The 55,333-nt window shown below is 70.5% G+C and carries 57 protein-coding genes, 2 tRNA genes and 5 pseudogenes (2 of these 64 cut by a window edge); 26 read left to right on the plus strand and 38 right to left on the minus strand.

All coding sequences use genetic code 11. The annotated features are described in order from the left end of the window. Together JT723_RS08635 and JT723_RS08640 are read right to left on the minus strand one after the other, a co-directional pair. Positions 1-513, minus strand: the 5' portion of a protein-coding gene (locus JT723_RS08635) for a putative T7SS-secreted protein (RefSeq protein ID WP_205043892.1). It extends 1,095 nt beyond the left edge of the window; only the first 513 of its 1,608 coding nucleotides appear in the window; the start codon lies at positions 511-513; the stop codon falls past the left edge of the window. Positions 514-775: 262 nt separating this feature from the next. After that, positions 776-849: transfer RNA gene (locus JT723_RS08640), tRNA-Gly, on the minus strand. A 371-nt stretch (positions 850-1,220) separates the two neighbouring features. Here JT723_RS08640 and dcd point away from each other — a divergent pair. Continuing rightward, positions 1,221-1,796 carry a dCTP deaminase gene (gene dcd, locus JT723_RS08645; protein WP_031520058.1) on the plus strand — a complete coding sequence of 192 codons (576 nt, stop codon included), beginning with the start codon at positions 1,221-1,223 and terminating at the stop codon, positions 1,794-1,796. A gap of 15 nt (positions 1,797-1,811) precedes the next feature. Here the strand turns inward: dcd and JT723_RS08650 are convergent, their stop codons facing one another. From JT723_RS08650 to JT723_RS08660, 3 genes are all read right to left on the minus strand, one after another. Continuing rightward, positions 1,812-2,228, minus strand: coding sequence for a DUF2000 domain-containing protein (locus tag JT723_RS08650; protein WP_205043893.1), 417 nt, complete (start codon positions 2,226-2,228; stop codon positions 1,812-1,814). Between the two features lie 97 nt (positions 2,229-2,325). After that, positions 2,326-3,261, minus strand: coding sequence for a Yip1 family protein (locus JT723_RS08655; RefSeq protein ID WP_205043894.1), 936 nt, complete (start codon positions 3,259-3,261; stop codon positions 2,326-2,328). A gap of 31 nt (positions 3,262-3,292) precedes the next feature. Continuing rightward, a complete protein-coding gene (locus tag JT723_RS08660) occupies positions 3,293-5,548 on the minus strand; it encodes a (Fe-S)-binding protein (RefSeq protein WP_205043895.1) in 2,256 nt (751 codons plus the stop codon). A gap of 264 nt (positions 5,549-5,812) precedes the next feature. On the opposite strand from JT723_RS08660, the gene JT723_RS08665 reads away from it, so the two are divergent. The 5 genes from JT723_RS08665 (at position 5,813) to JT723_RS08685 (ending at position 11,149) form a co-directional block, all read left to right on the plus strand. Continuing rightward, the gene (locus JT723_RS08665; protein ID WP_205043896.1) at positions 5,813-6,730 is read left to right on the plus strand and encodes an LCP family glycopolymer transferase; all 918 of its coding nucleotides are present in this window, start codon (positions 5,813-5,815) and stop codon (positions 6,728-6,730) included. A gap of 133 nt (positions 6,731-6,863) precedes the next feature. Continuing rightward, positions 6,864-8,735 (plus strand): molecular chaperone DnaK, encoded by a 1,872-nt coding sequence (gene dnaK / locus JT723_RS08670; protein WP_205043897.1) that lies wholly within the window; start codon positions 6,864-6,866, stop codon positions 8,733-8,735. Next, entirely contained in the window at positions 8,732-9,409 is a 678-nt protein-coding gene (grpE, locus tag JT723_RS08675; protein WP_205043898.1) for a nucleotide exchange factor GrpE, read from the plus strand. The genes dnaK and grpE overlap by 4 nt, the downstream gene beginning before the upstream one ends. A gap of 35 nt (positions 9,410-9,444) precedes the next feature. After that, complete coding sequence (dnaJ, locus tag JT723_RS08680; RefSeq protein WP_205043899.1) at positions 9,445-10,644, plus strand: molecular chaperone DnaJ; 1,200 nt, start codon at positions 9,445-9,447, stop codon at positions 10,642-10,644. Between the two features lie 22 nt (positions 10,645-10,666). Next, a complete protein-coding gene (locus JT723_RS08685) occupies positions 10,667-11,149 on the plus strand; it encodes a heat shock protein transcriptional repressor HspR (RefSeq protein WP_205044027.1) in 483 nt (160 codons plus the stop codon). A 34-nt stretch (positions 11,150-11,183) separates the two neighbouring features. Here JT723_RS08685 and JT723_RS08690 read toward each other — a convergent pair whose 3' ends face one another. Further along, the gene (locus JT723_RS08690; protein WP_205043900.1) at positions 11,184-11,591 is read right to left on the minus strand and encodes a pyridoxamine 5'-phosphate oxidase family protein; all 408 of its coding nucleotides are present in this window, start codon (positions 11,589-11,591) and stop codon (positions 11,184-11,186) included. Positions 11,592-11,809: 218 nt separating this feature from the next. Here JT723_RS08690 and clpB point away from each other — a divergent pair, with 218 nt between their 5' ends. The 3 genes from clpB (at position 11,810) to JT723_RS08705 (ending at position 15,942) form a co-directional block, all read left to right on the plus strand. Beyond that, the gene (clpB, locus tag JT723_RS08695) at positions 11,810-14,434 is read left to right on the plus strand and encodes an ATP-dependent chaperone ClpB (protein WP_205043901.1); all 2,625 of its coding nucleotides are present in this window, start codon (positions 11,810-11,812) and stop codon (positions 14,432-14,434) included. A gap of 68 nt (positions 14,435-14,502) precedes the next feature. Beyond that, positions 14,503-15,036, plus strand: coding sequence for a type III secretion system chaperone family protein (locus tag JT723_RS08700; protein WP_205043902.1), 534 nt, complete (start codon positions 14,503-14,505; stop codon positions 15,034-15,036). Between the two features lie 105 nt (positions 15,037-15,141). Next, a complete protein-coding gene (locus JT723_RS08705; RefSeq protein WP_205043903.1) occupies positions 15,142-15,942 on the plus strand; it encodes a vWA domain-containing protein in 801 nt (266 codons plus the stop codon). Between the two features lie 9 nt (positions 15,943-15,951). Here the strand turns inward: JT723_RS08705 and JT723_RS08710 are convergent, their stop codons facing one another. From JT723_RS08710 to JT723_RS08725, 4 genes are all read right to left on the minus strand, one after another. Beyond that, a complete protein-coding gene (locus tag JT723_RS08710; RefSeq protein WP_205043904.1) occupies positions 15,952-16,326 on the minus strand; it encodes a VOC family protein in 375 nt (124 codons plus the stop codon). A 78-nt stretch (positions 16,327-16,404) separates the two neighbouring features. Beyond that, positions 16,405-18,183 carry an FtsX-like permease family protein gene (locus tag JT723_RS08715; RefSeq protein WP_205043905.1) on the minus strand — a complete coding sequence of 593 codons (1,779 nt, stop codon included), beginning with the start codon at positions 18,181-18,183 and terminating at the stop codon, positions 16,405-16,407. Between the two features lie 2 nt (positions 18,184-18,185). Further along, a complete protein-coding gene (locus tag JT723_RS08720) occupies positions 18,186-19,013 on the minus strand; it encodes an ABC transporter ATP-binding protein (RefSeq protein ID WP_205043906.1) in 828 nt (275 codons plus the stop codon). After that, positions 19,010-19,552 carry a PadR family transcriptional regulator gene (locus JT723_RS08725; protein WP_205043907.1) on the minus strand — a complete coding sequence of 181 codons (543 nt, stop codon included), beginning with the start codon at positions 19,550-19,552 and terminating at the stop codon, positions 19,010-19,012. Before JT723_RS08725 ends, JT723_RS08720 begins: the two co-directional genes overlap by 4 nt. A gap of 150 nt (positions 19,553-19,702) precedes the next feature. On the opposite strand from JT723_RS08725, the gene JT723_RS08730 reads away from it, so the two are divergent. Beyond that, positions 19,703-21,883, plus strand: a complete 2,181-nt coding sequence (locus JT723_RS08730; RefSeq protein ID WP_251513250.1) for an MMPL family transporter — start codon at positions 19,703-19,705, stop codon at positions 21,881-21,883. A 91-nt stretch (positions 21,884-21,974) separates the two neighbouring features. Here JT723_RS08730 and JT723_RS08735 read toward each other — a convergent pair whose 3' ends face one another. Further along, positions 21,975-22,424 (minus strand): hypothetical protein, encoded by a 450-nt coding sequence (locus tag JT723_RS08735; RefSeq protein WP_205043908.1) that lies wholly within the window; start codon positions 22,422-22,424, stop codon positions 21,975-21,977. Positions 22,425-22,730: 306 nt separating this feature from the next. Between JT723_RS08735 and argG the strand changes: the two genes are divergently transcribed. Continuing rightward, on the plus strand, positions 22,731-24,182 hold the full coding sequence (argG, locus tag JT723_RS08740) for an argininosuccinate synthase (protein WP_205043909.1): 1,452 nt from the start codon (positions 22,731-22,733) through the stop codon (positions 24,180-24,182). An 82-nt stretch (positions 24,183-24,264) separates the two neighbouring features. On the opposite strand, the gene JT723_RS08745 is transcribed toward argG, so the two are convergent. Together JT723_RS08745 and JT723_RS08750 are read right to left on the minus strand one after the other, a co-directional pair. After that, positions 24,265-24,957, minus strand: coding sequence for an HAD family hydrolase (locus tag JT723_RS08745; protein WP_205043910.1), 693 nt, complete (start codon positions 24,955-24,957; stop codon positions 24,265-24,267). A gap of 211 nt (positions 24,958-25,168) precedes the next feature. Further along, complete coding sequence (locus JT723_RS08750) at positions 25,169-26,083, minus strand: ScbA/BarX family gamma-butyrolactone biosynthesis protein (RefSeq protein ID WP_205043911.1); 915 nt, start codon at positions 26,081-26,083, stop codon at positions 25,169-25,171. 98 nt (positions 26,084-26,181) lie between these two features. Between JT723_RS08750 and JT723_RS08755 the strand changes: the two genes are divergently transcribed. Beyond that, positions 26,182-26,901 (plus strand): ScbR family autoregulator-binding transcription factor, encoded by a 720-nt coding sequence (locus JT723_RS08755; RefSeq protein WP_372441254.1) that lies wholly within the window; start codon positions 26,182-26,184, stop codon positions 26,899-26,901. A gap of 289 nt (positions 26,902-27,190) precedes the next feature. Further along, positions 27,191-27,847, plus strand: a complete 657-nt coding sequence (locus JT723_RS08760) for a 2OG-Fe dioxygenase family protein (protein ID WP_251513248.1) — start codon at positions 27,191-27,193, stop codon at positions 27,845-27,847. Positions 27,848-27,905: 58 nt separating this feature from the next. Here the strand turns inward: JT723_RS08760 and JT723_RS08765 are convergent, their stop codons facing one another. Continuing rightward, entirely contained in the window at positions 27,906-29,414 is a 1,509-nt protein-coding gene (locus JT723_RS08765) for an MFS transporter (RefSeq protein WP_205043913.1), read from the minus strand. Positions 29,415-29,755: 341 nt separating this feature from the next. Here JT723_RS08765 and JT723_RS08770 point away from each other — a divergent pair, with 341 nt between their 5' ends. Then, positions 29,756-30,382, plus strand: a complete 627-nt coding sequence (locus tag JT723_RS08770; RefSeq protein ID WP_205043914.1) for a VWA domain-containing protein — start codon at positions 29,756-29,758, stop codon at positions 30,380-30,382. Positions 30,383-30,405: 23 nt separating this feature from the next. On the opposite strand, the pseudogene JT723_RS36390 reads toward JT723_RS08770, so the two are convergent. The 9 genes and pseudogenes from JT723_RS36390 to JT723_RS08810 form a co-directional block, all read right to left on the minus strand. After that, positions 30,406-30,600, minus strand: a pseudogene (locus JT723_RS36390) (hypothetical protein); the annotation flags it as partial. Between the two features lie 57 nt (positions 30,601-30,657). Further along, the gene (locus JT723_RS08775) at positions 30,658-30,918 is read right to left on the minus strand and encodes a Txe/YoeB family addiction module toxin (RefSeq protein WP_205043915.1); all 261 of its coding nucleotides are present in this window, start codon (positions 30,916-30,918) and stop codon (positions 30,658-30,660) included. Positions 30,919-30,927: 9 nt separating this feature from the next. Further along, positions 30,928-31,185 carry a type II toxin-antitoxin system Phd/YefM family antitoxin gene (locus tag JT723_RS08780; RefSeq protein WP_205043916.1) on the minus strand — a complete coding sequence of 86 codons (258 nt, stop codon included), beginning with the start codon at positions 31,183-31,185 and terminating at the stop codon, positions 30,928-30,930. A gap of 201 nt (positions 31,186-31,386) precedes the next feature. Then, complete coding sequence (locus JT723_RS08785) at positions 31,387-32,331, minus strand: ADP-ribosylglycohydrolase family protein (protein ID WP_205043917.1); 945 nt, start codon at positions 32,329-32,331, stop codon at positions 31,387-31,389. Positions 32,332-32,489: 158 nt separating this feature from the next. Continuing rightward, positions 32,490-33,113, minus strand: coding sequence for a hypothetical protein (locus tag JT723_RS08790; protein WP_205043918.1), 624 nt, complete (start codon positions 33,111-33,113; stop codon positions 32,490-32,492). Positions 33,114-33,512: 399 nt separating this feature from the next. Further along, positions 33,513-33,956 (minus strand): annotated as a pseudogene (locus JT723_RS08795) (aminotransferase class I/II-fold pyridoxal phosphate-dependent enzyme); the annotation flags it as partial. Positions 33,957-33,979: 23 nt separating this feature from the next. After that, positions 33,980-34,423, minus strand: coding sequence for a PIN domain-containing protein (locus JT723_RS08800; RefSeq protein WP_205043920.1), 444 nt, complete (start codon positions 34,421-34,423; stop codon positions 33,980-33,982). Beyond that, a complete protein-coding gene (locus JT723_RS08805) occupies positions 34,420-34,680 on the minus strand; it encodes a ribbon-helix-helix domain-containing protein (RefSeq protein WP_205043921.1) in 261 nt (86 codons plus the stop codon). The genes JT723_RS08800 and JT723_RS08805 overlap by 4 nt, the downstream gene beginning before the upstream one ends. Positions 34,681-34,920: 240 nt before the next feature. After that, positions 34,921-35,364 (minus strand): annotated as a pseudogene (locus JT723_RS08810) (aminotransferase class I/II-fold pyridoxal phosphate-dependent enzyme); the annotation flags it as partial. A 105-nt stretch (positions 35,365-35,469) separates the two neighbouring features. On the opposite strand from JT723_RS08810, the gene JT723_RS08815 reads away from it, so the two are divergent. Further along, positions 35,470-35,955, plus strand: a complete 486-nt coding sequence (locus JT723_RS08815; protein ID WP_240165268.1) for a prevent-host-death family protein — start codon at positions 35,470-35,472, stop codon at positions 35,953-35,955. Continuing rightward, a complete protein-coding gene (locus JT723_RS08820) occupies positions 35,952-36,302 on the plus strand; it encodes a hypothetical protein (protein ID WP_205043923.1) in 351 nt (116 codons plus the stop codon). Before JT723_RS08815 ends, JT723_RS08820 begins: the two co-directional genes overlap by 4 nt. Here JT723_RS08820 and JT723_RS08825 read toward each other — a convergent pair. Together JT723_RS08825 and JT723_RS08830 are read right to left on the minus strand one after the other, a co-directional pair. Next, positions 36,256-37,245 carry an ADP-ribosylglycohydrolase family protein gene (locus JT723_RS08825; RefSeq protein WP_240165337.1) on the minus strand — a complete coding sequence of 330 codons (990 nt, stop codon included), beginning with the start codon at positions 37,243-37,245 and terminating at the stop codon, positions 36,256-36,258. The two genes, JT723_RS08820 and JT723_RS08825, sit on opposite strands and share 47 nt — an antisense overlap. A 30-nt stretch (positions 37,246-37,275) precedes the next feature. Then, positions 37,276-37,716: pseudogene (locus tag JT723_RS08830) on the minus strand (aminotransferase class I/II-fold pyridoxal phosphate-dependent enzyme); the annotation flags it as partial. Positions 37,717-37,739: 23 nt separating this feature from the next. On the opposite strand from JT723_RS08830, the gene JT723_RS08835 reads away from it, so the two are divergent. Both JT723_RS08835 and JT723_RS08840 read left to right on the plus strand, forming a co-directional pair. Beyond that, positions 37,740-39,188: a recombinase family protein gene (locus tag JT723_RS08835; protein WP_205043926.1), complete on the plus strand. Its 1,449-nt coding sequence runs from the start codon at positions 37,740-37,742 to the stop codon at positions 39,186-39,188. Between the two features lie 114 nt (positions 39,189-39,302). Then, positions 39,303-40,181: an ATP-grasp domain-containing protein gene (locus JT723_RS08840; RefSeq protein WP_205043927.1), complete on the plus strand. Its 879-nt coding sequence runs from the start codon at positions 39,303-39,305 to the stop codon at positions 40,179-40,181. Positions 40,182-40,286: 105 nt separating this feature from the next. Here JT723_RS08840 and JT723_RS08845 read toward each other — a convergent pair whose 3' ends face one another. Further along, positions 40,287-40,736 (minus strand): DUF2199 domain-containing protein, encoded by a 450-nt coding sequence (locus JT723_RS08845; RefSeq protein ID WP_240165338.1) that lies wholly within the window; start codon positions 40,734-40,736, stop codon positions 40,287-40,289. A 177-nt stretch (positions 40,737-40,913) separates the two neighbouring features. Between JT723_RS08845 and JT723_RS08850 the strand changes: the two genes are divergently transcribed. Both JT723_RS08850 and JT723_RS08855 read left to right on the plus strand, forming a co-directional pair. Next, a complete protein-coding gene (locus JT723_RS08850) occupies positions 40,914-41,351 on the plus strand; it encodes a DUF4259 domain-containing protein (protein ID WP_205043929.1) in 438 nt (145 codons plus the stop codon). A gap of 130 nt (positions 41,352-41,481) precedes the next feature. Further along, positions 41,482-42,024 (plus strand): DUF6368 family protein, encoded by a 543-nt coding sequence (locus JT723_RS08855; RefSeq protein ID WP_205043930.1) that lies wholly within the window; start codon positions 41,482-41,484, stop codon positions 42,022-42,024. A 69-nt stretch (positions 42,025-42,093) separates the two neighbouring features. On the opposite strand, the gene JT723_RS08860 is transcribed toward JT723_RS08855, so the two are convergent. Further along, a tRNA-Ala gene (locus JT723_RS08860) sits at positions 42,094-42,167 on the minus strand. Between the two features lie 542 nt (positions 42,168-42,709). On the opposite strand from JT723_RS08860, the gene JT723_RS08865 reads away from it, so the two are divergent. The 5 genes from JT723_RS08865 (at position 42,710) to JT723_RS08885 (ending at position 47,932) form a co-directional block, all read left to right on the plus strand. After that, positions 42,710-42,898, plus strand: coding sequence for a hypothetical protein (locus tag JT723_RS08865; RefSeq protein WP_205043931.1), 189 nt, complete (start codon positions 42,710-42,712; stop codon positions 42,896-42,898). A gap of 463 nt (positions 42,899-43,361) precedes the next feature. Further along, positions 43,362-44,291, plus strand: coding sequence for a hypothetical protein (locus JT723_RS08870; RefSeq protein ID WP_205043932.1), 930 nt, complete (start codon positions 43,362-43,364; stop codon positions 44,289-44,291). 173 nt (positions 44,292-44,464) lie between these two features. Further along, positions 44,465-45,391, plus strand: a complete 927-nt coding sequence (locus JT723_RS08875; protein WP_205043933.1) for a DUF2637 domain-containing protein — start codon at positions 44,465-44,467, stop codon at positions 45,389-45,391. 399 nt (positions 45,392-45,790) lie between these two features. Further along, positions 45,791-46,234: a plasmid mobilization relaxosome protein MobC gene (gene mobC / locus JT723_RS08880; RefSeq protein ID WP_307863942.1), complete on the plus strand. Its 444-nt coding sequence runs from the start codon at positions 45,791-45,793 to the stop codon at positions 46,232-46,234. Beyond that, positions 46,235-47,932 (plus strand): relaxase/mobilization nuclease domain-containing protein, encoded by a 1,698-nt coding sequence (locus JT723_RS08885; RefSeq protein ID WP_205043935.1) that lies wholly within the window; start codon positions 46,235-46,237, stop codon positions 47,930-47,932. A gap of 37 nt (positions 47,933-47,969) precedes the next feature. Here the strand turns inward: JT723_RS08885 and JT723_RS08890 are convergent. The 11 genes and pseudogenes from JT723_RS08890 to JT723_RS08940 form a co-directional block, all read right to left on the minus strand. After that, positions 47,970-48,437, minus strand: a pseudogene (locus tag JT723_RS08890) (helix-turn-helix domain-containing protein); the annotation flags it as partial. Positions 48,438-48,464: 27 nt separating this feature from the next. Then, a complete protein-coding gene (locus tag JT723_RS08895) occupies positions 48,465-48,899 on the minus strand; it encodes an NUDIX hydrolase (RefSeq protein ID WP_205043936.1) in 435 nt (144 codons plus the stop codon). Positions 48,900-48,920: 21 nt separating this feature from the next. Next, positions 48,921-49,712 carry an STM4013/SEN3800 family hydrolase gene (locus JT723_RS08900; RefSeq protein ID WP_205043937.1) on the minus strand — a complete coding sequence of 264 codons (792 nt, stop codon included), beginning with the start codon at positions 49,710-49,712 and terminating at the stop codon, positions 48,921-48,923. Next, positions 49,709-50,077, minus strand: a complete 369-nt coding sequence (locus JT723_RS08905; protein ID WP_205043938.1) for a hypothetical protein — start codon at positions 50,075-50,077, stop codon at positions 49,709-49,711. Before JT723_RS08905 ends, JT723_RS08900 begins: the two co-directional genes overlap by 4 nt. 129 nt (positions 50,078-50,206) lie before the next feature. After that, entirely contained in the window at positions 50,207-50,842 is a 636-nt protein-coding gene (locus JT723_RS08910) for a dTMP kinase (protein WP_251513247.1), read from the minus strand. After that, positions 50,839-51,864: a radical SAM protein gene (locus JT723_RS08915; protein WP_205043939.1), complete on the minus strand. Its 1,026-nt coding sequence runs from the start codon at positions 51,862-51,864 to the stop codon at positions 50,839-50,841. The genes JT723_RS08910 and JT723_RS08915 overlap by 4 nt, the downstream gene beginning before the upstream one ends. A gap of 14 nt (positions 51,865-51,878) precedes the next feature. After that, the gene (locus tag JT723_RS08920) at positions 51,879-52,166 is read right to left on the minus strand and encodes a hypothetical protein (protein ID WP_205043940.1); all 288 of its coding nucleotides are present in this window, start codon (positions 52,164-52,166) and stop codon (positions 51,879-51,881) included. Between the two features lie 113 nt (positions 52,167-52,279). Beyond that, positions 52,280-52,735, minus strand: coding sequence for an ATP-binding protein (locus JT723_RS08925; protein ID WP_240165341.1), 456 nt, complete (start codon positions 52,733-52,735; stop codon positions 52,280-52,282). Positions 52,736-52,878: 143 nt separating this feature from the next. Then, on the minus strand, positions 52,879-53,727 hold the full coding sequence (locus tag JT723_RS08930) for a helix-turn-helix domain-containing protein (RefSeq protein ID WP_205043942.1): 849 nt from the start codon (positions 53,725-53,727) through the stop codon (positions 52,879-52,881). A 21-nt stretch (positions 53,728-53,748) separates the two neighbouring features. Further along, a complete protein-coding gene (locus JT723_RS08935) occupies positions 53,749-54,273 on the minus strand; it encodes a DUF6879 family protein (RefSeq protein WP_205043943.1) in 525 nt (174 codons plus the stop codon). Next, positions 54,254-54,487 (minus strand): hypothetical protein, encoded by a 234-nt coding sequence (locus JT723_RS08940; RefSeq protein ID WP_205043944.1) that lies wholly within the window; start codon positions 54,485-54,487, stop codon positions 54,254-54,256. Before JT723_RS08940 ends, JT723_RS08935 begins: the two co-directional genes overlap by 20 nt. Before the next feature lie 212 nt (positions 54,488-54,699). On the opposite strand from JT723_RS08940, the gene JT723_RS08945 reads away from it, so the two are divergent. Continuing rightward, on the plus strand, positions 54,700-55,333 hold the 5' portion of the coding sequence (locus tag JT723_RS08945) for a helix-turn-helix domain-containing protein (RefSeq protein WP_205043945.1). Its footprint extends 545 nt past the window's final position; the window shows 634 of its 1,179 coding nt (coding positions 1-634); it begins with the start codon at positions 54,700-54,702; its stop codon lies beyond the right edge, outside the window.

Genomic DNA, 55,333 nt, shown 5'->3' on the forward strand with positions numbered 1-55,333 from the left:
GACAGCCTCTTCGGCCTGGCCTCGTGCCCACTCCACGGTGTCGGCGTAGGTGTCCAGGGCCAGTCCGGCGTCCGCGCAAGCCTGCGCGGCCTTGGCCCATTTCGCAGGTTGGGTCTGGAACTTGGCCCGGAAGGCCTCGGCGCCGAGGCCGTCCCAGTCACCTGGGTCCAGGTGCGCGAGTCCGGTGTGGCCGGTGTCGAAGGCCACGTAGAGCTTCGCCAGATGACGGGCGGCGGTGCGGATCTTCCCTGCGTCCCCGTGGAGCAGTTCGTCCGGCTGGTCGGTCTGCCCGAGCTGCTGCTCGGCGACGTGCGCGCCCATGTGGTCGGCGATGTGGTCGCCCTTGTCCTCGACCCAGTCCGCCGCGTCGTCGAGCCCCACATGATCGAGGCCGTCGCCGACGATGTGGGCACCGTCGTCGATGATCTCGCCGGCCTTCTTCTTGGCCTTGCCGAGCAGCTTCTCGCCACCGCCACCGATCTTGTTGACGGCTCCACGAAGGCTGAACCCCATACCCGCCACCCCCCGACGGCAGTACGACCGTCACATGAACCTAGCAACCAGCCGTGACAGCGTCATCACCACGCGGTCTCCGGGGAGTTGAGGACCCTCGGATGCGTGGGTGCGTACTCTCGCGTCGGGCTCGCGACTCCTCCGGACAATACGAAAGCGGATGGCGCCGATTGACCGCCAGATGTGGTGCGGAAGCGGTACGGGTTCTCCAATGGGTCTGGACAACACAAAAGGCCCGGGTCATTGACCTGGGCCTTCTTTATGGAGCGGATGACGGGAATCGAACCCGCGCTCTGAGCTTGGGAAGCTCATGTTCTACCATTAAACTACATCCGCGAAAAGGCTCCCGAGGGGGCTTCGGGGACACTCTACCGCACGTGGGGGTGGGGCGGGGGGAGGTGGGGGTGGAGGGGTAGGTTCGGGGGTGGTGTTGCTGCGTGGGCGGGGCGGTGGGTTCCCCTAATGTGTGGGTTTGTCGGCCACACGGAGTTGGGGAAGGGGCTTCATGGAGCGCACTGTCGTTCGTTGTGCGGAGGGGCATGTGTTCACCACCGGGTCGTTCCCGCTGCAGCAGTTGGGGGCGCAGCGGTTGGGGCCTGGGCGGCTGGTCAGGTGTCCGAGGTGTGCGCGGCTGCGGCACGCCGTGCCCGTCGGGGATGGCGCCGGCGGGGAGAAGTAGGGCGGGCCGCAGGGGTTAGGGTCGTTCCGTGCTTCTCTCAGACAAGGACATCCGGACCGAGATCGACAACGGGCGTGTGCGGGTCGACCCGTTCGAGCCGTCGATGGTGCAGCCGTCGAGCATCGACGTGCGCCTGGACCGGTTCTTCCGGGTGTTCGAGAACCACCGGTATCCGCACATCGACCCGGCGGTCGAGCAGCCCGACCTGACGCGGTTGGTGGAGCCGGAGGGGGACGACGCCTTCATCCTGCATCCGGGGGAGTTCGTGCTGGCCTCGACGTACGAGGTCATCACGCTGCCGGACGATGTGGCGTCGCGTCTTGAGGGGAAGTCGAGCCTGGGGCGGCTCGGGCTGCTGACGCATTCGACGGCGGGCTTCATCGACCCGGGTTTCTCCGGGCACGTGACGCTGGAGCTGTCGAACGTGGCGACGCTGCCCATCAAGCTCTGGCCGGGGATGAAGATCGGGCAGCTGTGTCTGTTCCGGCTGACGTCGCCGGCCGAGTTCCCCTACGGCTCGCAGCAGTACGGCTCGCGCTACCAGGGGCAGCGCGGGCCGACCGCCTCCAGGTCGTACCTGAACTTCCACCGCACCCAGGTGTGAGGGGGCGGCAGGACCTCAGGGGTGCATCCGCGCGCCCTTGAGCGTCTTGTCGACGGCGTTGCGCGGGCCGTAGACGGCCAGGCCCACCAGGTCGAGGCCGGCGGTCGGGACGGCGCGGACGGCCGCGCGGTTGTCGGCGTCGTTGCCGGTCGAGAAGAGGTCGGCGGTGAAGACGGCGCTGGGCAGGACGCGGGACAGCGCCCGGGTGTGGGCGGCGGTCAGTACGTCCTTGCCGCCCTCGAAGACCAGCACCGGCTGGCGGAACATCGGCAGGTAGGCGGTGCCGTCGGCGTCCTCGTAGGGCTCGCCGACGACTTCGGGCAGCTGCGTGCCGAGGCCGCTCACCAGGAACGCGGTCACGTTGAGCCGTTGCCACGGCTCCAGGTCCTCCCGCAGCAGCACGGCGATCTTCGTATCGAAAGCTGTGGTCATACGCCCAGCCTGCGGGCCGCGCGCAAGGGGCGTCTTGTACGTTCCTGGCGCATCGGAGCGTCAGCGCGTACGTTCCCCGGGCATACGCTCCCGGCCCTCAGATCAGCGGCAGCTTGAACAGCATCAGCAGCGCCACCAGTTGGATCGAGGACGCGCCCAGCGCCTTGTGCCACGGCAGGTCGTGGGACTTGCCGACCATCGACGTCATCAGGGCCGCGCACGCCAGCCAGGTGAGCCAGCCCAGCAGCTGGACGAAGCCGTTGCCGCCGCCCAGGAAGAGGGCGAAGAAGAGCCGGGGGGCGTCGGTGAGGGACGTGATGAGCATGGCCAGGCCGATGGTCGGCGCCCAGGCGCCGTCGCCGCCGAGCTGGCGGGCCAGCGTGTTGGTGACTGCGCCGAGCGTGAGGCCGCACAAGGTGACGGCGATGCCCGTGGTGACGACCCAGGGGACGCTGGCGGTCAGGGTCGCGTCGAGGACGTCTTTGCGGGCGGCGTCGAAGCCGAAGACGGCGAGCAGGCCGTAGAGGAAGGTGACGGTGAGCGCGGGTCCCCACATGGTGTGGTCGCGCATCTGCCAGAAGGTGCGGCCGGGGCGCAGCAGGATGCCGCTCAGCAGCGGCTTCCAGTGCAGCCGCGGGCCTGCGGGCGGGGCCGCGCTCTGCCCTGCCCGGTAGGTCGCCACATTGTCCTCGGCGTACGCGTACGGGTCGGCCAGCGGGGCCGGCTCGCCCATCGTGAACGCCCGCGTGTGGCCGGGGGCGTCGTCGTACGCGGGCGGCTGGCCGTAGGGCTGCCGGCCGTCGTACGGGCCGGGGGCGTCGTACGACGGGTCGTACGGGCCGCCGTACGGGCTCTGGCCGCCGGACCCCGAGGGCGCGTACGGGCCGTGCCCCGGGGGATATCCGCCGGGGGCGTTCTGGTCCTGTCCTCGTCGGTTCTCGAATCCAGCCACGCCTTCGAACGTACCCGCTGCCCGCCGCCCCGGCGCCGGACGGCCGGTACGGGGTGCCGCTTTGCTGCCAACCTGTGACACGCCGGGCGGCACCCCGTGGACGCTGCGGCGGTCAGCCCGCTGCCGCGCCCGAGGCGGAGTCCGCGGCAACCGCCGCGGCCGGTGTGCGCACGGAGTCCAGCAGCAGCTGGGCCACGTCCACGACCTGGAGGGACTCCTTGGCCTTGCCGTCGTTCTTCTTGCCGTTGACGGAGTCGGTGAGCATGACCAGGCAGAACGGGCAGGCGGTGGAGACGATGTCCGGGTCGAGGGAGAGGGCCTCGTCGACGCGCTCGTTGTTGATGCGCTTGCCGATCCGCTCCTCCATCCACATCCGGGCGCCGCCGGCGCCGCAGCAGAAGCCGCGCTCCTTGTGGCGGTGCATCTCCTCGCTGCGCAGGCCCGGCACCTTGGCGATGATCTCCCGCGGGGGCGTGTAGACCTTGTTGTGCCGGCCCAGGTAGCAGGGGTCGTGGTAGGTGATCAGGCCCTCGACCGGGGTGACCGGGACCAGGCGGCCCTCGTCCACCAGGGTCTGCAGCAGCTGGGTGTGGTGGATGACCTCGTACTCGCCGCCGAGCTGCGGGTACTCGTTGGCGATGGTGTTGAAGCAGTGCGGGCAGGTCGCGACGATCTTCTTCGACGCCTTGGGCTTCTTCGTCGAGGGGTCCTCGTCATCCTCGCCGAAGGCCATGTTGAGCATGGCCACGTTCTCCATGCCGAGCTGCTGGAAGAGGAACTCGTTGCCCAGGCGCCGGGGTGAATCCCCGGTGCAGTTCTCCTCGCCGCCCATGATGGCGAAGTTGACGCCCGCGATGTGCAGGAGTTCGGCGAAGGCCTTGGTGGTCTTCTTGGCGCGGTCCTCCAGCGAGCCGGCGCAGCCGACCCAGTACAGGTACTCGACCTCGGTCAGGTCCTCGACGTCCTCGCCGACGACCGGCACCTCGAAGTCGACCTCCTTGACCCAGGCGAGGCGCTGCTTCTTGGGCAGGCCCCAGGGGTTGCCCTTCTTCTCCAGGTTCTTGAGCATCGTGCCCGCCTCGGACGGGAAGGACGACTCGATCATCACCTGGTAGCGGCGCATGTCGATGATGTGGTCGATGTGCTCGATGTCGACCGGGCACTGCTCGACGCAGGCGCCGCAGGTGGTGCAGGACCACAGGACGTCGGGGTCGATGACCCCGTTCTCCTCGGCGGTGCCGATCAGCGGGCGCTCGGCCTCGGCGAGGGCCGCGGCGGGGACGCCGGCCAGCTGCTCGGGGGTGGCCTGCTCCTCGCCCTCGGCGTTCTTGCCGCCGCCGGCCAGCAGGTAGGGGGCCTTGGCGTGGGCGTGGTCGCGCAGCGACATGACCAGCAGCTTGGGTGACAGCGGCTTGCCGGTGTTCCAGGCCGGGCACTGCGACTGGCAGCGGCCGCACTCGGTGCAGGTGGAGAAGTCGAGGATGCCCTTCCAGGAGAACTGCTCGACCTGGGAGACGCCGAAGACGTCGTCCTCGCCCGGGTCCTCGAAGTCGATCGGCACACCGTTGCTGGTCATCGGCTGGAGCGCGCCGAGCGCGACGGGGCCGTGCGCGTTGCGCTTGAACCAGATGTTGAAGAAGGCCAGGAAGCGGTGCCAGGCCACGCCCATGTTCGTGTTCAGGCCGAGCACGATCGCCCAGATCATGGTGACGCTGAGCTTGACCATGGCGGTGGCGTAGACGACGTTCTGCAGCGTTTCCGTGCTCAGCCCGCGGAAGCCCGCGACGAGCGGGTACGAGGCGAAGTACGCGGCCTCGTAGTGGTCGACGCCGTGCAGGGCGCCCTCCAGGGCGCGCAGGGTCAGGATCGCCAGGCCGATGACCAGGACGACGTACTCCACGAAGTACGCCTGCCACGCCGTGGAGCCGGCGAAGCGGGACTTGCGGCCCGCCCGGGAGGGCAGGTTCATCAGCCGGACGGCGATCAGCGTGATGATGCCCAGGGTGGTCAGCGCGGTGATGAACTCGACGTAGACCTCGTAGGGCAGCCAGTCGCCGATCCAGGGCAGGATCCAGTCGGCCTTGAAGAGCTGGCCGTAGGCGTTGACGATCGTCAGGCCCAGGGTGAGGAAGCCGACCGCGACGAACCAGTGGGCGACGCCGATGACGCCCCACTTGTTCATCCGGGTGTGGCCGACGAACTCCCGCAGCAGGGTCGTCGTACGCGCCTGCGGGTCGTTGGTGCGGCTGCCGGCCGGTACGGGCCTGCCGAGCCGGATGAACCGGTAGATCTGCGCGATGGCGAGGCCGATGAGCGCGACGCCGACCGCGGTGAGGACCAGCGACACGATGATCGCGGCGAGTTGCATGGGGGCTCCTCGGGCCTGCGCACGGTGAACAGTGACGGACGGGACAGCGGACTACTAAGCGGTAACTTAATGCGGTCCTGGCTGAGATTACCCGGGATCGAGGGGGTCATAAAGCCGCACCACTGGTGATCTGTGTCGCGCGCCGCACACGCGTCATGTATGCCACGCCGATCCGATTGAAACCCGGGCGACCGTGACACATATGGATGAGGCCGACACGGAGTGCGGGGACCAGGGACGCGGGGCGCAGGGAGGCGAGGCGACATGCGGGCGGTGCTGCGCTGGACGGCGATCGGCGCCGGCCTGCTCCTGGTGCTCACCGCGGGCCTGTGCCTGGCCTCCTACCGAAAATTCAGCGCGAACATCACCACCGACAGCGCCGCCGAGAAGGTGCTGGCCGAATACGCCGCCCAGCGCCCGCCGGCGCTGGTGCCGCAGGCCAGCAACATCCTGGTGCTGGCTGCCGACGACCCCGCGCCCGCCCCTGCCCCCGCTGCCGCCGGGCGGGACGCCGCCGTACTGCTCCACCTGTCGGCCGACCGCACACGCGCCGCCGCGGTCGGTGTGCCGCGCGACCTGCAGGTCGGCGTCCCCGGCTGTCGCAGGCCCGGCGGCGGCAGCGCACCGGCCGCGTACGAGCCCTTCGGCGCCGCCTTCCGCAGCGGTGGCGCCGCCTGCTCCATCCGGGCGTTCGAGCAGCTGTCGGGGGTGCGGATCGACCACCACCTGGTGGTGGACGTGGCCCGCTTCGGCCGGCTGGCCCGCGCCGTCGACGGCGGCAGAAAGGGCGGCGCGGGGGCCGGCGGCGGCGCAAGGGCGGGCGGTGCGGGGGCCGACCCACGCGGGGGCCTGCTGCAGGCACTGGCCGGGGCGGCGGGCGCGGCCAGGGGCGGCCGCGGGTCGCTGGCGCACCCGGCGCGGCTCTTCGGGCTGCTGGACACCGCCACCTCGGGGATCACCGCCGACCCCGGGCTCAGCTCGCTGTCCGCGCTCTACGGCCTGGCCGGCGCCCTGCGCGGCCTGCCCGCCGGAGGGGTGACCCTGGTCACCCTGCCCACGGCGCCGGCCGGAAGCGCGGCGCAAGGCGCAGCCCGCGGCAAGGTGCTGCGCCATCCCGCCGCCGACCGGCTGTTCGCCGCCCTGCGGGCGGACCGGCCGGTCGCAGGGGACCCGGAGCCGTGAGCCCGCACGGGCAGCCGGGTGCGCGGCCCGCACTTCGCAAAGTTGAGTCGCTGCGACTCACCTCTGTTGACAGAAGAAAACCGCTCGGGCACTCTTGAGTCAGTTCCACTCAAGTCAGCAGGAGGATTTCACCATGGCACGTGCGGTCGGCATCGACCTGGGCACGACTAATTCCGTCGTCAGCGTTCTCGAAGGCGGCGAGCCCACCGTCATCACCAACGCAGAGGGCGCCAGGACCACGCCGTCCGTCGTCGCCTTCGCCAAGAACGGCGAGGTGCTCGTCGGCGAGGTGGCCAAGCGCCAGGCGGTCACCAACGTCGACAGGACCGTCCGGTCGGTCAAGCGCCACATGGGCACCGACTGGAAGATCAACCTGGACGGCAAGGACTTCAACCCGCAGCAGATGAGCGCCTTCATCCTGCAGAAGCTCAAGCGGGACGCGGAGTCGTACCTGGGCGAGAAGGTCACCGACGCGGTGATCACCGTCCCCGCGTACTTCAACGACTCCGAGCGGCAGGCCACCAAGGAGGCCGGCGAGATCGCCGGTCTGAACGTGCTGCGGATCGTGAACGAGCCGACCGCGGCGGCGCTGGCGTACGGCCTGGACAAGGACGACCAGACGATCCTGGTCTTCGACCTCGGCGGCGGCACCTTCGACGTGTCGCTGCTGGAGATCGGTGACGGCGTCGTCGAGGTCAAGGCCACCAACGGCGACAACCACCTCGGTGGCGACGACTGGGACCAGCGGGTCGTGGACTACCTGGTCAAGCAGTTCCAGTCCGGCCACGGCGTGGACCTGGGCCGCGACAAGATGGCCCTGCAGCGTCTGCGCGAGGCGGCGGAGAAGGCCAAGATCGAGCTGTCCAGCTCCACCGAGACCTCGATCAACCTGCCCTACATCACCGCGTCCGCCGAGGGCCCGCTGCACCTGGACGAGAAGCTCACCAGGGCGCAGTTCCAGCAGCTGACCAGCGACCTGCTGGAGCGCTGCAAGACCCCCTTCCACAACGTCATCAAGGACGCCGGCATCCAGCTGTCCGAGATCGACCACGTGGTCCTGGTCGGCGGCTCCACCCGTATGCCGGCCGTGGCCGAGCTGGTGCGCGAGCTGACCGGCGGCAAGGACGCCAACAAGGGCGTCAACCCCGACGAGGTCGTCGCCATCGGCGCGTCCCTGCAGGCCGGTGTGCTCAAGGGCGAGGTCAAGGACGTCCTGCTGCTCGACGTCACCCCGCTGTCCCTCGGTATCGAGACCAAGGGCGGCATCATGACCAAGCTGATCGAGCGCAACACGACCATCCCGACCAAGCGCTCGGAGATCTTCACCACCGCCGAGGACAACCAGCCGTCGGTGCAGATCCAGGTCTACCAGGGCGAGCGCGAGATCGCCGCGTACAACAAGAAGCTCGGGATGTTCGAGCTGACCGGTCTGCCGCCGGCCCCGCGCGGGATGCCGCAGATCGAGGTCACCTTCGACATCGACGCGAACGGCATCATGCACGTCGGCGCCAAGGACCTCGGCACCGGCAAGGAGCAGCGGATGACCGTCACCGGCGGCTCCTCGCTGCCCAAGGACGAGGTCGACCGGATGCGCCAGGAGGCCGAGCAGTACGCGGACGAGGACCACAAGCGCCGCGAGGCCGCCGAGACCCGCAACCAGGGCGAGCAGCTGGCCTACCAGACCGAGAAGTTCATCGCGGACAACAAGGACAAGCTCCCCGAGGACGTGAAGTCCGAGGTCGAGGCCGCCATCGCGGACCTCAAGGAGAAGCTCAAGAACGAGTCCACCGACGGTGAGAACACCGCGGCGATCCGCGAGGCCACCGAGAAGGTCGCGGCGGTCAGCCAGAAGCTCGGCCAGGCGCTGTACGCCAACGCGCAGGCCGACGCCCCGGCCGGTGCCCAGGCCGACGCCGGCGCCGACCAGGCAGGCCCCGCCGACGACGACGTCGTGGACGCCGAGATCGTGGACGACGAGAACAACAAGAGGGACGGTGCCGCGTGACGGAGGAGCCGAAGGGCTTCGACTCGGAGCCCGACGTCCCTTCCGAGGCCAGCGACAAGCAGCCGGATGCCGCCAAGGACGCCGGGGCCGCCGAGGAGGCGGCCGCGGGGTCGGGCGGCGGGGACGCCAAGGAGCTGACGGCCCTGCGGGCACAGCTGGACCAGGTGCGCACCGCGCTCAACGAGCGCACCGCGGACCTGCAGCGGCTGCAGGCCGAGTACCAGAACTACCGCCGCCGGGTGGAGCGGGACCGGATCGCCGTCAAGGAGATCGCGGTCGCCAACCTGCTCACCGAGCTGCTCCCGGTGCTGGACGACATCGGCCGGGCGCGTGAGCACGGCGAGCTGGTCGGCGGCTTCAAGTCGGTCGCCGAGTCGCTGGAGACGGTCGCGGCGAAGCTGGGGCTGCAGCAGTTCGGCAAGGAGGGCGAGCCCTTCGACCCGCTGGTGCACGAGGCCCTGATGCACAGTTACTCGCCGGATGTCACGCAGACCACATGCGTGCAGATCCTCCAGCCCGGGTACCGCCTGGGTGAGCGCAATCTGCGGCCCGCCAGGGTCGCGGTCGCCGAGCCGCAGCCGGGCGCCGGAAAGGGCGACGAGGCGGCGGAGGACCAGGACACGGCAGTGGACGCGGCGGACGACGAGGAGACCGGTGGCCCGGACCAGGGCTGACGGAGCAGCGGGAGCGGAGAGGAGGGACGCCGGGGATGAGCATCAGTAGGGACCTGCTGGAAAAGGACCTGTACAAGGTCCTCGGCGTCCCCAAGGACGCCACCGACGCCGAGATCAAGAAGGCGTACCGGAAGCTCGCGCGCGAGTTCCACCCGGACGCCAACAAGGGCGACGCCAAGGCCGAGGAGCGCTTCAAGGAGATCTCCGAGGCCAACGACGTGCTCTCCGACGCCAAGCGGCGCAAGGAGTACGACGAGGGCCGCGCGCTGTTCGGCACCGGCGGCTTCCGCCCGGGTCCCGGCGCGGGCGGCACCGGCGGCTTCAACTTCGACCTGGGCGACCTCTTCGGCGGCGCCCAGGGCGGCCCCGGCGGCACCACCACGACCGGCGGCCAGGGCGGCGGCTTCGGCGGCGGCCTCGGGGACGTCTTCGGCGGGCTGTTCAACCGCGGCGGCGGCACCAGGGTGCAGCCCAGGCGCGGGCAGGACATCGAGTCCGAGGTCACCCTGAGCTTCACCGAGGCCGTGGACGGCGCGACCGTTCCGCTGCGCATGTCCTCGCAGGCGCCCTGCAAGGCGTGCTCGGGCACCGGCGACAAGAACGGCACCCCCCGGGTGTGCCCGACCTGCGTCGGCACCGGGCAGGTCTCGCGCGGCGGCGGTGGCGGCTTCTCGCTCACCGACCCGTGCGTGGACTGCAAGGGCCGCGGCCTGATCGCCGAGACGCCCTGCGACGTCTGCCACGGCAGCGGGCGGGCCAAGAGCTCGCGCACCATGCAGGTCCGCATCCCCGCCGGGGTGACCGACGGGCAGCGGATCAGGCTGCGCGGCAAGGGCGCACCCGGCGAGCGCGGCGGCCCCGCGGGCGACCTGTACGTGGTCGTGCACGTCGGACGGCACCCGGTCTTCGGCCGCAAGGACGCCAACCTCACGGTGACCGTGCCGGTCAGCTTCGTGGAGGCGGCGCTCGGCGGCGACGTCAAGGTGCCGACGCTGGGCGGCCCCCCGGTCACCCTCAAACTGCCCCCGGGCACTCCGAACGGCCGCACCTTGCGGGCGCGCGGCAAGGGCGCGGTGCGCAAGGACGGGTCGCGCGGCGACCTGCTGGTCACCGTCGAGGTGGCGGTGCCGGAGAAGACCGAGGGCAAGGCGCTGGACGCGCTGGAGGCCTACCGGGAGGCGACCGGGGACGCCGACCCGCGGGCCGAGCTGTTCAAGGCGGCAAAGGGAGCGTGAACGGATGAGCATCGACGGCCGGATGGACGGTACGGCGCCCGGGCCGGGACCGCGTGGTCCCGGCGGCCCGCGCGGCCGCAACCCGTACCAGCTGACCGAGGAGTCCCCGGTCTACGTCATCTCGGTGGCGGCCGAGCTGTCGGGTCTGCACCCGCAGACCCTGCGGCAGTACGACCGCCTCGGCCTGGTCTCGCCCGACCGCACGGCCGGGCGGGGCCGCCGCTACTCGGCCCGCGACATCGAGCAGCTGCGCGAGGTGCAGCGGCTCTCCCAGGACGACGGCATCAACCTCGCCGGCATCAAGCGGATCATCGAACTGGAGAACCAGGTCGCCGCGCTGCAGGCGAGGGTCGCCGAGCTGACCGCCACGGTCGAGGGCGCCGCCGCCGTCATCCAGCAGCGCGAGGCGGCGGTGCACGCGTCGTACCGCCGCGACCTGGTGCCGTACCAGGATGTGCAGCACACCAGTGCGCTGGTCGTGTGGCGCCCCAAGTCGTCGTCCTGAGCGGCGGCCGTCCGACCGGGCAGGGCGGCCGGTCTCAGGCCGAGCCCATCGCCCGGGTCAGGGCGATCTCGATGACGACGCGGTGCGGGTTGGGCGCCGGGGTGCGGCCGTAGCGTTCCGCGTAGCGGGCGACCGCGTCCGCGACGCGCTCGGGGTCCTCCGAGACCGTCGCGAGGCCTTCGAGCGTCGCCCAGCGCCCCCGCTCGACCTGGCAGACCGCGACCTGCGCCCCCTCGGGGCCCGCGGCCCGCACATGGGCCGCCTTCGCGCTCGCGGTGTTGGTGATCACCCGTGCCAGTCCGGCCTCCGGGTCGTAGGTGACCCCGACCGGTACGACGTGCGGCGAGCCGTCGGGGCGCCGCGTGGTCAGGGTGCACAGGTGGTACTCGCGCCAGAAGGCGAGATAGCCGGCCTCGGGGGCGCGGGGGTCACGTCGAACCATGCGACGACGGTAACCCGCCCCGCCGGTCCGCAGGCCCGTCCCCCGACCTGGGGTGACGGGCCGCTGCCTTCGCCCCGTCAGGGCCGGTCGCTTTTTCTCGTGACGAGCCGTCGGATGTTCGCCGTGTCGGGCTGCGGAAGTGAAGTTGAGTGGAATAGACTCAAGATGGTTCATGTTCCTTTACGCAATACGCCAGCACCTTGAGGAGGACCAGGCCCGTGGATGCCGAGCTGACCAACAAGAGCCGGGAAGCGCTCAACGCCGCCAACACGCGGGCGGTCGCCGAGGGCAACCCGGACCTGACGCCCGCGCACCTGCTGCTCGCCCTGCTGAGCGGCACCGACAACGAGAACGTGCTCGACCTGCTCACCGCCGTCGGCGCCGACCCGGCGGAGGTCACCGAGCAGACCCGGCGCCTGGTGGAGGCGCTGCCCAAGGTGCAGGGCTCCACGGTGGCGCCCCCGCAGGCCAACCGCGAACTGCTGGCCGTCATCGCGGACGCCGCCGAGCGGGCCAAGGAGCTGGGGGACGCGTACCTTTCGACTGAGCACCTGCTGATCGGGACCGCCGTCAAGGGCGGCCAGGCCGGCGACCTGCTCACCCGTCAGGGGGCCGGCGGCAAGGAGCTGCTGACCGCCTTCGAGACCGCCCGTGGGGGGCAGCGCGTGACCAGCCAGGACCCGGAAGGCACGTACAAGGCGCTGGAGAAGTACGGCACCGACTTCACCGCGGCGGCCCGCGAAGGCAGGCTCGACCCGGTCATCGGCCGCGACCAGGAGATCCGCCGCGTCGTCCAGGTGCTCTCCCGCCGCACCAAGAACAACCCGGTGCTGATCGGCGAGCCCGGCGTCGGCAAGACCGCGGTCGTCGAGGGCCTGGCCCAGCGCATCGTCAAGGGCGACGTGCCCGAGTCGCTGCGCAACAAGAGGCTGGTCTCGCTCGACCTCGGCGCGATGGTCGCCGGCGCCAAATACCGCGGAGAGTTCGAGGAGCGGCTCAAGGCGGTGCTCGCCGAGATCAAGGACAGCGACGGCCGCATCATCACCTTCATCGACGAGCTGCACACCGTCGTCGGCGCGGGCGCGGGCGGCGACTCGGCCATGGACGCGGGCAACATGCTCAAGCCGATGCTCGCCCGCGGCGAGCTGCGCATGGTCGGCGCGACCACGCTGGACGAGTACCGCGAGCGGATCGAGAAGGACCCGGCCCTGGAGCGGCGCTTCCAGCAGGTGCTGGTCGCCGAGCCGACCGTCGAGGACACCGTCGCGATCCTGCGCGGCCTCAAGGGCCGCTACGAGGCGCACCACAAGGTGCAGATCGCCGACTCCGCGCTGGTCGCCGCCGCGACCCTGTCCGACCGCTACATCACCTCGCGCTTCCTGCCCGACAAGGCCATCGACCTGGTGGACGAGTCCGCCTCCCGGCTGCGCATGGAGATCGACTCCTCGCCCGTCGAGATCGACGAGCTGCAGCGGGCCGTCGACCGGCTGCGCATGGAGGAGATGGCGCTCAAGAACGAGACCGACCCCGCATCGGTGCAGCGGCTGGAGAAGCTGCGCAAGGACCTCGCCGACCGCGAGGAGGACCTGCGCGGCCTGACCGCCCGCTGGGAGAAGGAGAAGCAGGGCCTCAACCGGGTCGGCGAACTCAAGGAGCACCTGGACGACATCGACACCCGCATCGACCGCGCCCAGCGCGACGGCGACTTCGAGACCGCGTCCAAGCTGCTCTACGCCGAGAAGCCCAAGCTGGAGGCGGAGCTGGAGGAGGCCACCAGGGAGGAGCAGGAGGCCGCCTCCCAGGGACCCTCGGCGAACATGGTCAAGGAGGAGGTCGGCCCCGACGACATCGCCGACGTCGTCGCCGCCTGGACCGGCATCCCGGCCGGGCGCCTGCTGGAGGGCGAGACGCAGAAGCTGCTGCGGATGGAGGAGGAGCTGGGCCGCCGGCTCATCGGCCAGACCGAGGCGGTGCGCGCCGTCTCCGACGCGGTACGCCGCTCCCGCTCCGGCATCGCCGACCCCGACCGCCCCACCGGCTCCTTCCTCTTCCTCGGCCCGACCGGCGTCGGCAAGACCGAGCTGGCCAAGGCGCTGGCCGACTTCCTCTTCGACGACGAGCGGGCCATGGTCCGCATCGACATGAGCGAGTACGGCGAGAAGCACTCGGTCGCCCGGCTGGTCGGCGCCCCTCCCGGCTACGTCGGCTACGAGGAGGGCGGCCAGCTCACCGAGGCGGTGCGCCGCCGCCCGTACAGCGTGATCCTGCTCGACGAGGTCGAGAAGGCGCACCCCGAGGTCTTCGACGTGCTGCTCCAGGTGCTGGACGACGGCCGGCTCACCGACGGGCAGGGCCGCACGGTCGACTTCCGCAACGCCATCCTCATCCTGACCTCGAACCTGGGCAGCCAGTACCTGGTCGACCCGTCGCTGAGCGACGAGCAGAAGCGGGAGCACGTGCTCAGCACGGTCCGCGCGTCCTTCAAGCCCGAGTTCCTCAACCGGCTGGACGACACCGTGGTCTTCTCCGCGCTGTCCAAGGACGAGCTGCGCCGCATCGCCCGGCTGCAGACCGACCGGCTCGCCGAGCGGCTGCGCGACCGCAGGCTCTCCCTCGACGTCTCCGAGGAGGCGCTGGACTGGCTCGCCGACGAGGGCAACGACCCCGCGTACGGGGCCCGGCCGCTGCGCCGCCTGGTGCAGACCGCCATCGGCGACCCGCTGGCCCGCGCACTGCTGGCGGGCGAGGTCACCGACGGGCAGACCGTACGGGTCGACCGCGCCGCCGACGGCCTGCTGGTCGGCGCCGCCACCGGGCAGGACCGTCCTGACCTCACGAAGTGACCTGGGGTTGTGACGAGCGGGCCCGGATGAGAGAGGATGGCAGGGAGACGTCACGAAGGGACTTCACGGTGAGCATCGACCCGTCCTCGATTCCTAATTTCGGGGGCCAGCCGGACCCCGACCCGACCGGAAACAACGGCAGTGTGGTCATTCCGGACCAGGACCTGGTCAAGCAGCTGCTTGACCAGATGGAGCTGAAGTACCTCGTCGACGAGGAGGGCGACCTCGCCGCCCCGTGGGAGGACTTCCGCACCTACTTCATGTTCCGGGGCGAGGGGGACCAGCAGGTCTTCGCCGTGCGGACCTTCTACGACCGTCCGTACACGGTCGAGGACAAGCCGCAGCTGCACGAGGTCATCGACGACTGGAACCGTCGCACCCTGTGGCCGAAGATGTACACCCACACCCACGACGACGGCAGCGTCCGCCTGATCGGCGAGGCCCAGCTCCTCATCGGCCTCGGCGTCGGCCTCGAACACTTCGTGTCCAGCACGGTGAGCTGGGTGCGCGCGTCGATCGAGTTCGACAAGTGGGTCGTCGAAACCCTCGGCCTGGCCAAGGACGCCGACAGCAACCCGGACGACGGCCCCACCGAGGCCTGACCTCCCCGGCTCCATGTGCGAGAGCCCGGCCCCTCGGGGCCGGGCTCTGGCATATGTGCACGTTTCCCGAGCGCGGGCGGCCCGATCCGAGGACAATCTCGGCGCATGGCCATCGACTACCGCAAGCCCGCTCGGATCGACTACCGCAAGAGACCCGGCGCCGACCCTCGCCAGGGCGGTGCCGCCGCCCCCGATGCCGGCACCGCCCTGGCGAGGGTCGGCGAGCGCGCTCCCGCGCTGGTGAGCCTGGTCAAGACCGCCGCGGTGTCGCTGGTCAAGAACCGGGTGAGCGGGCAGCGGGCGGCGGTCTACCTGGTGCTGGACCGCTCCGGCAGCATGCGGCGGTACTACCGTGACGGGTCGGTGCAGCGGCTGGCCGAGCAGACGCTCGCGCTGGCCGCCAACCTCGACGACGACGGGGTCGTGCCCGTCGTGTTCTTCTCCACCGAGGTCGACGGCACCGCCGAGATCAGCCTCGACGCGTACCGCGACCGCATCGCGGCGCTGCACGAGTCGATGGGCCACATGGGGCGCACCAACTACCACCTGGCCATGCAGGCCGTCATCGACCACTACCAGGCGTGCGGGGCCGAGGACCCGGCCTTCGTCGTCTTCCAGACCGACGGGTCGCCGACCTCCAGGGCCGCCGCCGAGCACGTGCTGTGCACGGCGGCACGGCTGCCGATCTACTGGCAGTTCATCGGGTTCGGTGACGACGACTTCCGCTTCCTGCGCAGGCTGGACGACCTGCCCGTACCGGGCCGCCGCGCCGTGGACAACGCCGGCTTCTTCGCCGCAGGCGACGCCCCCGGCTCGCTCTCCGACGCCGATCTCTACGACCGGCTGCTCGGCGGATTCCCGCAGTGGCTGGCCGCGGCGCGTACGGCAGGGGTGCTCACGCCCTGAGGTGCGCGGTCAGGCGGGTTCCTGGAGCACGGACAGGACGTTGCCCGCGGGGTCGGTGAACCAGGCGATCAGGGGGCCGCCGCCGCGGAAGATGCCCTTGTCGTCGGCCTTGAGGTTGTCGTAGCGCTCGAAGCGCACGCCCTTGCGGGTCAGCTCGTCCACGGCCGCATCGATGTCGGGGACGGGGAAGTTGAGGATCGTGAACGTCGCCGGGACGTGGTCGGGCTTGGGGTAGACGATGATGTCGCGGTCCCCCGCGAGGTGCAGCGTCAGCAGCCCGTTCCGCTCCGACACCCGCAGCCCGAGCGTCTCGCCGTAGAACGCCTTGGCCGCGGCGATGTCGTCCACGGAGAAACCGCTGAACGCCTTGGTCGAACCGAACATGGTCGCCTCCTGTCGATGGGTGCCTGCCCAGTGAGGACCGGACCACGCGCGGAAACTCATCGGTGCGCCCGCGGCGGCTCACCCGGTTTCCGCCCCGAGGGCGCGTCCCGCGGGGACCCGGGTGTGCGCCCAGGCGGGCAGGGCGGTCAGCGCCGCGACGGTCAGCAGGACGGCGAGCGCGGCGGTGAGCAGCCACGACGCCGGGGGAGTGACCGTGTCGCCGAAGAACCAGTACAGGAGGAGGCCGGTCGGCACGCCCGCCGCGACCCCGGGCAGGGCGGGCAGGAACTGCGCGACGCAGAGCGCGCAGACGACCTGGCCGGGCGTTGCGCCGAGGGTGCGGGCGACGGTGAGGGTGTGCCTGGCCTGTACGGCGGTGCTCCAGCCGAGCAGCACCGCGTTGAGCGCGGACAGCGCCACCAGCGCGAGCGTGACGGCGAGCAGCACCCGGCCGGTCTGGTCGGCCCGCACCTGGATGGGGCCGAACTGCCGGAAGTCCGGCCGGCTGCCGAGGTCGGCGTGCCAGGTGAGCAGCGCGGTGACCATCACCGTGCCGGCCGCGGTCCCGGCGGCGGCCAGGGCGGCGCGGCCGGGCCGGCGGGCGAGCAGCCGTACCCCCAGCAGCAGCGGGGTCGGCAGGTGCGAGGTCACGGCGTTCAGGTGCGGGTGGTGGGTGAGCAGGTCGGCGGACCGGTCGGCCAGGGCTCCTGCCGTGCTGGTGCGGGCGGCACGCACAGCGGGGCCGACGGCGCCGGCCGCGGCGACCACCGCCGCGAGGACGAGTGCGACGCCGACGGTGCCCGCGCCCGGCCGGGTGACGCTGTCGAGCAGCCCGGCGCTCGGGTCGACGAGCCGCGGCGCCAGCCACGCACCGGCGGCCAGCCCGCCCCCTGCGGCCAGGGCGGTGAGCACCAGGTACTGCGCCAGCAGCACCGCGATGACGGTGCCCGGCCCCGCGCCGACCGCCTTGAGCAGGGCGGCACGCCGGTTGTCGCGGGCGGTGCGGACGGTGGCGAGCGCGGCCAGGGTGACGACCGCGGCCACGGTGAGCAGCCAGCCGCCGACGACCAGGGCGGGCCGGGTGTTCTCGATCATGGCCTGGTCGGTCATGAGGACGCCCTGCCAGTTGTGGGTGGTGACCCAGGCGGTGCCCCGCTCGCCGCGCGGGAAGGCGGTGTCCTGCCACTGCTTCGTCGCGCCCGGGTCGGTCAGCTTCAGCCGGATGAGGTGGACGCCCGGTGCGTCGCCGGCCGCCGCGCGGGTGTCGGCGGCGGTGAGCCAGATCCGGCCGCCGAAGTCGGAAGGCCCCGGCCCCTGCGCGTCGTCGCTCCAGGGATACACCGCGGTGGCGGCGCTGATCGCGGTCCCGACGACGGGGTAGCCGCGGCCGCGGATGACGACCTGGTCGCCGACGGCCAGGCCGAGCGCCTGGGCGAAGCCGCGTTCGAGCACCGCGCCACCGGGGCGTACCCAGGTGCCGGCGGTGACCAGCGGCCGGTCCACCGGCGTGGTCGCGGGGCCGGCCGCCTCGACCGCCGAGTGCGCGTCCTGGCCGCGCGCACGGACGGTGGTGTCGAAGGCGAAGACCGGGTCGGCCTGCGCGGCCACCCCGGGGGCCTTCGCGATGGCCGCGGCCACCGCGGCCGGGTCCGCGGCGGTCGTCACGGCGACGATGTCGGGTCCCGCGGTGGCCGCCCGGGTCGTGAGGTAGCCGGTGGTGACGGCGTCGCCCGCCGCCGTCCCCAGGGCGAGACTGGTGGCGGCGAGCGCGACGGCGAGGACGAACACGGCGGCCTCGCCGGGGCGGCGGCGCAGGTCGCGCACGATGAGCCGGCAGAGCAGCAGCGCGTGTCCCACGGTCAGTCCTCCCAGTCCAGCAGCGCGCCCAGCGGCGACGCGGCACCGTGGTCCGCGCCGGCGCCTTCGGGCAGGCGGGGGCCGCCGTCCAGGCGGATGTCGTCGGCCAGTGTCCCGTCGCGCAGGGAGACGACGCGGTCGGCGGTGGCGGCGACGCGCTCGTCGTGGGTGACCATGACCAGGGTCTGGCCGGCGGAGCGGAGTTCGGCGAAGAGCCGCAGGACGTCGTGGGTCGCGGCGCTGTCGAGGTTGCCCGTGGGTTCGTCGGCGAGGACCACCAGCGGGCTGTTGACCAGGGCGCGGGCGATGGCGACCCGCTGCCGCTGCCCGCCGGAGAGTTCGGCGGGCCGGTGCCGGGCGCGGGCGGCCAGCCCGACCTGGTCGAGGAGTCCCGCGGCCCGGCGGCGGGCGGTGCGCGGTGCGGAGCCGGCGAGCAGCGCGGGCAGCTCGACGTTCTCCACCGCGGTCAGCTCGTCCATCAGGTGGTAGGCCTGGAAGACGAACCCGACGCTGCGGCGGCGCAGCCGCGCGAGCGCCCGCTCCCCGAGGCCGTCGACGCGCCGACCGCCGAGCCACACCTCGCCCTCGGACGGCCGGTCGAGACCGCCGAGCAGCTGGAGCAGCGTCGACTTGCCGCAGCCGCTGGGTCCGGTCACGGCGAGCGTCTGACCGGCCGGTATGTCGAGGTCGACGCCGTCGACGGCCCAGACCAGGGACGCGTCCTCCCCGTACGCCCGCGACAGGCCGACCGCCCGCAGCACCGGCCCCGCAACAGCCCCGCCGGGCGGGCCGCCCCGCGAGGCGGTCCGCTCCTTGCCCGCTCTTCTCATCCGGCTGCTCCGCCTTCCCCGCGTGGGGCGTGGGCGGACCAGGTCCGCGCGCACGCCTCCAACCAGCGCAGGTCCGCCTGCATCCGCAGGGCGACGCCCTCCAGCAGCAGACCGGGCCGCGATTGCGTGTCGTGGGCGAGGGCGGCGCGCTGGACCTCGGCGAGGCTGCGCAGCAGCTCCTGCCTGCGGGCCGCCACGAGTGCGAGCGGGTCGGCGAGTCCCGACTCCGCCGCGGCCACCAGCTTCAGGTGGAAGTCGGTGACGTCCGGCCTGGGGCCTGCGCCTTCGGCCAGCCACGCGGCCACCCGCTCCCGCCCGGCCGGGGTCAGCGCGTACACCTTGCGCTGCGGGCCGCGTTCCGCCTCGTCCACGCGGGCGAGGGCGACCAGTCCGGCCTTCTCCAGCCGGGTGAGCGTCACGTAGACCTGCCCCGCGTTCAGCGTCCCGCCCAGCGGTCCGAGGGCAGCCGCCAGCTGCCGGCGCAGGTCGTAGCCGTGCGACGGCTCCCTGGCCAGCAGCGCCAGCACCACGTCCTGCACCGACCGCCCTCCTCACGACCCCCAATGAATAGCGGTTAGCCAATGGGGTGGTCAAGTCAGGGAGATGCGGCGACGCAAGGCACTTGAAAAAATAAAGCAGCTGCTTTAGATTCTCGTTCGAGAGCGGACACCCACACGGCGTGCACCGCGGTGCTGCTGCGCGACGTGGAGGTCGTGGTGTTCCTCAAGATCGGTGGATTCGTCGTACGCCGGGCACGGGCCGTGCTGCTGGTCTCGGTCGTCCTGCTCGTGGGCGCCGTCGTCGTCGGCCTCGGCGCCTTCGGCAAGCTGCAGACCGACGGCGCCTTCCAGGACCCCTCGGCCGACTCGACGACGGCTCAACGCCTGCTGGACGAGCACTTCGGCGGCGCCGACAGCGTGGTGCTGCTCGTCCATGCGCGCAGCGGAACGGTGGACGACCCCGCGGTGTCCGCGGCCGGCGCGGACGCCGCCCGGCGGCTGGCCGCGGAGCCGGGTGCCGCGGGCGTGGTCTCGTACTGGCAGGCGCACGACCCGGGGCTGAGGTCGGGGGACGGGCGCTATGCGCTGGTCGTGGGCCGCGAGCGCACCGGTCACGAACCCGGCAGCGGCACGCTGGCCGGGCTGGCGGGCAGCGGTCCCGGCTGGTCGGTGACCGTCGGCGGCGGCGCCGCGGTCGGCGCCGACGTCACCGCCCAGGTCGGCAAGAGCCTGGCCGTCGCCGAGGCCGTCGCGGTGCCGATCATCCTGGTGCTGCTCTTCCTCGCCTTCGGCAGTGCGGTCGCTGCCCTGCTGCCGCTGGCCATCGGCACGGTGGCGATCATGGGGACGTTCGCCGAACTGTCCGTTCTCGGGTCGGTCACCCATGTCGCCGTCTACGCGGTCAACCTGACGACCGCCCTCGGCATGTCCCTGGCGATCGACTACGCCCTGCTGATGGTCAGCCGCTACCGGGAGGAACTGGCCCGCGGTGCGGACCCGGAGCGGGCGGTCACCACCGCGGTGGCCACCGCCGGGCGCACGATCGTCTTCAGCGGCACCACCGTGGTGGCCGCGCTCGCCGTGCTGCTGATCTTCCCGCTGTACTTCCTGCGGTCCTTCGCCTACGCCGGCATCGGGGTGGTGCTGATCTCCATGGCCTCCGCGGTGCTGCTGCTCCCCGCGCTGCTGGTGGTGCTCGGCCGCCGGGTCAACGCCGGGCGGCTGCCGTGGGCGAAGGGCGGCCCGCCGTCCACGGCCGCCCCGCTGTGGGGCAGGGCCGCCGGTCTGGTGATGCGCCGCCCGCTGCTGACGGCACTTCCGGTGGTCGCGGTCCTGCTGGTGCTCGCCTCGCCGCTGCTGCACGTCTCGTTCGGCACCCCGGACGACCGGGTGCTGCGCACGGACACCTCCAGCCGCTCGGTCGGTGACGTGCTGCGCAAGGACTTCCCCGGCAGCGTGGCCAACGCGGTCGACGTCGTCACCGAAGGCCCTGTGGGTCCTGCCGACCTGCGGACGTTCGCCGCGGGTCTGTCGGCGCTGCCGGGTGCCGTCCGGGTGCAGACCGCTGCCGGGACGTTCGCGCACGGCCGCCAGGTGAGCGCCGCGGGCAACCCGGGGCTCGCAGGTCCCGGCGGGGCGCGGCTGTCGGTGGCGACCGCGGCGGATCCCCGCTCGGCCGCAGCGAAGCGCCTGGTCCACCAGGCCAGGGACCTGGCCGCGCCGGCCGGGGTGCGCGCCCATGTCGGCGGGCAGACGGCGCAGCTGGTGGACACCGAGCACGCGATCGGCAGCCGGCTCCCGCTGGCCGGCCTGCTGATCGTGCTGACCACTTTCGTGGTGCTCTTCCTCTTCACCGGCAGCGTGCTGCAGCCGGTGCGCTCCCTGCTGCTGAACGTGCTGACGCTGTCGGCCACCGCGGGGCTGATGGTGTGGATCTTCCAGAACGGCCACCTGTCGGGGTGGCTGGACTTCGCCCCGCTGCCGCTGGACACCAGCATGCTGGTGCTGCTGTTCTGCATCGCCTTCGGACTGTCGATGGACTACGAGGTGATCGTGCTGAGCCGGATCAAGGAGCTGCACGACCGGGGCGCGGACAACCGCACCGCCGTCACCGAGGGCCTGGCCAACAGCGGTCGCATCGTGACGACCGCGGCGGCGCTGATCGCGGTCAGCTTCCTGGCCTTCGGCACCTCGACGGTCAGCTTCCTGCAACTGTTCGGCGTCGGCGCCGGGTTCGCCGTCCTCGTGGACGCGACCCTGGTGCGCGTCGTGCTGGTGCCGGCCTGCCAGGCCGCGCTGGGCAGGGCCGCCTGGTACGCACCGCCGGCGATGCGGCGGCTCTATGCGCGGATCGGAGTCGTGGAGAGCTAGGACGACATCCCCGATAAAGGCCCGCAGTAAAAACCCGCTGCCCCCGGGTCGGAAAAGGAGTCCGGGGGCAGCGGGAATTCGGTGTGCGGCGCTACGACGTGACGGTGGTGGTGGAGGCGAGGTAATACTGCCCGCCACTCACGAGATAGATGTAAACGGTGTACTGCTTTCCCTCCGGGAGATCTCCGGTCGCCCACGCTGACGTGTAGGGCGAGTCGTGTCCGGCAGTGGTGGCGACGCGGATGCTGCTGCCGGTGTCGAGGTCCGCCTCGATGCCGAAGCCGTCCGCCGCGTCGTCCGTCACCCGCATGGCATCGCCTGGGTTGCTCCCTGACGGGTCGGCGCTCCACTGGAAAGTGCCCCGGTACGTGGAGTTGTAGTAGACGTCCCAGGTGCTGACCGCATGGGGCGAGACGACCCGGGGGCCTGCGTCGGGCGTCGCCGCCGCAGCGCTGCCCGCGCCCGCGGCCAGCGCGCCGCCGGCCATGAGGGCGGCCGAGGCAAGCAGTGATATTCCCCTTCGACGAACACTGATGTTCATGTAATTCCTTTCTCGGAGCCGGCCGTCCGGTACGTACGGCAGGCGATAGGGAGACGACCACGGATCTGACGGCCCGTGATACGTCGGAGAGCGTATCCGATCATGGTGCGAGAATTTGTGTGCAAGATGTGTACGGGTGGCGGAGATCGATTATGGGAATGAGTTCTGGTGGGCGGCGGAAAGAATTAACCGGAATTCCTGCGTCCCCTCGCCGGGGTGTGCGGAAAGCGGAGTGCGGCGTCTCGGACGAAGAGGCGTCGACGCAGGGGCTTTGCATGACCATGCGGGATGATGCATACTCTTCCCATGTCCAAGGTCCTCACCCACCTTCCCGCCGACGAGCGCGTCGGCATCGCCTTCTCGGGCGGTCTCGACACGTCCGTCGCGGTCGCGTGGATGCGCGACAAGGGCGCCGTGCCGTGCACGTACACCGCCGACATAGGCCAGTACGACGAGCCGGACATCGCCTCCGTGCCCGGCCGCGCGAAGGCCTACGGCGCCGAGCTGGCGCGGCTCGTCGACTGCCGTGCGGCGCTGGTCGAGGAGGGCCTGGCCGCGCTCACCTGCGGTGCCTTCCACATCCGCTCGGGCGGGCGGGCGTACTTCAACACCACCCCGCTGGGGCGCGCGGTCACCGGCACGCTGCTGGTGCGGGCCATGCTGGAGGACGACGTCCAGATCTGGGGCGACGGCTCCACCTTCAAGGGCAACGACATCGAGCGGTTCTACCGCTACGGCCTGCTCGCCAACCCGCACCTGCGCATCTACAAGCCCTGGCTGGACGCGGACTTCGTCACCGAACTCGGCGGGCGCAAGGAGATGTCCGAGTGGCTGGTCGCGCACGGCCTGCCCTACCGCGACAGCACGGAGAAGGCGTACTCCACCGACGCCAACATCTGGGGAGCCACGCACGAGGCCAAGACCCTGGAGCACCTGGACACCGGCGTCGAGACCGTCGAGCCCATCATGGGCGTGCGGTTCTGGGACCCGGAGGTCGAGATCCCGGCCGAGGACGTCACGATCGGCTTCGACCAGGGGCGCCCGGTCACGGTCAACGGCGAGAAGTTCGCCAGCCCCGTCGCCCTGGTCATGGCGGTGAACGCCATCGGCGGCCGGCACGGCATGGGCATGTCGGACCAGATCGAGAACCGGATCATCGAGGCCAAGAGCCGCGGCATCTACGAGGCCCCCGGCATGGCGCTGCTGCACGCGGCCTACGAGCGCCTGGTCAACGCGATCCACAACGAGGACACCCTCGCGCAGTACCACGTCGAGGGCCGCCGCCTGGGCCGGCTGATGTACGAGGGCCGCTGGCTGGACCCGCAGGCGCTGATGATCCGCGAGTCCCTGCAGTGCTGGGTCGGCGCGGCCGTCTCCGGCGAGGTCACGCTGCGGCTGCGCCGGGGCGAGGACTACTCGATCCTCGACACCACGGGACCCGCCTTCAGCTACCACCCGGACAAGCTGTCCATGGAGCGCACCGCGGACTCCGCCTTCGGCCCGGTGGACCGCATCGGCCAGCTCACCATGCGGAACCTGGACATCGCCGACTCCCGCGCCAAGCTGGAGCAGTACGCCCAGCTCGGCCTGATCGGCACCGGCCGCCCCGCCATAGGCGCCGCCCAGGCCGCATCCACCGGCCTTATCGGCAGCATGCCGCAGATGCCCGAGGGCGGCGCCGAGGCCATCGCCTCCCGCGGCGAGGCGGCGTCCGACGAACTCCTGGACCGCGCGGCCATGGAGGCCGGCACGGACTGACCCGCGTCAGGCGGAGCCGGTGCTCGAGCGGGCCGGAACGGCCGGAACGGCCGGCTCGGGCGGAACGGCAGGACGCGGCGGCTCACCCGCGCAGGCGGCGGGCCACGCGTTCGCTCGCCCACTCGAAGATCCGTGGCTCGTCGAGGGCGGCCACCCAGAGGTCGACCATGGCTGCGGTCTCCTCGCCCGGCCAGGGGCCGACTCCCAGGACCCGCAGGCCGGCCCGCGTCGCGGCCTGGACGCCGCAGTGCGAGTCCTCGACGGCCAGGGTCTCGGCCGCGGCGGCTCCGCAGTACCGGGCCGCGGCGAGGTAGACGTCCGGATGGGGCTTGGGACGCGTGGCGCTGTCGGGCACCACGATGTGGTCGAAGTAGCGGCGCAGGTCCGCGGTGACCAGGCACTCCTCCACGACCTCCAGCGGGCAGTTGCTCGCGACTGCCAGCGGGGCGAACTTTGCGGCGTTGGCGACCAGTTCCCGGGCGCCGGGCATCGTCCGGGGTGTCTCGGCGGCCAGAGTGCGAAAAGAACTGAGGAGCCGTTCGGTCAGCCGCCCGGCGAGTTCGGGACGCCCGGCCTCCCGGGCCATGAGCACGCCGCACTCTGTGTAATGCAGCCCCTTTGCGCGTCGAGCGAAGTCCGGCTCCGTCCCGACTCCGAAGTCGCTTGCGGTGAGTTCACGCGCGACCTCCCAATGGCGTTCGGTGTCCATGAGGGTGCCGTCGCAGTCGAAGACGATGGCTGCGGGAGTCCAGCTGAGGATGCGGTCGGGGGTCATTCGCAGTATTCCCTTCGGGAATCCCTTGGAGGCGCTGGCGCCGGACCGCCGTGATGCGGGCAGGTGGGGCAGCTGTTTCAGCGCCGGGAGGGTGCGGGCCGATGTGCGCGACGCAAAGCGGCTGTTTGCGGGCCATTACCGGCAAACATAACGATCACTACGGTAGATCCGACTACACAGTGGAGTCAAGTAACCACATTGGGTGAACTCACTACGGGTATCCGAGGACCCCGAAGGCCGTCCGCGCTCCCTCCTGGAGCACGCCGAAGACGCAGGTCCTGTGGTGCGGCACGCACACCACGCGGGCCGGCGGGTCGAACTCCGTGAAGCGCGCGGCGGTCAGCCGTCCCCTCCTCGGCCGCAGCAGGGCGCCCTGGCTCGCCACCGCCGTGGCCTGCCGCACGGCCTCGAGCAGCACCATGCCAGGTACGTGGTCGGTGGCATGGTCGAAGAAGAAGGGGTGCCGGGGGTCGGCCGGGCACAGCACCGTGGCGTCCCCATGGCGGCCTATGAGGACGTCGAGGCGGCTGGGCACCGCAAGGTCCGACGCCGCCGGGCGAACCAGCCCGGCTGCCGGAGCCGGCGGCGAGAGGGCGCTCGCGGCGCCGCGGATCTCGGCATAACGCTGCTCGCCCATGATCCGCACGCCGCCCCCTGCCTGAGCGAACGTGCTGCCGCCCGTCAGGAAGTCCACCGCCAGCCGCAGTCCGGTGACCTCTCCGCTCCGGCCGCTTCGCACCTCGGGCCGGTGCACCCTGCAGGTGATGTCGGTGGCGCCGAAGCCGGCATCCGGTTCCTCGTCCAGGTCGATCTCGAAGAAGAGATCCGTGATGATCAGGCGCGCCGCCGGGGGGATGTGGAAGTAGTGCAGCGGGATGTAGATGCCGAGCTGGCGAAGTGTCTCCGCGAGGATCAGCGGGCTGTGCAGGCTCCCGCCGTCCCGCGGGAAGGTCGGGTGGGACCTGGGCCAGGACGCCGCCGCTTCGAAGCCCCCGCCGTCGAGCGGTCGTACGTCGGTGAGCAGCACCTCCGCCGCCGAGGTGCGGTGCACCGACTCGCGGGCGACCGTGCGCGACCAGCTCAGGGGCCGGTCGCGGATCGGGGCATCGACGGCGGATGCGCTCATGTAACAAGAAGAACCCACAACGCGCGGGGGCGCACCTCGTCCGGAACCCCAACGAGCGTTACATTTGCGCACGGTTGGTGACGGTACGGGTGTATGGAGTGACTGTGCAGGGACGGGCTAAGACGACGCGGCGGTTTCTGCTTGAGGCTGCTGCGGAGCTGTTCGACGAGCGAGGCTATGCCGGTACCAGCATCAGTGACATCGGCGCACGTTCCGGCCGCACCAGCGGATCCATCTACTTCCACTACGCCAGCAAGGAAAAGCTGGCGCTGGCCGTTGTCGACGAGCATTTCGCGACCTGGCCGGAGATGATCGGCCGGCACCAGGCCGTCGGGGTGCCCGCCCTCGAAAGGCTGGTGGCCTTGAGCTTCACTGTCGCCAGAGCGTTCCGGGACGACGTTGTCGTCCGGGCCGGCGCGCGCCTGTGGATGGAGCGCAAGGCCATCGACGCGGCCCTTCCCACACCGTTCGTGGGCTGGATCGAAACGGTGGCCGGACTGCTGGAGGAGGCGCGCGGGGAAGGCGCGCTGGCCGCCGGCATCGCGCCTGACGCGGCGGCGCACAGCATCGTCTGTGCCTTCTTCGGCCTGCACACCGTCTCGGACGCACTCGACGGCCGCCGGTGCATCGAGGAGCATCTGTACGGACTGTGGTCTCTGCTTCTGGCGGCGCTACAGGCCGAGCCCGATCCGGCCTCGCTCCTCGCCCGCGTGATGGCCGGAACGGGATCCTCCGACGCGGGTCGAACCGCCCTGGCCGCCTTGCCGGCCCGGCAGGGCGGCGGAGACTTCGGCGGCGGCGAACCGGAAAGGTCCTGAGGTGATGCGGGTGCGGAACCGCCCGGGCGTGCGGACCGCGACGACCGGTTCGGCAGACCCCGACACCGAGGGCGGACGGCGCGGAAGTTCCGGCGGGAGCGGCCGGTTTCGCTCGTGCCCTTCTCGGGGAGGCGCAGGCCAGGTTCCCGAGGAAGGGAAGTACGCCATGAAGAAGCCGTCTGGCGTGTCCCGCAGCGCGCCGACTCCCCCAGCGTCCGCAGGCGCGCGGTCCCCAGGTGATCCGATCGGAACCGCTCGCCGGGAACTGCGGTCCAGGGGGTGCCACCTCGTGCCCGGTGCCGTCACGCGATCGCGCCTGGGTGCGGACGCGGACACGTGGCGCCGTTTCGCCTCCCACTGGGAGTCGCTGTGCACGGACGGCTACGCCTCCGCCCGGGGCACGCGCCGGCTGCGCCGCTACGGGCGGTTCTCCCTCACCCCGTCGACGGGCCGGGTGCGCGCACTGCCCTGGGCCGCCTTCGTGCAGCCGGACGACAGCAACCGGCTCTACGTCGGGGTGGAGCGCACCTTCCAACCCCTGACGGATTCCTTCGTGGAGGACCCCGTGTTCCGGGCGCTGCTGCGCCTGCTGGCAGACGCGGCCACGGCCCTGGAAGACCCGGCGTCCTGGAACGTGAAGGTGCACCCCTTCCGGGTCCTCGCGTCGGCGGACACGCACGGCCTGCCCACGCCGGAGGGCCGGCACCGCGACGGTGTCACCCTGGTGTCCTCGATGCTGGTGTGCCGGAGCAACGTGGCAGGCGGCGAGAGCTCGGTCTCAGGCCCGCGCGGAGCGCCGCTGCTGACGACCACGCTCAGCGAGCCGGGGGCGCTCCTGCTGGGGGACGACCGCCGCACGCTGCACAGCGTCTCACCGGTGCGTGCGGCCGACAGCGGCCGTCCGGCTCACCGCGACGTGCTGGTCGTGACGTTCGCACCGGGCTGAGGCCCCGGCCCCGGCCGGCATCGCGCCACTGCGCCGCGGGCAGGACGCTCGCGGCCCGTCATGCCTGCCGTCCGGCGCGGCGGGGCATGAGCAGGCGGACCGCGGTCGCCAGCAGGAGCGGCAGGGCGCTGACGGTGAGCATGGTCAGCCGCAGGGCGTCGGCGAAGTCCACCCCGAGCTTCAGCCCGGACGCCTGCTGCAGCAGGTTGGGGTCGTATCCCGAGCTGCTCGTGCTGATCGCCGCCCCGCTGCGCACCGCGTCCACGGCGCTCTCCGCCTCGGTCACCGACAGTCCGCGCGCCTTGGCGTCCTGCAGCCACTGCTGCTGGAAGAAGACGTTGAACAGCAGTAGGTAGACCGTCGGCCCAAAGGCGTAGCCGGTCATTCCGAAGGCCTGCTGCACGGAGGCCACCGTGCCGGACCTCCCGGGCGGCGCGTGGGAGAGGACCGTCTCCGACACCGCCGTGGAGGTCACCAGAGTCCCCAGGTTGCACAGCCAGGTGGTGAGTACGAGCCATCCCAGCGCCATCGCGGGGCCGGCCGTGACCGCCATCACCAGCCCGCTCGCCGCCGTCACCAGCAGACCGGCGACCATCACGGGCCGGGGGGTGTACCGGCCGACGAGGACCCCGGCCAGACTCACGGCACCGGCGACCAGCAGCGTGCCGGGCAGGAACAGCAGACCGATGGTCTGCGGGGAGAGCGAGAGCACCACACCGCCGAACTGCCCCAGGGCGAAACCGAACCCGCCGCCGATGAAGTTCAGGGTGAGGTTGGCCGCCAGCGCCAGGCTGAAAGCGGGGCTGCGGAACAATCCCAGGTCCAGGGCCGGCTCCGGAACGCGGCGTTCGCGGAGCACGAACAGCACGCCGCAGCCCGCACTCACCGCCAGCGGCGCCCAGGTCTGCGGGCGACAGACGCCGTTCTGCGCCGCCGCGACGCCGACGACGGCGGTCAGCAGGGCCACGCCGACCAAGCCGACACCGGCCACGTCGAGCCGGCGGCGCCGCCCGACGGGGGACCCCGGAACGTAGCGTGCCGTCAGCCAGAGCGAGACCAGCGACAGCAGTGCGGGGACCAGGAACAGCCATCGCCAGCCGACTGCTGCCACCACCCAGCCCCCGAACGCGGGAGCCGCCCCGCAGAGGACGACCTCGGTGGCCACGAAGAGGCCGATGGCCTTCGGCCGCTCCTCCTCCTGCACGGACGTCTTCAGCAGGCCGTATGACAGGCCCAGCAGTGCGGCCAGTCCCAGGCCGTCGAGGAACCGCATCGCCAGCAGGTAGCCGAAGCCGGGGGACAGCGTGGAGAGCAGGTTGACGAACGCGACCGTGGCGAGCCCCAGCATCAGTACACGCTTGAGACCGAAGGAGTCCGCGAGGCTGCCTACAGCGAGTACGGCGGCTGCCATCACCAGGGTCGCCGCCCCGCTGAGGAGCCCGACGAGCCCGGGCGGCACCTGGAGGGCGCGGCTCACCTGCGGCAGGTTCAAGCTGAGGACCAGCGGATCGACCACCGTGACGCCGAAGGCGATGGCAAGCCCGAGGATGATCGGCAGTTTCTTCACGTCGATCCGTGAGTGGATCGCAGGCACAAGAACACCCCCTGAATCCGCGACCCCGGGCATCTGCGTATACCGGACGACGGTAGCCCGCCTGCTGTGTGCTGCCCGTGTTCTGCGGGCCGACACGCACGGGCCGCCCGCCGCCTCCCGGCGACACATGCTGCACCGCGGCATCCTGCCGGGCCGCTCCCGCCGGACGTCCGGCAGGACGCGGAAGGATTTGTGCCGACCCAGCGGGCGGATCGCGGGGAAGTCGCGGCGGTCGAGTGTGAGGACGGCGTCGGTGTCGAGCCCGCCGCGAGTGCGATGTTCACGGCGTCGGCGAGGTCGATGTCGAGCGCCTTGTGCCTGGATCGCACCGGGCCGCCGTCTACCTCGTGCTGGACCGTTCGGGCAGTATGCGCCGGTACTACCGTGACGGCTCGGTCCAGCACTTGGCCGAGCAGGCCCTCGCCCTGGCCGCGAACCTGGATGACGACGGGGTGGTGCCCGTCGTCTTCTTCTCCACGGACGTCGACGGAACCGCCGAGATCAGCCTCGACGCGTACCGGGACAGGATTGCTCCCCTGCACGAGTCGATGGGCCACATGGGTCGCACCAACTACCACGTCGCCATGCAGGCCGTCATCGACCACTACGAGTCGTGCGGTGCGCAGGACCCGGCCTTCGTGGTGTTCCGGACGGACGGCTCGCCCACGTCCAAGGCCGCGGCCGAGCACGTCCTGTGCACGGCCGCGCGGCTGCCGATCTTCTGGCAGTTCGTGGGGTTCGGCGACGACGACTTCGCCTTCCTGTACAAACTCGACGACCTCCCGGTTCCGCATCGGCGTGTGGTCGACAACGCGGGTTTCTTCGCCGCGGGACCCTTACCGAAGACCATGTCCGACGCGGACCTGTACGACCAACTGCTGCACGAGTTCCCCCGGTGGCTGACCGCCGCCCGGGCCGCGGGTATCGTGCTCAGCCGTTGAACGCCTTGCGGAGACGGTCGGCTGCGGACCTGGGTGCAGCCGGCGGTGGGGTGGTCGTAGAAGACGGAGTTGGGGACGGCGACGACGCCGGTTTGGTGGGGGAGGGCGAGGGCCTCGGCGACGGCGTACTGGAAGGGGCCGGAGGCGACGTAGGTGAGGAACTGCCTGGCGGTGCGGACCGCCGCGACGAGTTCGGGGGAACCCGTCGCCCAGGCAACTCCGCGTTCGTGCACTTATTCGCATGTCGCACGCGGGACTCGCGGGAGTGCGTCCTGTCAGCTCTCGTAGTGGTAGCGGCACTGAGCGATCAGGACGCCGTCCTCGGTCGCCTTGTAGATCAGTCGGTGTTCGTCATTGATCCGGCGCGACCAGTAGCCCTGGAACCCGTGCTTGAGCGGTTCCGGTTTGCCGATTCCCTCGTTGCCGTTCCTGCCGATGTCCGCGATGAGCGTGTTGATGCGCTTGAGGATCTTCCGGTCCTGAAGCTGCCACCACAGGTAGTCTTCCCAGGCCCGGGAGGAGAAGGTGATCTTCATCGGCTGGCCCTACTCGTCGGTCGCCAGTTCGCGTACGGTGCCGCCGCCGTTTTCCAGCTCATCGATGGACGCGAGCAGACGCCGGGCGTTCGCGGGACTGCGCAGCAGGTAAGCCGTCTCCTTCAGGGACTCGTAGTCCTCAAGGGAGACAATGACGACCGGCTCATGTCCGGCCCTGGTGATGACGACCTCCTCGCGGTCGTCGGTGACGGAGTCGAGCACCTCGGCGTACCTCGCGCGCGACTCGGAATACGTCATGGTTTTCATGGTCGACCTCCTACTTGTACAGGATATTGTACGTCGGGTCCTTGCTGTGCGGCAATCGCTGAGACGGCGGTGGGGCGACTGCCGGTATCAACGCCGACCCCGACCAGCTGAGGGACGCGCTGCGCCCGCCGGGCGGCGTCGACCTCGGCCCGGTCGTTCACGCGTCCCCGCGGCATCCGAAGGACACGCAGTAGCTTCCCTTCAGCGATCGTCTTGGGGGTCCGCCAGGCGCTGGGCGAGGTGGATGAGGTCGGGCAGGTGCAGGACCCGGTCTCCGGCGCCGGGGAGAGGGACGTGCAACGGTCCGGTCCAGCGGGTGGGGATCGCGTCGAAGCCGTGGACGGCTCCCGCCAGGCCGCCTGCGACCGCGGCGACGGTGTCGGTGTCGCCGCCGAGGTCGACGGCTGCTCGGACGGCGTCCTGGTACGAGGTGGTGGTGCGTACGGCCCAGACCGCGGAGCCGAGGCAGGGCCAGACGGCGCCGTTGAACTCGGTGGCCTGGTCGGGGTGCCAGTCGGGCTGCAGGACGGCGGAGTACCGGTCCCGGTGGTCGGGCCGGACCTCGGCGAGTGCGGACGGGATCCCCGCGAGGGGGTCCTCGCCCTCCAGCGCGACACGCACGAGCTCATGGAAGATCGCGGTGCCCTCCCAGGCGGCCGGGTCGCCGTGGGTGAGGGCGGAGATCTCGCGGGCGGCGTCCATCGTCGCCTGCCGGCCCCGAGGGGCGAAGCAGACCGCGGACGTGGTGGCGCGCATCAGGGCGCCGTTGCCGGCGGCGCGGTGGTTGGTCGCGAAGTGCGCCGCCGCGGCGTTGTCCCACGGCTCGCCACTGGTCAGGACGATCTCCGTCTGGAGGCCGATGTCCTTGGGATCGGAGGCGGCCCAGCGCCGGAAGCGGGCGAAGACGTCCTGTAGGTCAAGTCCGCCGCGCTCCAGCAGGGACTCCCCGAGGTGCACGGCCATCTGCGTGTCGTCGGTGGCCTCGCCGGGGTCCCAGCCGCCGCCCCCGCACATTTCACCGCCCCGGATCGGCTGGGGAAACCGTGCGGAGAACGCGTCCGCGGGACCGAACTCGAACGGAGCGCCCAGCGCGTCACCGACCGCCGATCCGACGACGGCGCCCACGGCCCGCTGCGTACGGTCCACTGCGGCAGGCTACGCCGAAAACTCAGCCGTTGAAGGCCTTGCGGAGGGGCTGGGCGGCGTCGGTGAGAGGGCGGCGACGTGGTCGGTCTCGGCCGGCAGCGGCGGCGTCACGGGAGGCCGGCGGTCAGGAGCCGGCCCGGGCGTGACTGCCGCGCGGGTCATGCCACGCGTTTGGTGGGCAGTCCGAGGGCTGCTCGTACGGCGTGCTCTTGGGGCGTCGTTGTCTGCGCTTCGGCGCTTCGCACGGCGCTCTTGAGGGCCGTGAGGGAGGCGGTTTGGGAGGCGTTGCGCCAGAGCGGGGTGAGTGTGTCAAGCCGTTGGAGGAGTGCGTTCGTCGGGCCTTGGGCCGGGACGGGCCAGTGGTGGTTCTTCAACAGCTGCGTCTCGGTGGTCAGGGAGTCGGCGACCCCGCCCGCCCAGTTCCGGTAGTTGTCCAGGCCGGTTTCTTCCCACTTCTGCGGAGTCTCGGCCAGCGCGGACTCGGGCCGCTGCGCCGCGTCGAGATAGGCGTACTGGTCGGGGGTCAGGGTGGTCTGGTCGTGCCGCAGGCTGGCGGTGGTCGGTCCGGGGGCCGGGACCCAGTAGCAGACGCCGCTGTGGTCGCCGGCCGCCCACTGCGCCCGCGTCGGCAGGAAGGCGTGGACGGGGGCGACGGATGGTGCGAGGGTCCAGCTGTCCATGTCGTACTGGGGGGCCAGATTTCCGCAGTCGATGTCGGCCGTGGGACCCCACGTCGGCGTGGGAGGGTAGTCGGAGCCGGCGACGATGAACTTTCCGAACACCTCTGCATCGTGCGGTCGGTCGCACGGGACGACGTGGACAGCCCCCATGGCTCCGATTCCGCCCCTCAGCGTGACGTGATCGGCGGTGAAGCAGTCCCCGAGGACCAGGTGCCGCGGGTCGGGGTCAGCGGTGGGGGCAGTGCCCCGGGGGCTCACGCTGGTGGTCGCCCTGCTGGTGGATGCGGAGCCCGAGTCACCGCTCTTGGCGCCGGAGCACCCGGCGACGAGGGCGAGCACAAGCGCCGCGGCGCCGACTCGCGCCACGACGGCGCCCCGATGACGAAAGTCCCCCATGCTCATGCCCTCCGACGACCTCGCCCGAGTGACGGCCCCCCACTCGCAGACCTGCCGACCGTACGCTCGGCCTTCCCCCGCGCGCCAGCAGCAGTTCCGTCTGCGCTAGCTGTCGAACGCCTTGCGGAGGCGTTGGGCGGCGTCGGTGAGGACGTCTTCGCGTTTGCAGAAGGCGAAGCGGACCTGGGTGCGGCCGGCGGTGGGGTGGTCGTAGAAGGCGGAGTTGGGGGCGGCGACGACGCCGGCGCGTTCGGGGAGGGTGCGGCAGAAGGCGAGGGCGTCCTCGCCTGGTGCGAGTCGGGCGATGTCGGTGGTGGTGAAGTACGTGCCTTGGGGCTCGTGCACGGTGAAGCCGGCGTCGCGCAGGCCTTCGGCGAGGATGTCGCGTTTGGCCATGAGGTCGTCCCGGATGCCGGTGTAGTACGTGTCGGGGAGGGCGAGGGCCTCGGCGACGGCGTACTGGCAGGGGCCGGAGGCGACGTAGGTGAGGAACTGCTTGGTCGTGCGGACGGCGGCCACCAGTTCGCGCGACCCCGTCACCCAGGCCACTCCTTCTTCACACACCCATTTGGTCACAGGGGCAAGTCGTCAGGCAGAAGGCGGAAGGACTTGTGGCGACCGAGCGGGCGCACCGCGCGGAAGTCGCGGCGGTCGAGGGTGAGGACGGCGTCCGTGTCGTATTCAGTCGCGAGGGCGACGTTCACAGCGTCCGCGAGGTCGAGGTTGAGTGCCGCATACCGGGCTCGCAGGGTCTGTGCGGCGGAGAGGTGGGCCTCGGTGATTTCCGGTACGACGATCCGGCCCGCTCGCATCCACCGCCGGATGTCGTCGATCGCGCTGACGGCTGCTTCCCGTCCCAGCTCGCGGGTCGCGACGTGGTCTATCTCAGCGAGCAGTAGCGGGGACATCACGAGGAGGCCGGCGGCCATGATCGCCTCGTTGGCTCCCTGGTGCTCGGGGTGCGTGGAGTCCAGCGCGGCCAGCAGGCCTGAGGTGTCGGCCACGACGATGATCACGCTGTCACTCCGGAGCCGCCCTCACGCCGGACGGCATCAGCCACGGTGTTGCGGACGTCCTCTTTGGACGGAGTACGCCCAGGCCCTTCGAAGGTCCGGGAGAAAAGTGGTTCGTCCCAGACTCGGTTCGCCATGGCTGCGAGGTGGATGCCTTGCCTGATGATCTCGGCTTCGCTGATACCGCGGCGGGCAGCGGCCTCCTTGATGATCGCGAGATCCTCGGGGTCCGCGTAGACGTTCGTACGTTTCATCGACATGTACCAATCATAGTCCATGTACCATTGGTGGTGCATGTAGCCGAGTCATGGGCTCGCTTATCCTGCGGCCGCGTACCCCGCGCACTCCACACCCGCCCTGCACCCGCGAACGGCGCCGACGCCAGCTCGGAGCCTGAGCCCTCGCCGGAGAGTCGTTCTGACCGATGGACTTCGTGTCGAGGTCTCTACTCATGGGCCATCCCAGTGGTCCACCACACGTGCTGGTTCGGTGAGCTGCGCTCAGCCCTCGAAGGCTTTGCGGAGGCGTTCCGCGGCTTCGGTGAGGATGTCGTGTTTCTTGCAGAAGGCGAAGCGGACTTGGGTGCGGCCGGCGGTGGGGTGGTCGTAGAAGACGGAGTTGGGGACGGCGACGACGCCGGCTCTTTCGGGGAGGGCGCGGCAGAAGGTCAGGGCGTCGGTGCCGGGGGAGAGTTCGGCGATGTCGGTGGTGATGAAGTAGGTGCCCTGGGGCTCGTAGACCTGGGAGCCGGCGTCGCGCAGGCCTTCGGCGAGGATGTCGCGTTTGGCCATGAGGTCGTCCCGGATGCCGGTGTAGTACGTGTCGGGGAGGGCGAGGGCCTCGGCGACGGCGTACTGGAAGGGGCCGGAGGCGACGTAGGTGAGGAACTGCTTGGTCGTGCGGACGGCGGCCACCAGTTCGGGGGACCCCGTCGCCCAGGCCACTCCGTTTTCACCCACCTCATATTTCAGTATCCAGGCCGCCACTCTTTGTGATGGGTGGTGTCCGGAGAGGTGGAAATCAGAGCTCAATCAGACTATGGTCTGAGTATGAGCATTGCGTCCGTGGAGCCGGAGCCTGAAGCTGTCACGTTCACCGACCTGTCCAGAAACCCGAAGGCTGTGGCCGCCAAGGCTGCTGCGCTGGGTAGCTTGCGCGTCACACATCGGGATGCGCCCGACATGGTGCTGACCACGGCCGCCCACGCGGAGCGCGCCGAGGAGAATCTGACCACCGCGTCCCGGCTGTTCCTTGCGCTGATGAAGCAGGACGAAGGCGCGCGGTCGCTGCTGCTCGCGCTGCCCGAGGTCTTCCCCTGGGTGCGTCACCTGGACGGTGAGGAGGTTCGCGAGTTCACCGTGGAACTCCTGGACGCGCTCTCCGACGCCGCCGAATTGGGTGCCCGGGAGGCGGTTCACCGGGCGATCGTCTCCTGGCGGGCGACAGCCCGTATCAACGCCGACCCCGATCAGCTGCGGGACGCGCTGCGCCCGCTGGGCGGTGTGGGCCTCGGCCCGGTCGAGGTGCACGAGTGAGCCCGAAGAAGGGTGACCGGGTCAGCGTCCCTCCCCTGAGCGGCTGGAACGTCGTCTACGGAACGACAGAGGCTGCCGTCGGGTGGGAGGAACTGTGCCGGGTCGCGCTGCCCAACGCCCACCGCTGTCTGGAATCGCTGCGCGCAGATCCCTTGTCTCGGGCCAACTGGAACCGCCAGCACCAGCTCCGGGGCCGCCATGCCACGAGGGAATGGAAGGGCTCCGAGCTCGAGCAGTGGGAATACGAGATCACCAGCGGCGGCCGGGTTCGCTACCTGGTCAGCCCGCAGACTTCGACGGTCATCCTGGTTTACGCCTCCCCGCGGCATCCGAAGGACACGGAGTAGCTTCCCTTCCGCGATCGGGTCGCAGGTCCGCCAGGCGCTGGGCGAGGTGGATGAGGTCGGGCAGGTGCAGGGTCCGGTCTCCGGCACCGGGGAGGGGGACGTGCAGCGGTCGGGTCCAGCGGGTGGGGATCGCGTCGAACCCGTGGACGGCTCCCGCCAGGCCGCCTGCGACCGCGGCGACGGTGTCGGTGTCGCCACCGAGGTCGACGGCCGCCCGTACTGCGTCCTCGTACGAGGTGGTGGTGCGCACGGCCCAGACCGCGGAGCCGAGGCAGGGCCAGACGGCGCCGTTGAACTCGGTGGCCTGGTCGGGGTGCCAGTCGGGCTGCAGGACCACGGAGTACCGGTCCCGGTGGTCGGGCCGGACGTCGGCGAGCGCTGACGGGACGGCGGCGAGGGGGTCGCCGCCGTCCAGCGCGCCCCGCACGAGCTCGTGGAAGATCGCGGTGCCCTCCCAGGCGGCCGGGTCGCCGTGGGTGAGGGCGGAGATCTCGCGCGCGGCGACCATGGTCGCCTGCCGGCCCCGAGGGGCGAAGTAGATCGCGGACGTGGTGGCGCGCATGAGCGCGCCGTTCCCCGCGGCGCGGTGGTTGGTCGCGAAGTGCGCCGCTGCGGCGGTGTCCCACGGCTTGCCGCTGGTCAGGACGATTTCCGTCTGGAGTCCGATGTCCTTGGGATCGGCGGCAGCCCACCGCCGGAAGCGGGCGAAGACGTCCGGGAGGTCGGGGCCGCCGCGTTCCAGCAGGGACTCCCCGAGGTGTACCGCCATCTGCGTGTCGTCGGTGGCCTCGCCGGGGTCCCAGCCGCCGCCCCCGCACATCTCCTCGGCGTCGACATCCCGGGGAAACCGGCGGGAGAACCCTGCGGCGGGCCCGAACTCGAAGGGAGCACCGAGCGCATCCCCGACCGCCGACCCGACAACTGCACCGACGGCCCGCCCCATCCGATTCACGCGCGCAGCGTACGCCGTTGCTCAGCCGTTGAAGGCCTTGCGGAGCCTTGATGCCGCTTCGGTGAGGATGTCGGGGCGTTTGCAGAAGGCGAAGCGGACTTGGGTTCGGCCGGCGGTGGGGTGGTCGTAGAAGACGGAGTTGGGGACGGCGACGACGCCTGCGCGTTCGGGGAGGGCGCGGCAGAAGGTGAGGGCGTCGGTGTCGGTGAGGGAGGCGATGTCGGTGGTGATGAAGTAGGTGCCCTGGGGCTCGTAGACCTGGAAGCCGGCGTCGCGCAGGCCTTCGGCGAGAATGTCGCGTTTGGCCATGAGGTCGTCCCGGATGCCGGTGTAGTACGTGTCGGGGAGGGCGAGGGCCTCGGCGACGGCGTACTGGAAGGGGCCGGAGGCGACGTAGGTGAGGAACTGCTTGGTCGTGCGGACGGCGGCCACCAGTTCGCGCGAACCCGTCACCCAGGCCACTCCGTTTTCATACACTCATTCGCATGTCGCGCACCAGGCCCGCAGGGGGCACCACCAGCCATGACGTCGCCGGTGAGCCGGCCGCGATCTACTGCCGCATATCTCAGGCGGACGACGACGACCAGACGGGCGTCGACCGGCAGGAGCGGATCTGCCGGGAGATCGCCGAGCGCAGGGGGCTGGTGATCAACCCGGCCCACGTCTTCGTGGACAACAGCCGCTCGGCGTGGAGCCGCAGGCGGAAGCGGCCGGGCTGGGACCGCCTGCTGGACGATGCCCGGGAGCGCAGCTTCCGGCACGTCATCGCCTACCACCCCGACCGGCTCATGCGGCAGCCCCGAGACCTGGAGGAACTGCTCCAGGTCGCCGACGACCACGCCATCACCCTCCACGGCGAGGCGAACCGCCGGGACCTGTCCGACCCCGATGACCGCTTCATCCTGCGTATCGAAGTCGCGCACGCCTGCCGGTCCTCGGACGACACCTCCCGACGGCTGAAGTCCGCGATGCAGGACCGCGCCCGGGAGGGCAAGCCCCAGGGCGGCATGCGGCGGTTCGGCTACACCAAGGACGGCATGACGATTGTCGAGGAGGAGGCGGAAGTCGTCCGGGAGGTCTTCGACCGCTACCTCAAGGGCGAGGGCGCGGCCCCACTCGCGAAGGACCTGCATAGCCGGGGCATCCGTACGGCTGGCGGCAAGGCGTGGAGCGCCGGAACGGTGCGCGGTCTGCTCGACTCCCGGCACGTCGCCGGCATCCGCATGCACCAGGGCGAGGAGGTCGGCCCCGGCACCTGGCCCGCGATTATCGACGCGGGCGTGTGGGCCGAGGTCAGGGCTCGGCGCGAGTTCCGATCGGCAGCCCACAAGGAGACGCTCAGCAAGCCCCGGCAGCGGTACTACCTCCTACGCGGCCTGGTCATGTGCGGCCGCTGCGGCACCTTGATGTCGGGCACCGCCAAGACCGCGGGCCCCGCGTATCAGTGCAATCGCCGAGGACGGAACGACGAGAAGAAGTGCTCGCGGGCGATCGTGGCCCCGACGCTGGAGGACTTCGTCAGCGACGCCGCCGTCAAGCTGCTCAGTGAGCTTCGGGTGGACGGTCGGCTCGCCACCAGCAACCTTTCCGAGGGCGTGGCAGAGGAGGTGGAGGACGACCAGCGGCAGCTCGCCGAGCTGAACGAGATGTGGACGGCGAAGGAGCTGTCCACGGCGGAGTACCGGAAGATGCGCAAGGAGATCACCGACCGCATCGCCAAGGCCCAGCGCCGAGTCATCATCCGGCCGATGGTGCTCCTCGACGGCCTCACCGGCACGGGCGCACGGGCCGCCTGGGACGCCGACGAGATGACGGATGAGCGCCGCAACGCGGTGCTGCGGTTCCTCTTCTCCGGCGTCGTCATCGACGAACCGAAGAAGCTCGGCCGCTACATGGACTGGGACCGGATCAGCATCGAGCAGAACCCGCTGTAGTGAGCTGTTGGACACAGGGCGACGGCTGCCAGTCGGAGCCACCAGCGCACGACCGACAAGCGGCAGCACGAAACCAGTGGTCCGAGGTTCTGAATGTTCCGTAGCGTGTGACGCATGCCGACGCCGGTCCTGTACTGCCGAGATCCGTTGAGTCCTCGACGTGTGGATGAGCACTTCGCGCGGGAAGCACAGGAGGTGCGCGCCCGTGGCGGGGCGGTCGGGTTGGTCGACCACGATGCGCTGCTTAAGGGTGATGCAGAGCAGGCTGTTGCCCACGTGCCCGCTGGGCTGGGGAGTGTTTGGTACCGGGGTTGGATGATTCCGGGCGATCGATACGTCGCGTTGGCTGAGGCGCTGAGCCGACGCGGGACCGCGTTGCTCGTGACTCCGGATCAATACCGGGCCGCTCACGAACTCCCGGGCTGGTACGAGATGTTCGTTGACATCACGCCTGCAAGCGTGTGGCGTCCCACCAGGCCCGGTGAGATCTTGGCCGCCGAAGACCTGGCCGATCTCGCCGAGCCGTTGCTGCCGGGCTCAGGAATCGTGAAGGACTACGTCAAATCCCGCAAGCACGAATGGGAGCAGGCGTGCTTCATTCCCGATCTCGCTGACTGGGCGGGGCTTACACGGGTAGTGCAGCGCTTCGTAGAACTGCAGGAGGAGTTCCTTGCTGGTGGAATCGTTCTGCGCAGCTTTGAGACGTTCTCGAAACTGGAGTCCGTTGCGGCTGAAGTGCGCGTGTGGTGGTTGGATAGCGAACCCAGACTGTTCACGCCTCACCCGGACAGCCCGTTCGAGCGTGGACTGGTGCCTGACCTTGACCACATCCGGCCCGGGGTACAGAGCCTGGGATGCCGGTTCGTCACAACCGACGTGGCGCTCCGCTCGGACGGGGTGTGGCGAGTCGTCGAAGTCGGTGACGGCCAGGTCAGTGATCTCCACCCGTCCAGCAATCGAGGCGAGTTTGCCGCTCTACTGGTAGGTCTATAGCGCTTGCGGAAGCGGCGCGTGCTGCGCGGTTGGTTGCCCGGAGGTGAGGGCCAACGGACGCTCAACGACCTCCGACAGATTCCGGGAGCTTGGTCGCCCCGGTGATCACCCCGGATGCAGCACCGCCGTGGCGATCTCTCGTACGCGGGCATGCGTGATGCCGTTGCGCTGCTCGACGGCGAGCGGGTGGTCGGTGGGCTCCAGTTCGATGAACGGGCGGGTGCCGACCGGTCGCGTGTGGGCGTTGGTCTTCAAATTGGTGGTGCTCTCGGGGTAGAGCGCGAGTTCGGTGCTGAGCCAGCCGAAGTACGGCTTCTCGGCTTCGCGGCCCTCGGCGTTCCATAGTTCAAGGGCGCGGGCGAAGTTGTCCTTGCTCAGGGAAACCCAGACGCCCCACGAGAAGACGTCCTCGCTGCCGATCACGGGTATCTCGATTAGGCCCCTGACGAAGAAGTGCCGGCCCCTGATCACGCACTGGTCGGACGACAGCATGCTGTCCGGGTCGTTCTCGAAGCCGGGCTCCCAGACGTCGGGAGCGATGGTCGAGTAGCCCATGGGGAGCTCTGCGTGGTGATCGCCGCAGTGTGAGCACGTGAAGCCGAGATCGTCAGACATGGCGGGAGCTTAGCGACCGCACACCACCCGGCGCCTGCCGTGTGCCGCTGGCACGACCCGGACTCGGCTGTCGGTGGTCGCTGCGAGAATTCCCGGAATGCTACGCGAGGAGATGACGTGGGCACCTGGGACATAGGCCCCTTCGACAACGACACCGCCGCCGACTTCGCCGGCGACCTGGACGAGGCAGCGCTGGAAGAGCGCGAGCCCATGATCCGCAGCGTCCTCAAGCGTGCTGCCGATGTCACGGATTTTCTGGAGACCCTTGACGCTGAGCGAGCCGTTGCCGCAGCAGCCTTGGTCGTCGCGCAGCAGCCGGGCGGCCGCCCCGCGTGTTCGAACTACGGTCCGTCGGAGCCGCTGCCAGAGCTTTCGGCTGACCTCCGGACGCTCGCTGTCGAAGCCCTGGACCAGGTGGTGGCTGAGTCGTCGGAAATCGCAGAGCTGTGGGACGACGTTGCGGAAGGGCGGAAGTGGCGCCGGGACATCACCCGCCTCCGTGACGTCCTCGACCCCCCGGTCCCGCTGCAGGAGGAGGTTCTCTTCGGGATCTGACCGGTGAAGCACACCCACGGACCGTGGGAGGCGAGCGACGCTCGGCTTCCGGCCTGGCCCGGGTTTTGAGAGGTATGCGCGCTGAGTAATCCATTGGGGATGGCGATCCCACCTGGCTACTCTCCGAGCCATGAGCGGACCCGTGTTGGTGATCGAATTGGCCGAGGCCCCCTCGCGCGCGGCAATCCTGCGAATCCACGAGTTCCTGGTCCGCTCGTCGGTGCGTTGCGAGGAGACGCGGCTCGGAGAGTACGACGTGCACATCAACGCTGAGAGCCTCGGTGTCACGGACACCTGGGGCGAAGACGGACGACGCCCCGTCCTGGTCTCTCTCGTTGGGCCCGGTGTCGGCGACGAGGCTGTCTTCGAGGCCGAGCATGCCGACGAGGTCGACCAGGAACCCCTTATCGGCTTCACCCCGACCCACGCCGTCGACATCGTCGCCTTCTGTAACAGCCCGGTCGACCACGTCGTGACGGCTCTGCTGACCGCCGCAGTCATGGACTTGATCGGTGGCGTCGCCAACGTCGAACTACGAGAGGACCAGGTACCCATCGTGGCCGGCCTTCCGGGCATCGTCGCGACGGTGACCGATCCATGGCTCGCCGCGTACGGCTCAGCCGACTTCCTCAGGGCTTGGGTACAGCAGCCTGGATTCCGCCTCCTGAAGTAGCCGGGAACGGGCGCTGCCTGGATCCCGGTGCGGTAATCGGAAAGGGGCCGACCCCACGCAGGAAGGGGATGGGGCTGACCGGATTCGAACCGGCGTCCTCCCACATGCGGTGAAGGCGCGACAGCCACTGCGCTACGAGCCCCATCCCTCTCCCGATCATACGAACGACGTGCCCTCCGACGCTTCGGAATTATCCGAGCGTGACGGCGGATCGCTTACGCCCAGTTCGCTGAGGCTGACCTGAGCTGCCGAACGGGAAACCAAGCCCGTCAGGGCAGCGCCATCGGCTTCTATCACGGTTTCGCGGCCCCACCCAGTCCAGGGTCGCGTGGCACTGTCAGCTCCGGTGCGCGAGTCGGACCTGGGGTTCGCGTGCTGAACGCCGCTGTCGTTGGCAAGCCAGGGAGCGTGAGATCGATGGGAGAGACGGTGGAGTCATGGAGAGGACCGACCTTGAACGCGGTGTGCCGGTCCGCTGTATAGCCCGGAAAGTACCGTCAGGCAAAACGCGTTTTCTGCGGATCATTGTTGTCATCCGCCGCACGGAGTTCGCCAGACCTCCGGCCGACGGCCGCCCGGCCCAGTGGTGTTGGAGCACCACCCGCCGGAGCGCATGACGACCGCCCGCCCACTCATCCCCACGGCACACGGCCTGCCAGCCTCGTGCCGCTCCGAGGACACACCCATGCCCGAACCCCAGCCGCGGCCTGCCGCGATCCAGCCCACTGCTTCCGACTGCCGTCCGGTTACGGACGAGGCCCGGGAGGCCGCGCTGCAACGCGTCTGCGCCGGCTTCGTCACGACGATCAGTCCGCGCAGCGCCGCCCGGCTCGCTGACCTGCTCTCCAGCGCGACCTACGTCCAGGCAGCCTGACCGGGTCTGGATACGGGAGCGGCCCTTGGTGTTGGAGCACCAAGGGCCGGGAGCACTCCCGGACGACCGCCCAAACGATCTACCCCGGTGCCGTTGGCCTGACAGCCGATGCGGTGCCGAGTGAGGAAGCACTGTGTACCAGCCTACGTTCCGATCGACGCGTGCCGCGCCTTCGCGGTCTCCTTGCGCCGAGCGGCCGACGCTCACGGGGCTTCCCATCGATGCCCGCCGTGATCGCGCCGCTGAGCCCGCCCGTCGACTGGTCCTTTCCGGCGCCTGCATCCGGTGTGAGCGGGAGTTGGACCCGGCCGATCACCACCGTCTGATGCGTGATCAATTGCTTTCGCGTACAGGTCGATTGGGCCTGCTTTGCGTGGTACGTTCTGTCATCGAAGAACTCAATAAGGTGACCCCGGCAGCGCGGGAACGCTCCGGGGTCCGGCACAAGGAGCGGTAACTCCTCATGCAGATTCATCGTAGCCGTCACACGCGCGGCTTCACCGTCCTGCCCAACATGCTGCTACAAGACCGGCGGCTGTCCTACACCGCCCGCGGCCTACTCGCCGACCTGCTCTCCCGTCCCGACGGCTGGTCGGAGGACGGCAGGCGGATGGCCGACACCAGCCCGCAGGGCCGCCTCGCCGTCGCGAAGGCGCTGCGGGAGCTGACCGCCCTCGGCTACTACCGGGTCGATCGGGTCCGGCGCGGCGACGGGACGTTCGTCAGCGAGGCCCACGTCTACGACAGCCCGCACGCTGCTCCGGGTCTCACCCGTCCGGGATCCGGTGTGGCGGCAGCCGATGACCGTGACATCAAACCCGTAAAGGACCGTGGGAAAGAACCCACCCTCCCCGTCCAGCGGTCGAACGCCGCGGTGGCGGGCGGTGACGGCACCGGCTTCGGGGAGGTCGGGCGGGCGAAGCCCCCGGCAACGGATCCCGCGTCGGACAGCCCCACCGGTGAGGCGGTCGCCACGCTGTTCCGGGTGCTCCGGCCCGAACCGCGCCTGCGGCTCGGCGCGGTTGAGGCCCTCGCCCTGGCACCCCTGGTGAGCGCCTGGCTGGAGCGGGGGTACGGGCACCGTGACCTGTCCGAAGCACTCCTCGGCGGGCTGCCCGCCCAGGTCCACAGCGCTGCGGCGATCCTCCGCGACCGCCTCACCCGCAAGCTACCCCCGGCACCTGAGCCGGTCGTCCCGGCCAAGCCGCGCTGGTCGGGGGAGTGCGCCACATGCGCCCGCCCGATCCCACATGAGGGGATCTGCCGCGCCTGCGCGGGCCTGGTCTCCCAGCCCGACGAGATCGTCGAACGGGCGAGCGTTGCAGCCCGTGGCAGGGCCAGGGTCCGCGCCGCCCTGCAGGCCGACGCGGGTCGGCTCCCGGCCAGAGCCTGACCCCACCACGCAGCGCCGTACGCCCGCCTGAGGGCCACGGTCCTGCGTCGGCGACTGCCGTCGCCGCCCCCTCCCATCCGCGCTGACACGCCCCCGTGTGCCCTGCCCGCCGCGCGCTTCTCCGGCATGCCTGGAGCACCCATGTGTCGGCCCAGCCCCTGACTGGAGTTTCCATGCGCGCCACCGCACGTCCGCGCCCCGCCCTGCAAGCCCCGCTCCACCGCGAGCCCACCTCCGGCCGTCGCGGGTCCTGGTGGGATCCGCTCGCGCTGATCCTTCTCGGCCTGGCCGGCGGAGCCCTGTCGTACGACTCCCTGCGGCAGATGGCCGTCGCCGTCCACATCCGCCCGCACCTGGCCTACCTCTTCCCACTGGTCATCGACGGATTCATCGCCTACGGCGTCCGCGCCCTCCTCGTCCTGCGCGACGCGCCCTGGCCCGCACGCGCCTACGCCTGGACCCTCTTCGGCACCGCCACCACCGCCAGCCTGTGGGCCAACGCCCTGCACGCCGTCCGCCTCAACCAGCCCGGCGTCCACACTCTCCTGCTGGGCGACCACACGGTCGCCGTCCTGTCGGCGATAGCTCCCCTGGCCCTGGCCGGAGCCACCCACATGCACATCCTCATCGGCCGCCACAGCGGCAGCCGCACCATCGCCGCCGGAACTCCGACCATGATTCCGGCGGCCTCGGCCGTGATTCCGGCCGAAGGGCGAACAGCGGCTCCGAGGGACGAGCCTGCCGTCGGGGCCGACACAGCGGCCGGAACCGTCCCCGCGACAGCCCTGGAGCCGGAAGGCATCACCGGCCACAACGACGCAGCGGCTCGGGCAGACGGTGAAAGCCCCGGCCAGAGGGCGAAAGGCACTTTCGGCCGGCGTTCGCAGACGGGGCGCAGGGGGCGCAAGGCCGAGGCGTCGATCGAGCAGCTCGCCGACATCATCCGCCGCGCCCACCCGGATTCCGGCCAGGTCACCCGCGCCATGGCCCGCGAGGCCATCGAAGCCCAGGGAATCAGCGCAGGCAACGAGCGCATAGCCGAAGCCCTCAAGTCCCTCCAGCCCGGCGACGAAGCCCGCGCCCACCCCAGTACCGACTGAAGCCGCCGTGTGGGGTGGCCCCGCCCGGCCATCCCACACGGTCCGCCACGCACCCCGCCCAAGACGGCGCCATCCCGGACCCGCGCCGTATGCCCACGACCCGACTCGCCCAGCAGCCAGTCCCCTCTGCCCCGCAGCACTCGACAGACGCCGGAGAATCCCATGCCCCGCCACTACGACGCCGACGATCACCCAGGCGAGGAGAGCAACCCGCCCAGTACGCCGGCCTGCAACGGAGACGCCTACCCCCAGCCTCACGGGGGAGCAAGGTATGGCGCTGGACCGTCCAATGGCCGGTCCCACGCAGATCCCTCCGCCCCGGGAGTGGCGGATGAACTCCGGCGCCAGGGGGCACCGGAGGGAGAAGCCGCTGCCACACCCGCCGATCCGCCGAGCCTGATGCGTGCAGCTGCTGAAGCGGCCGTTCGCCGTACGGCACGCCGTCGCCGCCGCGACGGCACCCAGCGCACGTTCCGAGTCGACGTCCGCTACAGCCAGACCGAGCATCACGCCATCAAGGCCAAGGCGAAGGCCATGGAGATCGCCGGCGCCCACTTGGTCGGCGCGGTCGTCATGGCCTTCGTGGAGGGCACTCAGCCGCTGCCCGGCCAGCGCACCGCCACCGACGACCTCATCGACGAACTCGTCGCCCTGCGCGCCCAGGTCGCCAAGATCGGCGGCAACGTCAACCAGATCGCCCACCGCCTCAATTCCGGCGGCCAGCCCTATCAGGCCGACACCGCGGTCCTGGCACAGGCCGAACGCACCGTGCACGGCGTCCGTGAAGCCATCGCCGCTATCGAGACGGCCGCGCACCAAGCGGCCGACCGGAAGGCGGCCTGATTGATCGCGAAGATCACCCGAGGCAAGGCCATCCGCCGCCTGCTCGGCTACCTCTACGACACGGTGAAGGCCAAGGACCACACCGACCCGCACCTGGTCGCCTCCTGGGACGGCTTCGCCCCCGACCCCGGCCGCGAACAGGACCCGAAAGCGGCCATGAAGCTGCTGACCCAGGCGCTCGAACTACGCCTCAACCAGGCGCGGGGCAAAGGACAGGATGTTCCTGAGCAGCCGGTGTGGCAGTGCTCGGTCCGCGCCGCCCCCGAAGACCCCGTGCTCACCGACGACCAGTGGGCCGACATCGCCCGCCGCGTCGTTGCCGCAACCGGCATCGCCCCGGATGGCGATCCGGACGGCTGCCGCTGGGTGGCCGTCCGCCACGCCGACGACCACATCCACATCGCCGCCACCACCATTCGGGGCGACCTGTGTACCGCCCGCCATTGGAACGACTACCTCCGCGCCGACAAGGAACTCGAAGCCGTCGAGAACGACTACAACCTGCGCATCGTCGTACGCGGCGATCGCACCGCAGCCAAACGCCCCACCCGCGCCGAAACCGAAAAAGCCCACCGCACCGGCCGCCGGCGCACCCCGCGCGAGCAACTCCGCACCACCATCCGCACCATCGTCGCCGTCTCCACCAGCCCAGAGGAGTTCTTCCACCTCCTGCCCAGCAGCGGCATGAAGGTCGAAGTGCTGCGCTTCCCGTCCGGCGACATCCGCGGCTACAAAGTCGCCCTCGACGGCGACACCAACGCCGAAGGCCAGCCCATCTGGTTCTCCGGCTCCACTCTCGCCCCCGACCTGTCCTACCCCCAGATCCGCGCCCGCCTCACCGCAACCGAACCCCCAGCGACCGGCCCTCGTCGGCCCAACCCCTGGCACCAGGCCACCGCCGCCACCGAACGCATCCCCCACCACCTCGCCGGCACCGACGACGCAGCTGCCCAAGCCCACATCACCGCGTTCGCCGAAGCCCTCGACGCACTCCCCTTCTGTGCCCCCACGGAGCTGCGACCCCAGCTCCGTCAGGCAGCCCTCGACTTCGAACGCGCCAGCCGCTCCCGCATCCAAGCCGACCACCACCACGCCCGAGCCCTCCGAGGCGCCATCCACACCATCGCCCGCCAACCCACAGGCGGCGACGGAGCTGCCATCGCCATGTTCCTCGACGCCGCCATCCTCGCCGCCATGGCAATTCAGCGCTGGCACGCCGCCCGCCACCACAACCAGCAAGTCGAAGCCACCCGCCACACTCTCGCCGACCTCCAAGCCGCCTACAACCAGGCCGCAGCCGCCCCCCTGGCCGAGCTAACCCAGCGCCGCCCACCCCGACCGGCCACCGAACGGCACGCCCAACGCATACGCCAGACGATCCCCACCCACGCCAACCAGATCCTCAACGACCCCACCTGGCCAGCCCTCGCCACCACCCTCACCGACGCCGAAACCGCCGGCCATGACCCCACCCACCTCCTCCGCCAAGCAGCCGATCAACGAGCCCTTGACGACGCCCGCTCCCCCGCCCAGGTCCTCACCTGGCGCCTCCAGCGCCTCACTCAACGCCCAGCGCCGAGCCTTCTGGCCCGGGCGGCGATGGCCCGAAGCGACGCCCCTGCGCGTCGGAGTCAGCCCGTGGCGACCGCGGATCCATCTCAGGCGTACCCTCCGCCGTCGCATTCCCGTCGCCGTTGATGGGCGCTGCTTCCCACCGTTTGCGTTCCAACAGCACGACCGGGCAGTTCAGCGCGTCGGCGATCCTGGCCAGGTTGAGCGGCGTGGCGCTGCGCCACCCGGACTCGATCTCGCCCAGGAGCTGCTCGGAGATACCTACCGTCCGGGCCAGCGCCCGCTTCGTCAGGCCCGTCTTTTCCCGCGCCCACGTCACTGCCTGCGGCTCATGGTGGAGGCTCCGTGGCCGTTGCCGTCTTCGGCCGGGCTTGCCCGACTCGGCTGAAGCAGGCAGCTTGTCGGCGTGGCCGGCCGTGACTTCGGCACGACCGCGCGAGGCAGTCACCGGCTCCTGTCCGGCCTGCCGCTCCAGCGCGTCCGCCTTCGCTCGCAAAGTCGCTGCCAACGCCTCCACGTCCTTTGGTCCTGCCCCGGCGCCCAACGGCTTATGTCGCGGAGTGCAGCACGCAACTGTTCCAGAGGGAAGGCGGCTTCGGTCATGGCGGCTCGCTCTCGCCAGTCTCGCCATCACCCTTCGATCGGCGCGTTCCCCTGCTCAGCTGTGCGTGGCCCTGTCCGCCAGGAAGAGGGCCAGCGGGCCGGCGGGGAGCAGGAACCGACCGTGCGTTGCCGCATGGAGGGCGTCGGGCATGGGCCACCAGGTGAGTTTGAAGTCCTGTTCGGTGGGCGTGAGCTGTTGCGGTCCGCAGGTGAGGTCGCGGGCTTCGTAGAGGTAGACGCGGGCGGGTGAGGAGACGGTGAGGGCGTACGAGCCGAGTGGTCGCCATGTTGTGGCGGTGATTCCTGACTCCTCGCGCAGCTCGCGCCGCGCGCATTCCTCGGGCGTCTCGCCGGCTTCCCTCCGGCCGCCGGGAATGAAGAGGTAGTCGCCCTGGTGGGCGGGGAAGTGGGCGCTGAGGAGAGCTACGAGGCCGTCGTGGTCCCGGGCTACGACGACGGCCGCGTCGCGGACGGCTTGGGCATCGTTCATACCGGCCGAGGTTAGTGGGCATCAGCGCACCATCGCGGCGTACGGCACGTTCATGACGACCGGGTGGGCGATGCCGCGGCCGTGGTAGCCGTCCTCGCCGTAGGCGTCGCCGTGGTCGGCGCACAGGATGATCAGCCAGCGCTTCTTCGCAGTGAGGGTGGTGATCAGGCGGGCGAGGTGGGTGTCGGCGTAGGCGAGGGCCGCCTGCTGGGAGGCGGCGGTGTCGCGGCTGTCGCCGAGGTAGTGGCTGTGGGGGACGTGGGTGGCCGAGACGTTGACGAACAGGTAGACGGGGCGGCCGTCGTGGTGTTCGGCGACCTCCAAGGCGTGGTCGACCTGGCGGCGGGTGGAGTCGGGTTCGGGTGAGCAGAACTCGGGGCGCCAGTGGTCCTCGTCGAACAGGTCGGGCAGGACCGAGCCGAGCGGGGTCTCACGGGAGAAGTACGTGACGCCGCCGACGCAGATGCTGCGGTAGCCGTGCTGGCCGAGGCCGGCCAGGAGGTTGGGGGCGTCGAAGACGAAGGTCTGCGGCGGGACGGCCTTGAACGCGGGCGGCCGGCACTCCCACAGCCGCGGCGGCTGCTCGGGCTGGGGCAGCTTGGGCAGGAAGCCGGAGAAGAAGGCGATGTGCGCGGGGAGGGTGAAGGTGCCGGGGGTCTGGCGGCGTTCCCAGCCTCCCTCGGGGAGGAGGGAGGCGAGGTGCGGGGTCAGGCCGTTGTCGTAGGCGGTGCGGGCGGTGTCGTAGCGCAGAGAGTCCAGAGTGACGAACAGGATGCTGGTCTGCGTGCGGATGATCTCGGCTGCGTCGATCATTCAGCCACCTCCGCAGCGGTGGGGGCGAGGTGCTCGATGGTTCCGCGGGCGCTGTCGCTGACGGGGATCGGTACGCGGTCTTCGGCGATCATCCGGCGGATGGCGGCGAGTCCGGTGTCTTCCTGGAGCATCAGGCCGTCGGCGTCGTAGAGCCGGATCCGGACGACGTGCGTACCGTCCTGATCAGTGGTTGCGGCCACATAGGCACCAGCGAGCGGCCGCCGGCTCAGGACGTAGGCGAGGAATGCGTCCTCAGCGATGCCGTCGATGGCGGTGACGCGGCAGGCGTGGTGGTGGGCGTTGACGGCCCCGCGGCACAGGCGGCGGAAGAACTCGGCCGTGACCGGCCCGCCATCGCTCCCCACGGCCAACTGCTCGGTCGCCGTGAGGGCGACGAAGCTGGCCCCGAGCCACCATGCAACGCCCTCGTGAATCTCGCCGGGAAGCGGCCGACCGCACCGCCGTCCCTGATCACGGCGTCGGAGTCGATGGGGTTAAGCACCCTGGGCCTCCAGGTCGGCGATGATCCAGTCGGCCAGGTCGTCCGGGGACTTGCCGTCAGTGTCGAGAGCGACGGCTGTGGAGCCAGCGGCTTGGACGGTCCGGAAGTTGGCCAGCAGGCGGGCGAGTCGGCCGGGGATGACGAACAGATCGAGGTCGTCCTGCTTGGCGTCGCGCTTGACCGCGAGGCGTTCCCGCATGGCCGCTTCGGAGCAGCTCAGGTAGAAGGTGCGGGTCGGCGTCTCCAGGTAAGGCCGGAAGGGTTCGAGAAGGTCGGCGACCTCCTCGACGGCGACCCCGTGAACGGCCGCGTGGCAGGCCACCACCGACGAGGCGTAACGGTCGGCGACGACAGGCCCGACCGCCCTCGCGAGCCGGATCGAGTCGGCGGCGTGCAGCAGCCCGGACAGGTAGAAGGCGAACTGCGGCAGCGCGCGCAAGCGTTCGTTGATCAGTGCCGACCACCCGGCATGGGGCGTCGGGAGGGTGTGCAGCGATGTCGCGCCAAGCCGCTCGGCCAAGGCCCAGGCGAGCGTGGACTTTCCTATGCCGGAGACGCCTTCGAGGACGATGAACGGGTGCTGCGGCCCGTCGAGATACAGCGGCCGGTACGGAGGAGGCAGGCTCACAGCGTCCCCTCCGTGAAAGCCGCGACGTGCCCGGCAACCGTCCGGGCCAGCCGGGCGGGGTCGGCGATCAGGTCCTTCACGTCGGCACGAAGGTCGTTGCGGAGCAGGCAGGGCTGTATGCCGCCGCCGTGGTCGACCCGCAGCGCCCAGAAGCCCTCGACGCAGCGGGACCGCACGGGGCAGGTGCCGCACTGTCCGACATGGTGGCGGCCGAGGTCGCGGTGGATGACGTCGATCTCGATGCCGTCGATACGGAAGACCCTGCGGCCCTGACCGACCCCGGCGACCTCGATGTGCTCGTCGCTGGTGAGGGTGCGAAGGTGCGCGATGATCTCGTCAGCCGGCACCGCGGAGTTGGCGCGTCCCTCGTTGAAGTCGGTGCCGACCAGTTCGATGAACTGCACGGGGAGCCGCCGCTCCAGCGCGAAGTCAAGGATCTGCCGGACCTCGTGGGCGTTCTCCCGCTGCAACAGGGTGTTCAGCTCGACCCGCTCGAATATCTCGCGGGCGACCTCGATGCCGTCCAGCACCGTGCCGATCCCGATACGCGTCCCGGCGATAGCCCGCAGCGAAGCGTCCGAGAAGTAGTGCAGGGACACCTTCACCTTGTCCAGGTGCGTCCTGGCCAGCCACGAGCGGTGGGTACGGATCCTGGTGCCGTTGGTGATCAGCGTGTAGGAGGCGTCCGGGCCGGGCTCGGTCAGGCCTTCCAGGACCGGGCGGGCGATCGGCGAGGTCAGCGGCTCGCCGCCGGTGAAGTACACGCGCTTCAGGCCGGCGTTCATCAGGGAGCCGATGACAGCGAGGTACGCGTCGGCGTCGAGCTGCTGCGGACGCGGCCGCTGGGCGGGATCCTGCCGGGTCAGCGGTGGCGGCACGTCACCCTCGTTGTGGCAGAACCAGCACGCGATGTTGCAGTGCGGGGTGAAGGAGACGCGGAGCTGGCCGCGCAGGGCGGCGAAGTTGTGCAGCGCGGTCCAGTCGACACCGGACGCCGGTAAGGAGACGGGGGGAGCGGCCATTGACGGGCTTCCTCTCAGGGGTTCGGGAATCGGGGCTGGTGGACGGGCAGGTTGCACGGGTCGGCGACGTCGTAGGTGTGGCTTCCGGGGTGGTGTGCGAAGGAGCAGCAGGCCTCATCGGCCCGTCGAGCAGGGCAGTCGGATCGCACCGACAGCTCGGCCGGGTCCTGCCCGTCGCTCCACGCCGTCCACAGGGACCGGTCCTTCGAGTCGGCAAGCTCACGCACGAGCGCCTGGTGGTCGCCGGCGACGTGCGCTTGGAGGACGCAGCGCAATTTCAACTCGACGTCGCCCGGGTCCATGCCTTCAGCCTGGGTACGGGCGGCGTCCAGGAGAACTGCGGGCAGATCTGCCAGAGCCCCGCAGACGGGAAGCAAGGCTGGCACGAACGCATGCATGGACGGCTCGCCAACGTTCACGAGTCACCCCGCCCACCGCGCAGGCGCCCCTGCAGCACACTCGTATCACCATCGATCTCGAACCACACACACTTGCCGGAGGGCCTCGAAACCACTCCCCATCGGGAGGTCAGCACCTGCACGAGCAGGAGCCCTCTGCCTCCCTCGTCGGCGTCCGAAGGCGCCAGGAGAGTGGGCCTCTTGCTGCCGGAATCGTGGCACTCTGCCCGGAGTTTGGCCCGGTCGACAAGGATGTTCAGGTGAAAGGTGCCCTCATGCTGGGTGCCGTGCCGGACCGCGTTGGTGGCGAGTTCGGTCACGCAGAGCACGACGTCGTCGACCGCGAGGTCCAGGCCGGCGAGGGCATCCCGCGTGAAGGCCCGGACCTCGCTCACGGACTCCGGTCGGGACGCGAAGTCCCTGGCCGCGCTCGCGCCGACGGTCGCTTTCGTACTGTGCTGCGGTGCCTTCAGCCCTGTGCCTGTTATGGGCGACGCCATAGGTTCCCTCCGAGTGCTGGAACCCGCGACAGGGCCGCGAGCGATCCGGTGGACACCAACGACGCTAGGAAAATCAGCAGTTGGGGGTCCACGCGGTTGCACGCGGTTGCACGATTTCAGCCGAGGGTGTCGAGGGCGCGCGTGATGCGGCTGCGGGCCGCGGTTCCGCGCAGGGCGTGCTGGGAGAGCTGGTGGAAGGCGCGCAAGTAGGTCCGGATCTCGCCCGGACTGCTCACGTTGATCTCGGCCGTGAGGGTCTCGACGGCCACCAGGCCTTCGTCGAAGGCGTAGAACGCCTCCAGCGGCCACACCGTCCGTCGTGCCTCGAACGGGATGATGCCGAGGGAGACATTAGGCCTGGCCATGAGCGAGAGCAGCGCTCGGAGCTGGTTGGCCATGGCCTCGTCGTCGCAGACCCGGTAGTAGAGCACCGCTTCTTCGAGCAGCAGCGCGAAGCCGTGATCGCCTTCGAAGACGACACGGGAGCGGGCAAGTCGCGCCTCCACCGCGCGCTCGACATCATCGGGTGTGCCCTGGAAAGTCGTGATGGAGCGCAGCAACCCCGTGGCGTACCCGGCGGTCTGGAGCATGCCGGGCACCACGTTGGAGGCGTAGACGCGGAAGGTGCGGGTCCGCTGGTACAGCGGTGTGGTCTTCGCGTGGACCTGCCGTAGGCCGTCGCGGTGGAGCTGGCGCCACTCGACGTACATCGAATCGGCGGTCCGCGACGCCGCGATGAGATCGGCGGCCAACTCGGGGACGCCGCACGCGTTGCACCAGGCGCGGATGTCGTCGTCCGAGGGCGGCGTGATGCCGCGGGCGATACGAGACGACTTCGACTTGTGCCAACCGCAGCGATCAGCCAGCTCCAGGCCCGTCAGGCCAGCATCGAGCATCGTCTGCTTCAGGCGCTCGGCGATCTTGGCGCGGGCCGCCCGAGCCGAGGAGAGAGGTGACGTGCCCATGAGCCGACTGATCGTCCGTGGTCAGACGCTGTACTTCTCGTGCGAGATCGCGCGGTCCCACACCTCGTCGAAGGCTTTGACGCAGCCGGCGACCGCCGCCGGCTCCTCGGTCTGGTCGGTGCGGATCCAGCGGCCGGCCTCGTCGAAGACGTTGAACTGGACGAGGCGGCCGTCGAAGAGCCAGAAGTCGTGCTCCGGGAGGGCGATTCCCGCCGCGCTGCTCCTGGGCAGCCAGCGCACTTCCTCGCCTGCGGCGACGTTGGTGAAGGTGAACGAGTGCTCGTAGCGGATGTACTCGCTGGGGGGCTCCGTGACCACGCGGGCGCGCTGGACCTGCACGCCCTTCGAGGTCACCTCCTGCACGAGGTCGAGCCAGGGGCGCCACCACGACGCGCGGTCGGCGGGGTCGAGACGGTGACCCCGCTTCCACGCTTCGAAGCCCGCCGTCTCGTTCCCCATGTCGTAGGCGTCGCGCAGCTCCAGGTGAACCGCTGACCGCTCGACGGCACGGAGCAGGTCGGCGAAGCTACTCAAGCTCTGCGACATCAAGCGCCTCCCTGAGAAGCGGGATCATCCGCTTCGGTACTCGCACGATCCCCTCGTAGGAGGGCATCGCGACATCCCGGTTGCAGGTCGCCTCCGTCTGGCGGTCGGCCTTGACTCCCTGGAACAGCAGATCCTTGGCGTCCTCGTCCACCCAGACGGCCGGGGAGCCGTGGTCCCTCGACTCCGGGTCCTTCCCGACGAACCGTAGTGCCATGCTGACCTCCGATGTCGAGCCAGTTGCAGTCGGTTGCAGAGGACGTGCCGAGGACCGGCCGGTGTGGCGGCCCTGGGCGTCACCCCGCAACACTCCTTCACCTGACGTCACAAGCCTTGGACAATCAGTGAACTCCTGTCGCGCCAAGATCAGTTCGCACAAGGCGCGCACAACCCGGCCGCGAGCGGCCCTGCCCTGTAACAGTGGGGGTCATGGACAGAACACCGGCCGCCGGGGAGAACATCGCGGTACTGCGCAAGGCCCGCGGGATGGGCCAGGCGAAACTGGCCCGCCTGTCCGGCATCTCCGTCTCCTACCTGAGCAAGATCGAGACCGGCGACCGCCCGGCAACGCCTCCCGTGGTGGCCGCCATCGCCAAGCCCCTACGCGTCTCCACCGCTCGGATCTACGGGCAGCCCTTCCTCGGCCTCTCCGAGCAGGCCGACCTGCTCAACGACCTACGTGACGCCGTCCGCCGCCACACCCTTCCCAGGGAGGACACGCCCGCTCCCGTGGCGCTGGCCGAGCGGCTGCAGCTCGCAGCTCGGCTCCGATCCGAGACGCGATACCTCGAACTCCTCCGGGAGCTGCCGACCCTTCTCGGCCAGGCGACCGCGACGGCGCTCGACGCCGGCGGAGACTCTCCGGCCTGGGGACAACTCGCCGACCTCTACGGTTGCGCCTACAGCGTCACGCACCGTTTCGTTCAGCCCGACCTGGCCGACATCATCGTCGCCCGCCAGCAGTGGGCCGCCCAGCGAACCTGGAACCCGGCCGCGGAAGCAACCGCGGCCTGGAACGAGGCGGGCACGTACCAGAGCGCCGGCGCGTACGGCGACGGCATGG

This window comes from Actinacidiphila bryophytorum, from assembly GCF_016916835.1.
GTDB classification, from domain to species: domain Bacteria; phylum Actinomycetota; class Actinomycetes; order Streptomycetales; family Streptomycetaceae; genus Actinacidiphila; species Actinacidiphila bryophytorum.

Coding starts and splice junctions, on each gene's coding strand:
- JT723_RS08650 (WP_205043893.1), bottom strand. CDS start 2,228: ATGACCACAGCTTTCGATACGAAGATCGCCGTGCTGCTGCGGGAGGAC.
- JT723_RS08660 (WP_205043895.1), bottom strand. CDS start 5,548: ATGCAACTCGCCGCGATCATCGTGTCGCTGGTCCTCACCGCGGTCGGC.
- JT723_RS08665 (WP_205043896.1), top strand. CDS start 5,813: ATGCGGGCGGTGCTGCGCTGGACGGCGATCGGCGCCGGCCTGCTCCTG.
- dnaK (WP_205043897.1), top strand. CDS start 6,864: ATGGCACGTGCGGTCGGCATCGACCTGGGCACGACTAATTCCGTCGTC.
- dnaJ (WP_205043899.1), top strand. CDS start 9,445: ATGAGCATCAGTAGGGACCTGCTGGAAAAGGACCTGTACAAGGTCCTC.
- JT723_RS08685 (WP_205044027.1), top strand. CDS start 10,667: ATGGACGGTACGGCGCCCGGGCCGGGACCGCGTGGTCCCGGCGGCCCG.
- JT723_RS08690 (WP_205043900.1), bottom strand. CDS start 11,591: ATGGTTCGACGTGACCCCCGCGCCCCCGAGGCCGGCTATCTCGCCTTC.
- JT723_RS08705 (WP_205043903.1), top strand. CDS start 15,142: ATGGCCATCGACTACCGCAAGCCCGCTCGGATCGACTACCGCAAGAGA.
- JT723_RS08710 (WP_205043904.1), bottom strand. CDS start 16,326: ATGTTCGGTTCGACCAAGGCGTTCAGCGGTTTCTCCGTGGACGACATC.
- JT723_RS08720 (WP_205043906.1), bottom strand. CDS start 19,013: ATGAGAAGAGCGGGCAAGGAGCGGACCGCCTCGCGGGGCGGCCCGCCC.
- JT723_RS08735 (WP_205043908.1), bottom strand. CDS start 22,424: ATGAACATCAGTGTTCGTCGAAGGGGAATATCACTGCTTGCCTCGGCC.
- argG (WP_205043909.1), top strand. CDS start 22,731: ATGTCCAAGGTCCTCACCCACCTTCCCGCCGACGAGCGCGTCGGCATC.
- JT723_RS08745 (WP_205043910.1), bottom strand. CDS start 24,957: ATGACCCCCGACCGCATCCTCAGCTGGACTCCCGCAGCCATCGTCTTC.
- JT723_RS08750 (WP_205043911.1), bottom strand. CDS start 26,083: ATGAGCGCATCCGCCGTCGATGCCCCGATCCGCGACCGGCCCCTGAGC.
- JT723_RS08775 (WP_205043915.1), bottom strand. CDS start 30,918: ATGAAGATCACCTTCTCCTCCCGGGCCTGGGAAGACTACCTGTGGTGG.
- JT723_RS08780 (WP_205043916.1), bottom strand. CDS start 31,185: ATGAAAACCATGACGTATTCCGAGTCGCGCGCGAGGTACGCCGAGGTG.
- JT723_RS08805 (WP_205043921.1), bottom strand. CDS start 34,680: ATGTCGATGAAACGTACGAACGTCTACGCGGACCCCGAGGATCTCGCG.
- JT723_RS08815 (WP_240165268.1), top strand. CDS start 35,470: ATGAGCATTGCGTCCGTGGAGCCGGAGCCTGAAGCTGTCACGTTCACC.
- JT723_RS08825 (WP_240165337.1), bottom strand. CDS start 37,245: ATGGGGCGGGCCGTCGGTGCAGTTGTCGGGTCGGCGGTCGGGGATGCG.
- JT723_RS08835 (WP_205043926.1), top strand. CDS start 37,740: ATGTCGCGCACCAGGCCCGCAGGGGGCACCACCAGCCATGACGTCGCC.
- JT723_RS08840 (WP_205043927.1), top strand. CDS start 39,303: ATGCCGACGCCGGTCCTGTACTGCCGAGATCCGTTGAGTCCTCGACGT.
- JT723_RS08845 (WP_240165338.1), bottom strand. CDS start 40,736: ATGGGCTACTCGACCATCGCTCCCGACGTCTGGGAGCCCGGCTTCGAG.
- JT723_RS08855 (WP_205043930.1), top strand. CDS start 41,482: ATGAGCGGACCCGTGTTGGTGATCGAATTGGCCGAGGCCCCCTCGCGC.
- JT723_RS08865 (WP_205043931.1), top strand. CDS start 42,710: ATGCCCGAACCCCAGCCGCGGCCTGCCGCGATCCAGCCCACTGCTTCC.
- JT723_RS08870 (WP_205043932.1), top strand. CDS start 43,362: ATGCAGATTCATCGTAGCCGTCACACGCGCGGCTTCACCGTCCTGCCC.
- JT723_RS08875 (WP_205043933.1), top strand. CDS start 44,465: ATGCGCGCCACCGCACGTCCGCGCCCCGCCCTGCAAGCCCCGCTCCAC.
- mobC (WP_307863942.1), top strand. CDS start 45,791: ATGCGTGCAGCTGCTGAAGCGGCCGTTCGCCGTACGGCACGCCGTCGC.
- JT723_RS08895 (WP_205043936.1), bottom strand. CDS start 48,899: ATGAACGATGCCCAAGCCGTCCGCGACGCGGCCGTCGTCGTAGCCCGG.
- JT723_RS08900 (WP_205043937.1), bottom strand. CDS start 49,712: ATGATCGACGCAGCCGAGATCATCCGCACGCAGACCAGCATCCTGTTC.
- JT723_RS08915 (WP_205043939.1), bottom strand. CDS start 51,864: ATGGCCGCTCCCCCCGTCTCCTTACCGGCGTCCGGTGTCGACTGGACC.
- JT723_RS08920 (WP_205043940.1), bottom strand. CDS start 52,166: ATGGACCCGGGCGACGTCGAGTTGAAATTGCGCTGCGTCCTCCAAGCG.
- JT723_RS08930 (WP_205043942.1), bottom strand. CDS start 53,727: ATGGGCACGTCACCTCTCTCCTCGGCTCGGGCGGCCCGCGCCAAGATC.
- JT723_RS08935 (WP_205043943.1), bottom strand. CDS start 54,273: ATGTCGCAGAGCTTGAGTAGCTTCGCCGACCTGCTCCGTGCCGTCGAG.
- JT723_RS08940 (WP_205043944.1), bottom strand. CDS start 54,487: ATGGCACTACGGTTCGTCGGGAAGGACCCGGAGTCGAGGGACCACGGC.